Below are 53,305 nucleotides of genomic sequence, written 5' to 3' on the forward strand. Positions count from 1 at the left end.
TACATGCACTGTGATGAAGGGAGAACTCAGCCAGATATTAAACTTGGTCAAAGAGATACACGAAGAGCTCATGAAAGAGGATATACCTCTCTTAGTGTGGGAGCTGAGAGCTGGAGAGTTTAAAGCCTAAAGCATATCAAGAAGCACGGGAATGCTCTTTTCCGCACCTATAGCCATTATATGAACGCCGTGAGCCAAGCCATATTCTCTTATCTTCTTTATAAACTCAGCAGATATTCTTAGCCCTTCCAGCTTGGGATCAGGAGCGATCTCAAGACGATATAGAATTTCCCTCGGAACTTTAACACCGGGGATCACTTCGCTAACGAATTTAGCGGATTTAAGGCTGCGCAGGGGTATTATCCCAAATAGAATTTTCACATTGAAATCAGACACAGCCTTTGAAAAATCTTCAGCGACTTTAAGATCATATACCGCCTGCGTCTGAAAGAATCGAGCGCCAGATTCTATCTTTTTTTCCATCTTTATCAACTCTACCTCTAATGGAGAAAAATTAGGATTCACGGTAGCTCCGAGATAAAAACGCGGCGGCTCTCCCCTAAGCTCGTTTCCGCTTAAATCCTTCCCCCTCATCAGCGAGGATGCTGCAAGAAGAATTCCAACAGAATCAAGATCGTAAACGGGCTTGGCCTGGGGATTATCCCCAAGAGTGGGATAATCCCCGGTTATAGCTAAAATATTTCGAACCCCAAGCGTATAAGCGCCAAGAAGCTCCGACTGTATGGCTATTCTGTTTCTGTCCCTTCCCGTCATTTGCATAACAGGCTCCGCTCCCTCGCTTAAAATAGCAAGGCAACCAGCAAGAGAAGAAAGTCTCATGGAAGCACCCTGACCATCCGTAACGTTAAAAACATCTATCTCTCCCTTAAGAAGCCTCACTATCTCCCTGAAACGGGTTAAATCAACTCCTTTAGGAGGACCAACTTCCGCGGTTATGACGAACTTTCCTTCATTAAGAAGCTTTTGAAGGTACGTCATTTACAACACCTCTCCGGAAAGAATATTTGCCGGGCTTAACCCTCAATGAGTGATCAAGCGGTGGAATTATCTTCCTGAATTCGTCAAGTCTCCCCATCTTTTTGAGCTTCTCGTATATCTCAAGCCATATGCATTTCATCTCAGGATTAGCCTCACAAAAGCCATCCTTAGCCCCACCACAGGGACCGTTAACCATCCCCTTAGGACACCGAGATATAGGGCACAAGCCCACACCGCTCGTAAGGAGACACTTTCCGCACTGGATGCATCTTTCCTCAAAGACTCCAAATCTCTTTATCTCACCAAGGAAAAGAGTATCATTCGCCGGGAAAATCGGCAGATCCTCAAGTATCTCTGCCAGAGTTTGAAGACCGTTGCCACAAGCCATACACAAAACGGCATCACTCTGAGAGATCTCTTGAGAGAACTTCCTTAAATCCCTCCTACTTTTTTGAAGATTGCAAACGGGATCGAGAACCACGGTTCCGGTAACCGTCTTGCCAACAGCTTCTAATTTCTCTTTCATAGCTTTAACTTCTTCTTCTCCGCCAGTTTTACAGGCGGTGGCACATAGACTACAGCCAACCAAGAAAACCCTATCGTATCCGCTAAGCTCCTCTGCTATCTCCTCAAAAGGTTTCTGCTTTGTTATTATCAACGCTTACAGCTCCTTTCCTAATCGCCGAAAGATACTCCAACCGCACGTGCGACCCTAACAAGCTCACAATCAGGGGGAACGAGCTTAATGTGCTCTACCGCTTTATCAAGCGGAACGGAGGAAATCTCCCCACCTTTCAAGCAAACCATCTCCCCGAATCTTCCTTCAACAGCAAGCTCAACGGCTTTAACCCCAAAGCGCGTCGCTAAAACCCTATCGAACGGCGTGGGAGACCCTCCCCGCTGGAGATGCCCCAGAACCGTGACTCTCGTTTCAAACTCCGTCATTTTTTCTATCTTATCGGCAACATACTTTCCTATGCCACCAAGACGCACCGGATCAGGGCTTCCCTCAACAACCTTCTGAACTACCATATCCCCTCCCTTTTCGCGAGCTCCCTCCGCAACCATAACAAGGCTAAACTTCTTCCCCTCTTTTTCCCTTTGTCTTATCTTCTCGCAAATCTTCTCAAAATCAAAGGGAATTTCCGGTATCAGGATAATATCAGCACCCCCCGCTATGCCTGCGACGAGAGCTATCCAGCCAGCATATCTTCCCATAACCTCCAGAACCATTACCCTATGATGCGATTCCGCCGTAGTATGAAGCTTGTCAAGAGCCTCGGTCGCCGTTAAGACTGCAGTATCAAATCCAAAGGTTAAATCGGTTGCCTCAAGATCGTTATCTATGGTCTTGGGAACTCCTATAACGGGCATACCCTTCTTCCAAAAATCAAGGGCTATCTTTAAACTACCATCTCCTCCAACGACGATGAGAACATCAAGTTTATACTTTCTGAAGTTCTCCATAGCCACATGAGACATGTCTTTATAAAGAACCCTACCCTCCTCAAGAACGGGAAAGTGAAAAGGATTATCCCTATTGGTCGTTCCAAGCATCGTGCCACCACGAGGAAGTATACCGGAAACATCACTTGGTGTTAAAGGCCTTATTTCCCTCTTTACGAGCCCCCTGAAGCCGTTTTCTATTCCCCAAACCTCGATGTTATATTTACCCACAGCGCTCTTAACAACAGCTCGAATAACCGCGTTTAAACCCGCGCAATCCCCTCCTCCAGTCAATATACCGATTCTTTTAACTCTATCGCCCATTACAGGAATACCTCCTTCTCAATCCGGGATAGCAAGAGCACACGGATAAGTTATACATTTCCCGCAGATATCTGTCGTTGGCATATCTTTGAAATAAGCATCAACCTCAAGACAGTGCTCATAGCATTTAAACCGATCAAATCCCTCAGGCTTAAGAGCGCTCACTGGGCACCTCCTAATACAGGAGTCGCAGGGACGTCCTCTCTTGTAAAGGCAGTAGTCATACCCCGGCCTCTTATCTGGTTCCAAGAACGCGCTTGTTATAACCGAGTTGAGTCTCCCTCCACAGCCCCTCTCGGTTATAAGCATATTATTGATCCCAAAGGTGCCCAAACCTGCTATAAATCCAACGTGCCTATGAGACCATGAGCTTATGAGCTTTGTTTCATCGAAGTTATGGGTAGGCTTCACAGGAACTCCGCGAAAGCCCTTTTCCTCAAGTAGAGAAACCATCTTACCAGCTATTTTAGAAAGAAGCTCATTAGTTTCAACGTAAGCCACCGCCCATTCGCGAGAGGAATAAAAGCCTCCCTGATTGCTTTTTACTATTTCCTCAGCAAAAGGAATGAAGAAAACAATTATACTTTGAGCTTCATCGAGCAACTCCCTCGGCATCAGATGAGATGGGAAAACTCTCTCAAGTTCAAGCCACATGGGATCTGAAACAGACGCTACTTTCAGAATGGGCTCTCTATAGACGGTCTTTCCCTTCCACGCCCTTACCTCCTCAATCAGCAAGCCCTTGAGTTCTTCCTTTAACTCCAAGCCTATCCCCCCTTGAAGGAGATTATACCATTTAATCTGTGGTAAAATTACTCCTCGGAGGTGATCAAATTGCTAATCATTCCCAAAAAGGCAACATTAGTTATAGGAAAAGGCGAGGGGAAAACTCATTTAACCGCCTTTGATAAGGCGTTGCTTTCCGCTGGTATAGGAAACTATAACCTGCTTAAGGTAAGCAGTATCCTTCCACCCCACGTTGAGATAACGGAAGAGTTTTCCATTCCACTGGGGGCACTGCTTCCCATAGCTTATGGCAGTATATCAAGTGACAAGCCTGGCGAAAAGATCACAGCAGCTATAGGAATCGGTATACCTGAAAATCCAGAGGAAGTAGGCATGATAATGGAGTTCACGGGAAAATGCTCAAAAGACGAAGCTATAGAAATAGTAGAGGGGATGGTCAGAGAATCGTTCGAAATGAGGGGGCAAGCCCTCAAGGAAGTAAGAAGCAAAGCTATCGAGCATGTAGTTGAAAGAATAGGGTGTGTCATAGCGGGAACGATACTATGGGGTTAAAATATATGGGAGCCTCCTCACACCTGAGAGGCTCCCGAATAGTTCTATGGGGAATTCCCTTAGATGAAACAACAAGCTTTAGAAGAGGAACTTGCTTTGGACCTGAGAGGATAAGATGGGCTTCTTATGGGCTCGAGACCTATTCACCTCTCCTCGATGCAGATCTGAGCGATATCAGCTTCTTTGATGCGGGAGATATAATCCTACCACGGGGAAAACTTGAAGACAGCCTTAAAAGAGTGGAAAAGCTCGCCTTTGAGTTCCTTAAGCGAGGATATAAGCTAATAGCGCTTGGAGGAGAACATCTTATATCCCTCCCCTTAATTAAAGCGGCATTTAAGCTCATACCAGATTTAAAAGTGGTTCAGCTCGATGCTCATGCCGACCTTCGCGATATCTACCTTGGAAATAAGCTTTCACATGCAAGCGTTATAAAAAGGATCTGTGAATTTCTACCAGCCAAAAACATCTATCAGATAGGAATAAGATCTGGAACGCGGGAGGAATTCGCTTTTGCGAAGAAAAACACTAACTTCTTCCCCTTCGATCTTAAAAAAGCGCTTGAAGCCCTGAAAAAAATAAGAAAAGATCCCCTCTATCTCACGATTGATATAGACGTGCTCGACCCAGCTTTTGCTCCGGGCACCGGAACCCCGGAGCCCGGAGGAATCACCCCAAGAGAGCTATTTGATTTCCTGCTATCGCTAAAAGGATTTAACATCATAGGCACCGATATCGTAGAGATATCCCCACCTAATGATGTTTCAGATATAACCTCTATTCTCGGAGCAAAGCTCGTTAGGGAAATACTCTTTCGCCTTTAAAGTAAGTGGCCTTTACCTCCTTAAGATCAGGAGACACGACAGCAAAATTAGCTTTCATGCCCTCAGCGATATCCCCTAACTCTTTTTCCCTAAAAACGGCATATGCTCCATTATATGTAAAGAGCTTAACCGCGTCATTGAAATTAAGTCTCTCGTCCTCATTGGGAAGGTTCATAGCCGACCTTATCCCAAGCAGCGGATCCAAGGGAGTGACATCGCTATCAGATCCCCCTGCTACCACGATTCCCATCCTCACCATCGTCTTAAGGGGATTTGTCCTTCTCCATCTCTCCCCAAGGCGCTTGGCATACATTCCCTCGCTTCCTCCCCAAAGAGTCTCAAATGTTGGTTGAACGCTAACTACGATTCCAAGCTCAAGCGCCTTTTCCAGTCCTCCGGGCGGAGGAAGCTCAAAATGCTCTATCCTATGCCTGTGATCTTCCTTGGGTTTCTCCTTTAAGATCCTCTCATAGCACTTTAACGCAAGATCTATAGCCCTATCTCCTATGGCATGAACCGCTATCTGAAAATCATAGCCATGCGCCTTCGAGAAGAAGTTGTAGAGCGTTTCTTCAGAGAAATATAATCTACCATAATTATCGGGATCATCACTATAGGGCTCAAAAAGGGCTGCGGTTCTCGAACCAAAAGAGCCATCTATCACCACACATCCTCCTATTCTCCTAAAGCCCATTTCCTTCACTTTCTCTACATCGGTGAACTGGGGAAAAATTACGACCTCGAGCGGTAGCTTATCCTTCATTTCCAAAAGCATCTTTAGCGCTTTATCGCTAAACCACTCGCCTCCCTCGAGCGCATTAACTAATGTAAGCCCTTTAGAGATCGCAAGCTCGCTTACCCTTTTTATTCCCTCTTCTATCATCTCATCAGGGATAGCTTCCCAAAACTTAGCTCTTATCATCTCATTAGCTTCAGCCTTAAGCCATCCTTCCGACAAGCCCTCAAGATCATCAGGAAGATCAAGTAAATCGATGGCTTTATCGTTAACGAGGCAGGAGTGATGATCTATCCTTAGAAGCATTACCGGGTTCAAGGGAGACACATCCGAAAGCTCCTTTCTCGTGGGAATAGAACCATCCTTAAACTTGGTTTCATCCCAGCCTATACCCCATATCCACTCACCGCTACTTTTTCTTTTAGCCTCCTCCCTCACTAAATCAAGGAGCTCTTCCTTACTACTTACCCCCTTAAGGTCGAGAGCCAAGCTATCTACTCCTGTAGCAGTGAAATGAGCATGCGAATCTATCAATCCCGGAAGAATATAATTCTCTCCATAGTCATAAACCTCACTCATATCCCTTTCCTCAAAGGGAGGTTCATGCCCAACCCAGACTATCTTACCTGAGTTCACGATAAAGGCTCTGCACTCTCCTCTCGTTGTCCAAACCCTTCCCTTAAACAGTTTCAAAGCCCTATCACCTCCCTCAAGAAAGAAGAAGTCATTGAAGCCAAGTGAACCTCAGGCGTGTAAAGCCTTGTATTTAGCTTAGGAGATCTTCTAAAATTTAAAGGATCTATTCTCTTAGACCCTAAGCTGAACGTCCACAGCCCCCCAGGATATGTAGGAACGACGGCCCAATAAATCGCAGAATGGAGAAAAACCTCCTCAAGATAACGCTTAACACTCCTAATAAGATTCCGCATTATGTATGGGCTTTCCGTCTGAGACGAACATACGCCGTCATCACCGAGGATGCGAAATACTCCAGAGAAAAACTCCTTGCTAAAAAGCTTTTCAGCGAAGTCATAGGGATCAGTGGAATCAACTATAACTACGTCAAACTTCTCGTCGCTTTCTTCCACAAACCTCACTCCATCTTCAAAAAGAAGCTTAACCCTTTTATCCTCAAGCCCTGAAGAAACCCCGGGAAAATATTCTCTACATATTTCAACTACCCTCTTATCTATTTCTACCATAACGACTTCTTCAACACCCCTGTGCTTTAATATCTCTCTAACGCTTCCTCCATCTCCTCCACCTATAACAAGTACCCTTTTAGGATCAGGATGAGTAAACATCGGAACGTGAACAAGCATCTCGTGATAAAAGAATTCATCCCGTTCAGTAAGCTGAAGAGCACCGTTCAATACGAGTGCCTTTCCATAATTTTCGGTCTCAACAACCGCTATTTCCTGATAATTACTTCTTTCGAAATGTAAAACATCAATAACCCTAAGAGAACAAATCTGTCCCTCTATTCGGTCGCTTAACCAGAGCTCCATTTTACACCACCCTTCAGGAAGAAATTAAGGCTAGTTTCCTAAGCATCCTCTCCTTATCGCCTCGGCTCAGCTCGGCCCTTCTCACTATATTTTCAAGTATGGATATCGTCCTGTCATAGGTTTCCCTATCCACAGGGAAAGGATGTCCATCCTTCCCCCCGTAAGCGTAAGTATACCTCACAGGATCCTTGTAGCTTGGCGCCCTGCCAGTTAAAACCTCAGCGGTTAGGGAGAGAGCCCTAAGCGTCTTAGCTCCCACTCCCTTTAGTAAAAGAAGGTCTCTAAACTCTCTAAATTCCATTCCCTTAAGCTCCTCAAATTTCCTTAAGAAACGCTTTGCATCCACCTCCACATGCGAAACCATGTGATTCTCCTGCATAAAAAGCCTTTTTATCTCACTGGAACTGGCATTTACCAACAGATTCAGTATAGCCTCCCTGTTTGAAGCGCTTTCAGATGAAACGAGATTCAAGACCTTCCTATGCCTCACGGGAGAAGCTATACCAGAATGAGGATCGTTAACGAAGTCCTTAGCTGAAAAGGATAACCAATGATATCTTCTTGCGTATCCAACCACGGCGTTCATTCCCTGCTGAACTATACTCCAGTTTCCCCGAGCATCAAAGAAAACAACATGATGGTAAAGAGTATATCCATCCTGCAGAGCTGAGTTATCTATCTTGGCTGTAAGTCTGCTCGCCAGAATAAGAGCGTCACCGTTTAATCCGACAATATCCGACCAACGGGCTATCTCCTCAGGTGTTTTAAGTGCCCTGCTTGCCTTACCCCCAGCGATAAAAAATCCGAGGAACTTCTCTCTCCCCCTTAATCCCTCTTTCATAGCCCCACATAGCGTAGTTGTTAAACCGCTCGAATGCCAATCAAAACCGAGAAGACAGCCAAAGGACTGAAACCAGAATGGATCTGAGAGCCTTCTTAAAAGCTCCTCCGTTCCATAGAGCTCTATCATAGCCTCTATGAGAAGAGCAGAAAGCTTCTTCATTCTGTCGAAAAGCCATCTCGGAGCCTTACCATCGTGCAGAGGAAGAAAAGCCTCACCGGTCCTCACGATCAGATCTCACCCACCCTGTGACACGCAATAAAGTGCCCGCCTCCCACATCTCTAAAAGCAGGCTCTTCCCGAGAGCAGCGCTCTATCGCAAACGGACAACGAGGGTGAAACCTGCATCCCGAGGGAGGATTCAAAGGACTCGGGACATCCCCATGTAGAATTATCCTTTTACCCCTCTTCTTGGGATCTGGATGCGGAACGGCACTTAAAAGGGCTCTCGTATACGGATGGAGAGGTTTCTCAAATAACTCTCTCTTTTCCGCCTTCTCCACTATCTTACCAAGATACATAACGGCAATCCTGTCACTTATATGTTTAACCACAGAAAGATCATGAGAGATAAAGAGATATGTTAAACCATACTCCTCCTGAAGGTCCTTAAGAAGATTTAACACTTGGGATCTAACTGAAACATCGAGCGCGGAAACTGGCTCATCGCAGACTATAAACGAGGGCTTTAGCGCTAAAGCCCGAGCTATAACGATCCTCTGCCTCTGCCCCCCGGAAAACTCATGGGGGTATCTATTCAAATGTTCTTTAAGTAATCCCACTCTCTCCAGGACTTCACCTACGATGGCGTAGGCTTCCCTTTTACTACTCGCAAGTCCATGTATTAGTAATCCCTCTCCTATGATCTCCCTAACACGCATCCTCGGATTTAAGGAACTATATGGATCCTGAAATATAATCTGTATTAATCTCCTTATCGATCTTATTCCGGAAGAGCTAATGGAGGAAAGCTCTACCTTTCTATCTTCATTCAGCTGAAAGAATATCTTTCCAGCATCAGGTGGAATAAGCTTAAGAAGCGTTAATCCAAGGGTGCTCTTGCCGCAACCCGATTCTCCCACAAGTCCAAGGGTTTCTCCTTTTTTTATAAAAAAAGTCACCCCATCAACCGCTTTTACCCAACCAGCCACTCTTCTAAAAACTCCCTTAAAAACCGGAAAATACTTTTTTACGCCTTCAACCTCTACGAGTTTTTCCATAAACTCCCCTCCTACTTCACGAGGAGTATGTTATAAAATACTTTTTAGCTTCGTTCCCTATAATACCACTCTTCTTCCAAAATTAGAAGGAGGCGCGGGAAAGATGGATATAAGAACCCTCAAGGAAGCGGAATTTAAAGAGCTACTTCCAAAGCTTACCGAGCTGTACATAGACGCATATAAGCCCCTTCCAGAATATGGTTACCAGAAGAAAGCCGAGGCAAAGAGATATCTTAAGTGGCTTTATAAAGGAGATCCCAAAGGTTTCTTTGTAATGTTTGAAGGAAATAATCCAATAGGCTTCATATCCTGTCATAAGGATTGGTGGGATTCAAAGCTCGAAAAATTTGTCGGAGAGATACACGAATTTGTAATATCTCCCTCGTTTCAGGGAAAGGGGCTTGGAAGAAAGCTTTTCGAAAAGGGAATTGAATACCTGAAAGAAGCTGGAAAAGATACCATAGGTCTCTGGGTAGGAGAAGATAACGAAAAGGCAAGAAAGTTTTACGAGAGAAGGAATTTTCAGTACACCGGAAACTGGGGAAAATGGAGGAGGATGATAAAGAAATATGACGATTGAGAGACTACTTTCTGAACTAATATCGATACAGAGCGTTTCAGGGAGTGAAAAGATAATTCAAGAAAGGATCGGGGAATATCTGGAAAGATTTGGCTTTAACGTTAAACTTGAGAATACCCTGCCCGGAAGACCCAATCTTTACGCCATGAGAGGAGACTCAAAGATACTTATAGCTACACATTGCGACACCACTCCAGCATGGGAACATCCAAACGCTTTCTCACCCGCAGTCAGGGGAAAACTAATCCACGGAAGAGGTGCAATCGATGCAAAGGGACAAATTGCATCTCTAATCAAAGCGGTAGAGGAATGCGATTATCCCTGTGATATAGCTATCTTTGTGGATGAGGAAAGAGAAGGAAAAGGATCAAAGCTCTTCTCACCGAGTAAAAGCTACTCTGGAGCGATAGTTCTTGAACCAACAAATCTTAAGATAGCCCCCGGTGAGGCAGGTGGAATAGGACTTGAAATAGAAATCGCAGGCATTCCCGCCCATGGGGCAACGCCCTGGGCAGGCAAAAACGCTATCGAGAAAGCATTTGATTTATACGGCAAAATTAGAGAAATTGCGCTCTCTCAAAAAAGAGACCCGAGATATCCTCCTCCCTGGATAAACCTCGGCAGAATTGAAGGAGGGGAGGACAGCTACCTTGTCCCAGCAATGTGCACTATGGCTCTCGACATCGCAGTGCTTCCGGGAAACAAAGCCCTTGATCTTTTACAAAGAATTGAACCCCTTCTTAAGGGAACAAAATATAGAGTAACCGAGCTTGATGATCCTATAGAAATCTCGGAAGAGCAATTTCCTGTACCACAGCTTAAGGAAGCAACCAAAGCAGCCGGAATAGAACCCGCTCTCAGCTACTTCACATCCTGGAGCGATGCACACAACTTAAGCGCTAAAGGGATGCCTTGCGCTATATTTGGAGCGGGAAAACTGGAACTTGCACATACTCCTTATGAGCATGCAAACCTCGAAGAGCTTGAGACACTTAAGGAAATTTTAAAGCAGTTTCTCAAAATTAATGCGCTTTAAACAGTGCTCCACTCCATGCAGCTTTCATCGTTTTTAAGAATGTCATTCCCCAGAATATGAGAAGAAGAACATAAAGAAAGATTCCAAAGGCTTTAACAGCACCTAAGCTTAGTGAACTGGAAAGCATGAGAGTCGCTGAAGTATAGGCTCCTAAGGGAAAAGTAAAGGCCCACCAGCTCATGGCATATGGAAGAGCGATTTTAAAAAGATAATAGAGAGTAAGAACAAAGCTTATGAAAAACCAGAATACACCAAAGCCCCAAAAGGCCACCGAGAAAAGGTAAACCACGCCTTTAAGCGCTGAAAAAAGCTTTAGGAACGCAGGAGCGTATTTCGAAGCTTTAACGATATTGTTTAGAGAAATTATCCCGACTCCAACGGGTCCTAAACCTATCCACATGGTAGCAGCTAAGGTCTTCGGGGGAAGCTCATGGTATATAAAGCGATGAATCAGGGAAGCGTTTAAGAAAAGGTAATAAAAGAAGCCTATTCCCCAGGATAGCAAGCAAAAGAGAAGCGCATACTCAGATAAGAAGGAGCTACCCCAATAGGGAACGAGGATTGCTCCGCTTGTGGGAACCACTATAGCTCCAACCGGTGGTATCAACCACCCGCAATTTGCATGACTCATGTCTATCTCGGTATGCAGGAAAACGAGAATAGTAATGAGAATGCCAAAAAATATGGTACCTATAGCCCCAAAAAGCCAGAGAGGCTTAGCCCATGATATGATATCACCCGTGTTCCAGAGATCCTTCCCGACAAGAAGCAAATTCGACGCGAGAACAAGGGCACCTATAGGAACGGTAGGGAAAAAGTGAGCTATAACGGGATGCTTAAGATGCTTCTTCACCGCTTCAGGATAAATCAGAAACCTCAGGCTCCATATAATAAAGATGACTATAAAGAGAATAAGGTTTAACAGGAGAAGTGCATAGGCAAGCGTCTTTAAGCCAAGCTGATAACTTGTTATGGAAGTTATACCGGTCCCCATAACGGCAGCTCCCCATGCAGGCGAAAAATTACGAATAACGTCCCTCCTATCTCGCAATTCTTTCAGCATACCTGAGCTCCCTCCTTTACCTCGTTCGAGATCTCATTCAAAAGCTCCATAATATAAGGGGGCACGCTCAAGGAGTAGAAAACCATCGTGCCCTCTCTCCTTGATTTAACCAAGCCAGCAGATCTCAAGATAAAGAGATGCTTAGAAACATTGGGCTGGGATTCGCCCAGGGACTCTGCTATTCTGCAAACGCACTCTTCCCCCTGCTTTTTCAAGCAGAGGAGGATTTTCAATCTTTTTTTGTCGGAAATCGCTTTAAGAATTGATACAACCTTTTCCAGCTCGTCCATGACTGCATGAGTATATAACCAAATAGTCATAAAGTCAAGAGCAGAAAAACTTCTAACCTCTACTTCCCCTCCTAAAGCTGGCATTTAGGACAAAGATAGGTGCCTCTTCCGCCGACCTTAATCTTGATTATTTTAGTCCCACAACGGGGACAAGGACTGCCTTCCCTACCATGAACTTTAAGATATCTCTCATAATCACCTATCTCTACATCATCCACTCCCAAGGAGGTATATTCTCCCACACCATTGTGCTCAAGCGCTTCACTTAAGACATCTCTTATAGAAAAGTAGAGTTTATCTATTTCAGAGGCTGAAAGCGTTCTCGCACTCCTTTCGGGATGTATTCCCGCCCTGTAAAGAATCTCATCAGCGTAGACATTCCCAATCCCAGCTATAAAAGACTGATCCATAAGAAGAGGCTTTATCTTCTTGGAAGTAGCAGAAACCCTCCTTCTAAAGTCCTCGGGGAGAAAACCCTCATCGAGCGGTTCGGGTCCCATGTTCGCTATAGTCTTAACTTGATTTAGATCGTCAACAAGCTCAAGCGTTGCCATCCTTCTCGGATCTCCAAAGAAGAGACTTTTACCGCTTCTGAACTTCAGCGCTATCCAGGGATCAACAAGCTCACCGCTGTCCTCACCGTAAACGAGCTTACCACGAAGCCTTAAATGAAAGACAAGCTTTCTTCCAGATGAGAGATCAAAGTAAAGATGCTTTCCTCTCCTGCCAACAGAGAGAACGCTTTTCCCCTTAACGAGCTCTGGCTTAATCCCGATAAGCTTCGAAGAATCGTATATCTCAACATCTCTTATAACCTTATCCTTTATAAGGCGCTCGAGCTTTCTACGCAAAACTTCAATTTCAGGAAGCTCTGGCAATCCTAGCTACCCCCTCCCCTTACTAAATCAGCTTCACCTCTCCTTCATAAACCACCCCTCGCTCTCCATCAATGGAAACAACCATACCATCCCTCAACACAGAAAGTGCGTTCTCCGCGCCGACTATAACCGGTATCCCATATTGCAAACCAACTATCGCAGCATGAGAGGAAAGTCCTCCTTCTTCGGCTACCACTCCAACAACCTTATCCATTATAGGAATGTATTCGCTGTCTGTCTGCCTCACCACGAGTATTGATCCCTTTTCAACCTTGTTTAGTGCATCTTCAGCAGTTGGAGCTAAAATCACCTTACCTATAGCCTTTTTCTTCCCTATTCCAACGCCCTTTATGAGTATCTTAGCAATCACATGAACCTTTATTAAGTTTGTGGTGCCGGGAATACCCACAGGAACTCCAGCAGTTAAGACCACTACATCCCCTTCACTCAGATATCCCGCTTCAAAAGCCTTCTCCACGCTCGTCTCAAGAAGCTTATCGGTGCTTTCCGTTGGCTCTATCCTAATCGGATAAACTCCCCACGTTAAGAGAAGCTCCCTTATGGTTTTTAAAGAAGGAGTTGTCGCTATAATAGGACAGCTCGGGCGATATTTCGCTACCATCCTCGCGGTTGATCCCGATTGAGTAGCAGTTATTATTGCGGAAGCTTTAAGATCCTTAGCTATGGTGCAGGTAGCGTGGCTAACCGCATCGGGTATAGAGGAGGAGATGAAAACGGAAAAGCTCCTTTCTTCTCGAAGGATCTCCTCTTCCGTTTTCTCTATTATCTTCCTCATCATTCTAACAGCTTCAACGGGATATTTTCCTCTCGCCGTTTCCCCAGAAAGCATAACGGCATCAGCCCCATCAAAGATGGCATTAGCAACATCGTTAGCCTCAGCTCTCGTAGGACGAGGATTATGTATCATGGATTCGAGCATCTGAGTAGCAACTATAACAGGCTTACCTACTTTTCTACAGGCGTTTATAAATCTCTTCTGTAGCAATGGAACCTCCTCGGGAGGAAGCTCAACACCAAGATCTCCCCTCGCAACCATTATTCCATCCGATACCTTAAGTATATCATCGAAGTTGTTTACCGCTTGACGCGTTTCTATCTTAGCTATTACTTTTATACTGTTATTGGACTCCTCAATTATTCTCCTAACCTCAAAGATGTCGCTCGCCTTTCTAACGAAAGATATAGCAAACCAATCTATCCCGTTTTCAACGCCCCATTTGATGTCGCTTATATCCTTATCCGACAGGGAAGGAAGCGACAAATCCACACCAGGGACGTTAACGCCTTTTCGCTCACCAAGCTCTCCTCCAACTATAACCTTACAGTAAACATCTCCATCCTTAACCTCAATTACCTCAAGCTCTAAACTACCATCATCTATGAGAATCCTATCACCCGGCTTTACATCTTCAGCCAGCTCACGATGATTTACGGATATTCTATTTTCATCGCCTTCTATGTCCTCGGATGTTAATACAACAGTGCTACCTTCCTCCAGGTAGACTATCTTGTTTTTGAGCCTCCCCGTTCTTATCTCAGGTCCCTTGGTATCGAGCATTACCGCAACAGGTATTCCAAGCTTTTCCTCAAGCGATCTGACCATCTTAAGAGATCGTCCATGAGTTTCATAAGTCCCATGAGAAAAGTTTAGACGAGCTATATTCATGCCTTCCTTTATCATCGCAGATAAGGTCGATTCATCATTAGACGCAGGACCAAGGGTAGCTATAATCTTTGTTCTCTTCAAGCTAAAGCTCACCTCCCTAAATCATATACTTAATATCCCCGCTAATCTATATAGCTCAAGATTAAGTTCTTTCTTATTTTCCCAAGCATAAGAGATATCGTGAACGGATTCTCTGTTGCCTTCCAGTCCAACCATTTTCCCCCCAATTCCCTCTATGATAAGCTCAACCGCTTTAGCTCCAAGGCGACTCGCGAGTATCCTATCGAACGCAGTTGGGGAGCCTCCTCTCTGAATATGACCGAGAACGACAACCCTCATTTCATATCCCGTTTGATCCCATATCTGATCCCTTATCTCTGCAGCAGAAGCTACTCCTTCAGCAACCACAATTATGCTGTGAGTCTTGCCCCTCCTATAACCTCTTCTAAGCCTCACGCAGATTTCCTCTATATCGTATCCCATCTCTGGAACAAGTATGGATTCCGCACCGCTCGCAAGACCCGCCATAAGAGCTATAAAACCTGATCTTCTTCCCATAACCTCTACTATAAACATTCTCTCATGGGATGAAGCGGTATCCCTAAGCTTGTTTATAGCCTCAACCGCCGTGTTAACAGCAGTATCAAAGCCTATGGTGTAATCCGTGCCAGCTATGTCGTTATCTATCGTCCCAGGAACGCCTATGGTTAATATTCCCCTTTCATAAAGGGCTTTAGCTCCCCTAAAGGATCCGTCCCCTCCTATGACGACAAGGCCATCTATTCCAGCTTCTCTGAGCTTAGAAACAGCTTCCTCAAGTCCTTCCTCAGTTTTGAACCTCTCCGATCGAGCGGTTTGAAGGATGGTTCCTCCTCTCTGGAGTATTCCTCCAACGCTACCTAAGCTCATCTCAACGAAATCTCCCTCCATGAGTCCCAAATAGCCTCTTTTTATACCCACTACCTCAAGCTTGTGGTATATCGCCGTCCTCGTAACCGCTCTTATAGCGGCGTTCATACCGGGGGCGTCTCCCCCGCTTGTTAAGACCCCTATCCTCTTAATCTTCTTCCTCACCCGCTATCACCGTGCCATACTTGCACATGACTTTAGCTCTGCCCCTCACCTTTATAGCAGACGTATGCTCCGTAAACTGAGCTATTAAAACTTCTCCCTTATCAAGCTTCTCAGTATGATGAAATCTCGTTTCCTCACCGCGGGTCAAACCTATAACAGACACACCATTTTCCAAAGCCTTAACCAGTATAAAATCCGCTAATACTATAGAGCTGTCCTTCATTAAAACCCCCCTCCTCCACCTTTAGAATCTTATTGATATTTCCCCTTTATTGAAAATCCTTCCTATTTCCTCCCGGAGCTCCGGGCTTGGAGAAACCCTATAGCGCGAGCTTAAATCCAAAACTACCCTACCACAAGTATCTTTAACTTCCATAAGCGTTCTGCTTCTACCTTTGTGTTTTCTAAGAAGATTTTCAAGCTCAAAGAGCTTTTCCCTATCAACGAGATTAGCATCCACTGATATCCAGAAACAAGGATCAAAATGCTGTGAAGCTTCCTCTATTGGAACGACTTTAGACCCTATAACGCGAGTCTTATCACCGCTCCTGTCAATCTCTCCCTCTATTAGCACCACTTTTCCCTTGAGGAGAAGCTCCATTTCCCTCTCTCCAAGTTTTCCGAAAAAGACCACATCCATCGATCCATCAAGATCCTCAAGAGAAACTATAAGCACACCTCCTCCCCTTGCTCCCTTTCTCCTCGAAACCTTGGTTATAACCCCCCCCACTACTACTCTTCTTCCTCCCCGTATGGAAGACAGCCTCTTGCTCGTCGCCGTGGCGTACTTAAACAGCTCATCCATCCATCTATCAAGAGGATGACAAGTTATATAGAAGCCAGTTACTTCCTCCTCCCAGGAAAGAAGCTCATCGACGCTCGGCTCAGGAACATCCGGAAACGAAAGCTCAAACATTGATCTTTGGAAAAGAGAGCTTTCATCCTCACCAGCGGAAAGAAGGCTTGGCAGCAGCTTAAGCTTTTGAGCTCTCGATCCTGGCATGGAATCAAAGGCCCCAGCCTTTATCAAGCTTTCTATTACTCTGCTATTTACCACCTTGAGGTTAACTTTCCTACAAAAGTCCTGAAAGCTTTCAAACCTACCTTTCTTCTCCCGAGCTCTTATTATCTCCGATATAGCGCTCTCTCCCACGTTTTTAACTGCAGCGAGCCCAAACCTTATGCCCTCCTTTGTGACCTTAAAACCAGTATCGCTTTCGTTAACATCGGGTGGTAAGATCTTTATTCCCTTTCTACGAGCCTCTCTTATGTAAAAAGCGATCTCTTCCACCCTGTCCATCTTACTCGAAAGAAGCGCTGCCATAAACTCAACGGGATGATGTGTTTTAAGATAGGCGGTTTGATAGGAAACGAGAGCATAAGCAGCGCTATGCGATTTATTAAATCCATAACCCGCAAAGTATTCCATCAGATCAAATATCCTCTCGGCATCAGCTTTTGAAACCCCCCTCTCGACAGCTCTCCTGACGAATTCCTCTCTCATCTTCATCATGGTTTCAGGTTCTTTCTTCCCCATTGCTCGCCTAAGCAAGTCCGCTTCTCCAAGCGAAAAACCAGCCAAAACTGCAGCTATCTGCATGACCTGCTCCTGATATAAAATAACTCCATAGGTTTCTCTCAATATATCTTCAAGAAGCGGGTGTGGATAAGTTATGGGAGCAAGTCCACGCTTTCTCTGTATGTAATCATCTACCATTCCGCTTCCCAAGGGGCCCGGTCTATAAAGAGCAAGCACCGCTATTAAATCCTCAAAGCAATTAGGTTTCAAGCGCTCAAGGAGTCTCCTCATGCCGTCACTCTCAAGCTGGAAGACACCCATAGTATCCGCCCTTTGAAGCAAAGCGTATGTCTTTTCATCATCAAGGGGTATCTCTTCAAGCTTTATCTCTATCCCTTTACTACGCTTAATGTTCTCAATCGCATCGCTAACCACAGTTAGCGTCCTTAACCCAAGGAAATCAACCTTAAGCAAACCCAGCTTCTCCAATGGTTTCATGGAATACTGAGTAACAATCGAGCCATCCGACATTCTCTGAAGAGGAGTAAACTCCGTTAAAGGAGCAGGTGCGACTATAACGCCTGCTGCATGCTGAGAAGCGTGCCGCGGAAGCCCCTCTATTTTCTTAGCAACTTCTATAAGTCTGGCAATTTGTGGATCTTCCCTTACCCTCCTCGCAAGCTCGGGGCTCTCCGAAAGAGCATCATCTATCGTAACCTTGGGACCAAATGGAACCAGCTTAGCGATTTTATCGATCTCCTTATAAGGCATTCCTAAAACCCTGCCAACATCCCTTATGGCTCCACGAGCTGCCATAGTACCGAAGGTTATTATATTGGCAACTCTATCTTCACCATACTTTCGCCTGACATACTCTATAACCTCATCTCTTCTTCTATCACAGAAATCTACATCTATATCTGGAGGAGAAACTCTCTCCGGATTCAGAAACCTCTCGAAAAGAAGACCATAATCAAGCGGATTGAGGTTCGTTATTCCAAGGAGATAGGAAACAAGACTGCCTGCAGCAGATCCCCTACCAGGACCCACTGGAATCCCCACGCTCTTAGCATAGTTTATAAAGTCCGAAACTATCAGAAAATATCCAGAATATCCCATCTGCTTGATAATCTCAAGCTCATAACGCATCCTGTCAAGCACGTGAGAGGGGGGATTCTCCCCAAATCTCCTTCTTAATCCCTGTTCGCAGAGATAGACTAAATAACCATGAAGATCGTATCCCTCGGGAACATCATACTTCGGAAGGTGAAGCTTCCCAAACTCCAGCTTAAGCTCACACCTTTCAGCTATAGCCACAGTATTCTTAAGCGCCTCAGGAACTTCCTTAAAATCCTCTTTCATTTCCTCACAGCTTTTAAAATAAAACTCATCAGTGGGAAAGCGAAGACGTTTCTCATCCGAAAGGTTAGTATTAGTCTGAACACACAAGAGTATCTCGTGCCAGAAAGCATCCTCGCGATCCATATAGTGCACATCATTGGTTGCAACCAGCGGAATCCCCGTTCTCTTGCTTAGAGCGATTAGCGCTTTGTTAACTCTGTCCTGCTGAGGCATACCGTTTTTCTGTATTTCAAGATAGAAATTCCCCTTACCGAATATCTCCTGATAATAGAGGGCTAAGCTCTCCGCCTCTTCAGATCTTCCCGCTAATATCAGAGACGGAATATCGCCCGCTATGCAACCGCTTAAGGCTATCAAACCTTTGCTATACTTTTCAAGAAGCTTTCTATCTATACGAGGTTTATAATAAAAACCCTCAATGTGAGACAGCGTAACCAGCTTCATGAGGTTCTTATAGCCTTCTTCATCTCTCGCTAAGAGTATGAGGTGATAAAGAATTTGATTTTTTACCCCTTTCTTCCTGTAATCATCGGTGGTTATGTAAACCTCACAGCCTATTATAGGTTTCACACCTTCAGACTGACATGCCTCATAAAAATCTATGGCGCCATATAAAACCCCGTGATCCGTTATCGCAACGGCGGGCATACCTTCTTCTCGAGCCCGCTTGGCAAGCTCCTTGACCCTACAGGCTCCATCAAGAAGACTGTATTCGCTATGAACATGAAGATGAACGAAATCACTCATATTCTCCTTCTCTCTCCTTCCACCACTCCTCAAGCATCTCTCTTATTTCAGGTTTAGATAGAAACACATCCTCGGTAAAGACCGCAGGTTTACCCTGCTTATCCGAGAGTATATAAAAATTATCGAGTTCCCTCAACTTTACTATTTCCTCCTCGGAAAAAAGCTTCTCATCTATCTTCTCCCCGACTTCCATTCCAACAACCTCTATCTTTATATCCTTTGGAGAATATCCACATCTCGGAGCAAAGAGCTCTATCATTACCTCTGCGAGATCGTAGATCCAAACCTTTGGCATTTTAAGAATGAAAACCTCCCCACCCTTGGTTAAAACAGCAGACCTCAGGACGAGATTAACCGCTTGAGGAAGGGTCATCATGTATCTCCTCATCGAGGGATGGGTTATAGTAATAGGACCTCCCTTTTTTATCTGCTTGAGGAACTTAGGTATAACGGAACCTCTCGATCCCACAACGTTTCCAAATCTAACTACCGAAAACATAGATTTTCTTCTTCCTTTATATTGATTTGCGGATATTGTTATCCTCTCAGCAAGAAGCTTAGAAGCCCCAAGCGTGGTTGTAGGATTAACCGCCTTATCTGAACTTACAGTAATGAATACGGACACGTTTCTCTCTAACGAGACCTCTATGAGGTTTTGAGTTCCAATAACGTTAGTTTTTACACTCTCAAATGGATTATACTCACAGAAGGCCACATGCTTAAGAGCGGCAGCATGAAAGACCACATCTATATCTTCGAGAGCCCATCTCAATCTCTCCTTATCCCTTATGTCTCCGATAAGATATCTAACTCGCTCCTCCTTCCCAAGCTTCTCCCTAAGCTGAAAAAGCTTGTGCTCGTCTCGAGATAGAACTCTGACTACCTTAGGATCAAGCTTAAGAAGCTGAAAAACAAGCTCTCTTCCTATTGAACCCGTTCCTCCACTGACAAGTATTCTCTTTCCTCTAAAAAATGACCTTAAGTCGCTCACCCTTCCTCACCAGACTCCCTATCGATCTCAACTACCTCCCCTCCAAAGAGGCGAAGTATCGTCTGAAGTGTTGGATGTTCCATTATATCAGAAGGCTTTTCTTTCTTCTCTTGAGAAGAGCTTGCAAGTATCTCCTCCCCAGCCTTCTGCTCAATCGCAGTCATCGAGATCGCAAGTTCAACATCGTCACCAAAGACCTCCTTAGCCACTTCTTTCAAAATAGAAATATTCTCCGGTTTTCTTATCTGCTCATAGTGGAATTTCAGTTCCGGAGAGAACTCTATATACAGCTTGCCATCCTGAAGCCTTCTATCGGCATCCATCAAAAAAGCATAGAGAGAAATTTTCCGCCCCTTAAGTCTGCTTAAAAACTCACTCCATTTATCATCCTTCTGAGAAGAAGCTTTCTCTACCTGAGCTACTTCTTCAGCTTCCGGAGATTTCTCCTCCACCTTCTTGAATTCTTCGACTTTTTCTTTCTCCCTAACCTGTTCAGCTAAAGCAGTACCTCGCTCCTCTCTAAGCTTCTTCCTTAGGTCGAGAAGAAACATCTCGAGCATCTTAAATGGAGAAGCTCCCTGTTTAACTCTGTCTCCTCTTCTCTCCAGGCTATTTAAAGCAAACCATAATAAATCCTCATTCCAAAAACCGCTTTCTGAAGCGTAGAACTTTACCTCTTCTGATGAGAGATTTAAAATCTCTGAAGCCCTTGAGGACAAGCGAAAAAGCCATATCTTTCTGAAAATATCAGCGAAGTCCTCAAAGAGATAAGGAACCATAACTCCCCTTTCCTTAAGAGATTTCAGCCAGCTAAATAACCCATCCCAGTTTCCTTCCCTTATTAGAGAGACCCTCTCTCTAATCTCCGTATTCGAAACTATTCCAAAGCTCCTTTCGAGAGATTCCAACGTAATATTTTCACCAAGCGTTAAAAGCTGTTCCAGTAGAGAAAGTGCATCTCTCATAGAGCCATCAGCTCGCCTTGCTATCTCAAGAAGAACATCTTCTTCAACATAAACATTCTCACTCTCCGCAACTTCGCGTAGCTTAGAAACCATATCGGACGGCTCAAGTGGTTTAAAAGCAAGGAACTGACATCGAGATCTTATCGTCAAAGGAAGCTTATGTGGCTCGGTCGTGGCAAGAATAAATATCACATGAGATGGCGGTTCCTCAAGCGTTTTCAGCAGAGCGTTAAACGCCTCGACAGTAAGCATGTGAACTTCGTCAATTATGTAAACTTTATACCTACCCTCAACGGGAGCCAGGTTCACCCTCTCCTTTAAAGCTCTGACCTCGTCAACTCCCCTATTGGATGCCCCATCTATTTCAAGGACATCAAAAGAGCTCCCCTCGGTAATTTTTTTACAGATGGAACACTCATTACAGGGTTCAACACTTGGCCCCTTCTCACAATTCAACGCCTTTGCAAGGATTCTCGCAACCGAGGTTTTTCCAACCCCACGAGGTCCCGCAAAAAGGTATGCATGAGACACCCTCCCATTCTTAATAGCGTTCTGAATTATGCTTACTACTACTTTCTGCCCAACTACTTCGGAAAACCGCTGAGGCCTCCACTTCCTGTAAAGGGCAACGTAAGACATCCCCTCTCTACCTCCATCAAACATTATACTACATGCCCGAGATTGGAAATTTCCAAAAGGATATGTTATCATTAGTTAAGCTTTAAAACAAAGCCAGGGGGTGAAAGGAAAATGAGAAAAACCCATAGAAAGAAGATCATACTGCTGGGGATTATATTCTTACTTACTTTCTCAGCCATTCCGGCATATGCAGAGCTCAACCTGTTTATAGATAAACATACCGTCCGCGTCTACGATCCTGCGTTAAAGACGTGGTCAATACTGAACGACTTTAGCCCAACGGGATGGAGAAGCGGAAATTACTTCGCCCTTGTGTGGAATAAGCAGCATGCTTATATATATGATATCAGGATTCATCAATGGCATCCTTTGTTAAACTGCTCTCCGGTCAACGGTATAGTTAGAAATAAGCTCGCCATAGTTTGGAGTAAGAACAGAGCTTATGCATACGACGCAAATCTGAGACAGTGGATAGCAAAAGATACCGTGGATCCCATAACCGCTGCGAACGCTACGGATTCCTTTGCAGTAATAACGACTGTCGCCTCAGTATACCTTTATGACGCTTTTCTACGTCAATGGGTCGGCTTACAAGACATAGATCCTATAAATTGGGCTATGAATGATTATATGCTTTTGGTATGGAATAAGGATAATGCATATGTATATGATCTAACTCTTCATCAGTGGGCTACTGCAGAGGGAATTAAACCACAGAGTGGGATGGTTGAACCCAACCAAGCAGTGGTTTACACCGTAGATAAGGTCTTCTTCTACGACAGGTTCACCCATAGGTGGAAGGCAACTTATCGTTAAGAAAATGAGATACTATTTAGCACCAATAGTGCTTTTTCTCTCAACGCCGGTAGTACTTCACAAGGTTTTCGCAGGAGAGATAATAGTTAAGCCCTATCTGTTCAAAATAGGGAATTTTGAGCTTAGATGGTATGCGCTCTTGATAATAACCGGCTTTCTTTTAGGGGCTCGCTTGGTATACAAGCGAGCCCCTAAGTATGGCCTTAAGGCAAGAGATATAGACCAGCTTTTAATATTTGGATACATCGCAGGCTTAGTCGGAGCGAGGGCATACTATGTTATATTTCGCTGGGATTATTACTCAAAGAGACTCTGGGAAATCCCGGCTTTCTGGCACGGTGGATTAGCCATACACGGGGCTTGGATAGGAGCCCTCATAACCGCGATAATATTCGTAAGAGTAAAAAGAATTCCTTTCCTTCGCCTCGCGGATCTTTGCGTATTAGGCTTTCCACTGGCACAGAGTATAGGGCGATGGGGAAATTTCTTCAACTATGAAGCTTTTGGAACGCCAACGGATCTACCGTGGAAGCTTTTTATTCCTTACGGCGCGCGCCCACTTGCCTACAAATCTTTCTCGTATTTCCACCCAACATTCCTTTACGAATCGGCATGGGATCTCTTCGTTTTTATACATCTCCTACAGCTCGAGAAGAAAAATCCACCAACGGGAGCGCTCTTTTTTAGATACCTGCTTCTCTACTCAATTGGAAGGTTCTTCATAGAGTCTTTAAGAACAGACAGTTTATACCTCGGACATATCAGAGTTGCCCAGCTCGTCAGCTTGGTTTCTATCGCTATAGCTCTTTACTTTGAAAGAAGGATTCGAAAGAAAACCCTTTATAGTGAGAGCTAACTTTTTACCGATGCCATCAACCTTAGCTATCTCATCAACCGAGGCTTTCCTTATACCTTCTACCGACTTAAAGGTTCGAAGAAGGTTTTTAACTCTTTCCTTGCCAACACCAGGGATATCCTCAAGAGCCGTCTTAAGCAGGGATTTCTCCCTGAGCTTGCGATGATAGCTTATAGCGAATCTGTGTGCCTCATTTCTGACTCTTTGCAACACACGAAGCGCAGGAGAGTCCTCAGGGATCCTTAAGGGAGTAGAATTCTCGGGGAAGAAAACGAGCTCCTCTCTCTTGGCAAGCCCCACAAGCGGGATATCAATCCCAACCTCCTCTAAAGCCCTCTTAGCCGAGTTCACCTGTGTTACGCCTCCATCAATTAAAATCAGATCCGGAATTCCCTCATCACGATGTTTTCCATATCTTCTCCTGATTACTTCCGCAATCATAGCAGGGTCATCTATACCTTCTACATCCTTTATCTTATATCTCCTATACTTCCTTTTAAAGGGAACACCCCCATGAAAGCAGACGACAACGCCCACCGCCTCTCTTCCGTAAAGATTAGAGATATCTATCCCCTCGATAACATAGGGAAGCCTTTTTAGCCCAAGATAATCCCTAAGCTTTAAAAGGGCGGTTTCCAGATAATCCACGGGAGCTTCAAGAGGTATTCTCGGTTGCTTAAAAACTTTCTCCAAAGCTCTTATCTGGTCCCTTATTCTCGCCGCCTCTTCAAATCTGAGCTCCTTAGCAAGCCTTTCCATCTTCTCGGTAAGCTTGGCAATAAGCTCTCCTCTTCTACCTCCAAGAAATAGAGCGAGATCCTCAACCATTTTTCTATATTCCTGCTCCTTTATACCACCCACGCACGGTCCTTTACACTTGCCCATATAGTAATTTATGCAAGGTCTATCTCTCTTAACGAGGCGGGAACAGCTCCTTAAGGGATAGAACCTCTCAATAAATCTAAGAAGTTCCCTCATCTTCCTGACCTTGGTATAGGGACCAAAATAGAGATTGCCATCATCTTCCCTCAAAACCCTGGTTATCAGGATACGAGGAAATTCCTCGCTCATCGTCAAGCATACATATGGATATCTTATGCCATACTTAAGCATGGTGTTATACTTGGGCTTGTGCTTTCGTATAAGGTCCGCCTCCAGGATAAGAGCCTCAGCTTCCGTTTCAGTAGTTATATAAGTAAAAGAAGCTATTTCATCCACAAGTTTCCTTATCTTAGGGGAGAAATCAAACGAGCGCGTAAAATATGAGCTTACCCGCTTCTTCAATGAGCGGGATTTTCCAACATAGATAACTTCTCCTTTTCTGTTCAGCATGATATACACGCCAGGGCTCTCAGGAAGCCTTAACGCTTTCTCCTTTAACTCATCCCTAATTGCTCTCTCAGCCTCCTTACGCCTCGCTCAACTTCCGAAAGAATTTCGTTATAAAGCCTTTTCGTCGATGCGGATATACCGGAAAGAAGTCCCTCAACGGACCAGTCAAGAAGTTTCCTATCATCATAAGGCGTTCCATAGGCATCCGTTATGGGAATTCCAGCCTCGTTCATTATCAGATTTATGGCTGAAAGATCATAGGGAAACAGCCCAACTGGTTTGCCTCCCGTTATCCTGTGAAACTTTTCCCTCAAAACGGGGAAATCCCTGTACAGCCTGTTTCCTATATCAACCCAGGCGTGGAACTGACCCGTTAATATCCTGCTTAGGGAGTAGGTGCAGCTGTTTAAAACGAAGAACCCTCCTCTCATCGCTGACCTATTTATAAGCTCCTCCATAGATATGGAAACCCACTGAGCAGGTCTTCCAACAAAGCCCAGGCTCCAGAACAAACCATCAAGGCTATCGGGCTCAACCGGATTAGGATCGTATATTTTCCCTTCCTCCACTATCCAAGCTCCCCTTCCCTTCTCCGCCCAAAAAGCCCTGTCATCCTTAAGCTCGAGAAGACAGCCCAAGAAGACATCTTTATATTTAGCATCTTCAGAATAATGACTCACTGCAACCGAAACCGTACAGGTTTCAAGCCCCGCTGCGGCAGGTCGAGTCCCATCTATAGGATCTATGATCAGGAGATAATCAGGATTACCGCTTTTAACCAATCCTTTATCCTCCGTGCAATAAGCTACCTCTCCTCTTTCAACAAAGGGTTTTAATATACGCTCAACCTCTCGCTCTGCAACCAGGTCTATTCTATAGCTCACATCTCCGCTATAGGCTATCTTCTCTATTCTTTTAGCAAGCTTTGTTCCCAGAAAGGGCTTAACCGCACTTTTGACACCATGAGTTAGCTCCTCAAGCAGTTTCTTAAGATCCAATTAAGCGTCACCTCCTTAGAATTTCCCTCCCATTATATATGCTATAATTATTCCAATCAAGGAGGTGAAAAAGCTTATGGGAATAGTCGTTCAAAACACCTTAACAAAAAGGAAGGAACCTTTTAAAACAATAGAGTCAGGAAAGGTAAGAATGTACGTATGTGGTCCAACGGTTTACAACTACTTTCACATAGGAAACGCACGGCCTTTTTGCATATTCGATGTAATAAGAAGATATTTGGAGTACAGAGGATACAACGTTATATACGTCCAGAATTTTACTGATATAGACGACAAGATAATAAAAAGAGCGAAAGAAGAAGGCAAAAGTTGGAAAGAGATAGCTGAAATCTATATCGAAGCGTATTTCGAGGATGCGGATGCGCTTAAGATAAAGAGAGCAACGCACTATCCCAAAGCCACAGAGCATATAAAGGAGATGATAGAACTGATTCAGAAGCTCATAGATAGGGGACACGCATATGTGGTAGAGGGCGATGTATATTACGATGTGTTAAGTTTTCCCGAATATGGAAAGCTTTCAGGAAAAGCGATAGATGAGCTTGAAGCCGGAGCGAGGATTGAGCCGGACCCCCGAAAGAAAAATCCTTTGGACTTTGCCCTCTGGAAAAGAGCAAAAGAGGGAGAACCTTACTGGGAAAGCCCCTGGGGAAAAGGAAGGCCTGGCTGGCACATAGAATGCTCCGCGATGTCGATGAAATACCTCGGTGAGACGCTCGACATTCACGCTGGAGGGGAGGACCTCATATTCCCCCATCACGAGAACGAGATAGCCCAAAGCGAGGGAGCCACCGGAAAGACATTCTGCAATTACTGGCTTCACAATGGATATCTCCTGATAAATGAGGAGAAGATGTCCAAATCGCTCGGGAATATATTAACCGCAAGAGAATTAAGGCAGAGATATCCCGCAGAGGTCTTAAGAACCTTTATGCTATCCGCCCACTATAGGCATCCTATAAACTTCAGCGATGAAAGCATAAGGCAGGCAGAAGGCGGGCAAAGAAGGATTCAAAACGCTTTTTTAACTCTTAAGGAAGCGCTATCCTCAAGCGAGCTATCCTCACCTTCATCGGGCGAGGATTACGAGTTTGAAGAAGAGGTAGAGCGAGCCAGAGCAAAGTTTGAGGAAAGTATGGATGATGACTTTAACACCCCGGAAGCCTTAGGAAGCATATTCGAGCTCGTGAAAAACACAAATTCGTATCTCAGAGAAACCCTAAATCCCAAGAAGAAACCGCTTGAGAAAGCGATAAGATTCTTAGAAGCGGTAAACGACGTTTTCGGAATAATAAGAACCGAGGAAAAGCTTCCCATGGATTTAAGCGAAATAGAGCGACTGATCAAAGAAAGAGAACAGGCACGTAAGGAGAAAAACTGGGAAAAGGCAGATTCGATAAGGGACTTCCTCCTTTCAAAGGGAATCATACTTGAGGACACACCAGGAGGAACGAGATGGAGAGTGAAATAGAAAATAGGCCTGCCTCCTTCGCTTGAAGGAGGCAGGCCTAAGAGGTGCCACCATGCAAAACCTAAGCTTACCCTCTCCAAAGGAGGGGGTTTTCCTTAAGACGTCACCTCGTTCAAAAATCTTGTAGGAGTTAGATCTCTTAACTGACCTCTTTGAACCTCCAAAGTAGTTACCTTCTTGCTCTCCAAAACCTCTGTAAGATAATCAAATGCCTTCCAGGGGTCTGCGGTATCACCGCAGGTAAACAAATCGATGGCCGCGTAACCGTACTCAGGCCAGGTATGGATGGCCAGGTGGGACTCCGAGATCACTACCACACCGCTCACCCCGTACGGTTGGAACTTTCTGAATACGACGTCGACTACCTCAGCGCCGGTTCTGGTAGCGGCCTCAACCATGGCCTCCTGTAAGAATTGGAGGTTATCGAGTACCTCAGGATTGCACTCGTAAGCCTCCACCAGGACATGCCTGCCCAAGCCCTTGCCGGTTACTTTCAATCCAACCCCCTCCTTTCATTTTCATGCTTTTGCAAAATTTAAAACGGGAAGCCGCCCTGCTTCCAGGACTCAACCCCCCGTCCTTATTCACACTAAGAATAATTATAACTACCTTCTTTCCTATGTCAACACCTTTTTTACGAATTTTAAAGCTATTTTTAAATTCCCACAGAAAATCAAAGCCTATATGCCATCGGTTGACCAAATGCTATTTTCTCTATCTCATCTGCGCTGTATAGTCTTCCCCTATTCATACCGGGACACTCCCGAGCAAAACTCTCCCACCTTTTTCTCGAGATAATTATAGAAGGCCAGAAAGGATAGCTCCTACACTGCGCAGGTCGAACCTCATATATCGTGCATCTTGCGCTATCTTCATCATAGAAAATACAGCTTCCGTTATACCTTTCCTTTAGAGACCAATCTCCATCAACCGATCTCATATACTTTTTTATGAAATCTAAAAGAGGTAGCCCCAGGTAAGCCGCTATCCTCTCGGCCTCCCTGAGGCTACACCATACATACCCCGGCGCTCCCCTACAGCACCTTCCACAACCTATGCACTCAAATCTTAAGCCGGATTCATACCATCTCTTCCTTGACATAGTTAATGAGTTTCCCTATACCTTCTATCTCAACCACAACTTCATCTCCATCCTTTATCGGGCCTATTCCAGAAGGTGTTCCAGTTGCTATCACATCACCTGGTTCCAGAGTCATTACCCTTGAAACAAAGGAAACCACCTGATAAACGTTAAAAATCATCCTTGAGGTCCTGCTACTTTGCCGAATCTCCCCATTCAGGTAGAGCTTTATAGCGAGATCGGATGGATCCAGCTCCATGGATATCCAAGGTCCCACCGGTGCAAAGGTATCAAAGGACTTCGAGCGTGTCCACTGACCATCTTTCTTCTGCAAGTGTCTCGCAGTAACATCATTAAAGCATGTATAGCCCAAAATATATTCGGAAGCCTTTTCCTCACTAACGTTCTTACACTTTCTTCCTATGACTACAGCGAGCTCAGCCTCATAGTCAACTCTTCCTACTCCTTTGGGAATCAAAATGGTTTCACCGCTTCCTATAACCGCGGAAGGGGGCTTAAGGAATATAAGCGGTTCATCAGGTACAGGTAAACCGGTCTCCTCAGCGTGATCCTTGTAATTCAAGCCAAGAGCCACTATCTTAGTGGGAGAAATCGGCGACAGCATCCTCACATCTGAGAAGGAAACTTCGTCTTCCGCCTCCACGTTTTCCACGATATCGCTTAAAGAGCTTCCCCTTAAAAGTTTTATTCTTTCCCCTTCGACCAAACCCCATCTTTCTCTCCCATCGAGCATAAAGCGTGCCATGAAAGCCAAGCATTTTCACTCCCTTCAGAGAAAGTTATTCAGCAGCAATTTTCTCCACAGGTTCAACGGGATGCTCCTCCCTTATAAGATCTCCCCTTTCTTTAATCCTCACCTTTCTGTATATATCCAGACCGGTACCAGCCGGTATAAGGTGCCCAATGATCACGTTCTCCTTAAGACCCAAGAGAGGATCATAGGCTCCCTTGACCGCAGCAGACGTTAAAACTTGAGCGGTTTGCTGGAAGGATGCAGCAGAAAGGAAGCTATCGGTAGTTAACGCAGCCTTGGTTATACCCTGAAGAAGTGGTTTTACAACGGGTTTTCTACGCTGACGCCTCACATAGCCCACCTTTTGCTCAAGCTGATATGAAACCGCGCCAGAAAGGAGACTTCTTACTACAAGCTCATTTACAGGTAGCTGAGCGATTTCATGAAGCGTTTTTTGATTTAGCTCCTGACCCGCAGGGAAGATTTCATTGCCTTCGCTATTCAAAAGAGGTTGTGCCAGTATCTTACCGTATACTTCATCCGTTAATATGTTCATCTTAGCTTCAACGAGATCTATCATTTTCCCATCAATCTCAATGACCGGAAGATTCAAATCAAGTATGGCATCTATAATATCAGCCGAGTCAACCCTTGTTCCCTTTTCAATTGCAACTTCTTCTCCTCTGGTTAGATCAGAAGTGATAACTCCTCCCCATATCGTGGTAAAGAGATAGTTTCTCAGCTTATCCCTTAGAGAAACGGTTTCCACTCTTCTCCAAACCTTTATTTCCTTAACTCTGCTATTCGCTATAAGCTCTATATGATCATGAGAAATCAACGTATCCGCAGGCAGAATCTCCTTACCAGTGTCGACATCCACAACAGGCTCAGAAGTTATCTCACCCACAAGATCCTTAAGAATGCTCTCATCGCGTATCAAAATCTGCCTGATGTCGCTATCGAGAATCCTATTAAGTAGATCTCTGGTTATGATGTCCCCATCTTCCGCTACTACATTACCATCCGCATCAAATACGGGTTCCGCGAGAACCTTGTTTAACACCCTTTGAGAGAACTCAAGCTCACCGAATACTACCCTTAATGGGGATTCTCCATCCTCAATAACGACTTCCTTAACCGTGCAATCTGGAGAGCTCAAACGCATAACATCTCCTTCTTCAAGGACATCCCCTTTATGGAGCCTTATACCATCATCACTCTTTTCCTTAACGGTCTCTTCCACCTTCTTACCAACGAGTATACTTAAGTTTTCCTCGGTTATCTTCCTGTTCTCAATCTCTATGAATTTCTCTATAGCTTCGAGATCTTCAGTATATATGACTTCTCCCGGCAGGAGATGAGTGTCCCCCTCACTAACGACCCTTACCTTATTTGGAGGCACTATTTTCCTTATTATCGTCTCTATATGCCTATCGTTTATAACAACCCCCTGAGCCCTATAAACCATCTGAATCTGATCAACGAGATACCTTTGCACCGCACCAACGCCCTGGATAGCCAAAATCTCCTGAGGATCAAGATCTCCTTCTGTCAAGAGATCTCCCTTCTTAACTTCATCACCTTCGTCAACGAGCAAGCTAAGAGTAATTGGTATGTTGTAGACCTTCTTAATACCGCTTTCTGACTCAAGCGTAAGCTTATATTTCCCATCCTGCTGTTTAATCTCAGAAATCACTCCATCAAATTCCGCTATAAAAGCAGCTCTCTTAGGTCTTCTAACCTCAAACAGCTGCTCAGCTCTCGGCAGACCTTGCGTTATATCCTCACCGGTTCTAACTCCTCCGGTGTGGAAGGTTCTCATAGTAAGCTGAGTTCCCGGCTCTCCTATAGACTGAGCGGCAACAATTCCTACGGCTTCTCCAAGGTCAACCCTTCTTCCTGTTGCAAGGTTTCTGCCATAGCACTTGGCGCATACTCCATGGCGAAGCGAGCAGGTTAAAGGCGATCTGACCCTAACCTTTTTTATGCCCGCTTTAACTATAAGATTAGCCTTTTCCTCCGTAATTTCCTCTCCTTTAGGAACGATAACCTCACCGGTTTTAGGATTAACTATGTCCTCAGCAGCATACCTGCCGATTATCCGTTCCTCAAGTGGGATTACAACCTTTCCGCCTTTTATTAGAGCAGATATTTCTATGCCCTTGTCTGTTCCACAATCTTCACTTCTGACAATTATATCCTGAGCCACATCTACGAGTCTCCTCGTTAAATACCCAGATTTCGCGGTTCTTAAGGCGGTATCAGCCAAACCTTTTCTTGCACCATGGGTGGATATAAAGTACTCGAGAACGCTCAAGCCTTCTCTAAAGTTAGATCTTATTGGGAACTCTATGACCCTTCCAGAAGGATCCATCATCAAGCCCCTTATGCCCGCCATCTGTCCAAGCTGAGCTCGACTACCTCTCGCTCCCGAGGAAACCATCATACCGAGCGGATTGAGAACATCCATTTCCTTCAGGGCGAGTTCCGTCATTCTATTCACCACTCCACTCCAGATTCTCTCTTTCTCCCGAATCTTTTCCTCCTCGGTTATAACGCCTCTTTTAAATCTCTCATCCACTATTCTCGTTCTCTCATCGGCTTCCTTAAGCATCTCAGCTTTATGATAAGGAATATGAACATCATCTATAGAAATAGTTAGCCCCATCTGCGTAGCCATATGAAAACCAACTTCCTTTATCTTATCCAGAAGCTCAACCATAACCGCCTGACCGCACTCCTTATAACAGCGCCCCAGGATACCCGCCAGCTTCTTTTTATCTATAAGCTCATTCACAAAGCGCAATCTTTTAGGAAGAAGACTGTTGAAGTAAACCCTCCCCACGGTAGTCTTAAACCAGCCGTCTTCCACAGGAGAAACCTCCACTTCACCGTCCTCAAACTTCACACAGCCATTCTTAGCCTTAAGATATATAGGTGCATGAAGATGAACCAATTTATGCTCGTAAGCAAGAAGTACCTCCTCAGCAGTTACAAACCTTCTGCCCTCACCCTTAACTCCGCTTCTTTCCGTAGTAAGGTAATAGCAACCTATAACCATATCCTGGGTCGGCGTCACAATAGGAATTCCATTAGCCGGTGAGAGCAGATTATTAGCCGATAGCATAATAATTCTTCCCTCAGCCTGAGCTTCAAGGGAAAGTGGAACATGAACTGCCATTTGGTCTCCATCGAAATCCGCGTTGAATGCGGTACATATAAGAGGATGTATCCTTATAGCCTTCCCCTCAGTTAATACCGGCTCAAAAGCCTGAATGCTCAATCTATGGAGCGTAGGAGCACGGTTTAAAAGAACCGGGTGCTCTTTTATGACTTCCTCCAATACATCCCAAACCTCTGTTTTTCCCCGCTCTATCATTCTACGAGCACTCTTTATATTCGGAACGATCCCTTTCTCAACAAGTCTTCTCATAACGAACGGCTTAAACAGCTCAAGAGCCATTTGTCTTGGAAGCCCGCACTGATAGAGCTTAAGATTTGGACCTATAACTATAACGGATCTACCAGAGTAATCCACACGCTTTCCCAAAAGATTTTGGCGGAATCTACCTTTTTTGCCTCTAAGCATATCCGTAAGTGATTTCAAAGCTCTATTTCCGGGACCTAAAACAGGCCTGGATCTCCTACCGTTATCGAGAAGGGCATCAACCGCTTCTTGAAGCATCCTCTTCTCATTTCTAACTATGATCTCAGGAGCCCTCAAGGAAAGAAGCTTCTTCAATCGATTATTCCTGTTTATAACCCTCCTGTAAAGATCGTTAAGATCAGATGTCGCAAATCTACCTCCATCGAGCTGAACCATAGGCCTAAGCTCAGGAGGTATTACCGGAAGAACATCAAGCACCATCCACTCTGGCTTATTGCCGGAATATCTAAACGCTTCAACAACTTCAAGCCTCTTTATAAGCTTACTCTTCTTCTGGCCAGTAGACTCCTTTATCTGAAGCCTTAGCTCCTCAGCCAAATGATCCAAATCCAAATTCTGAAGGAGCTTCTTTATAGCCTCCGCTCCAACCCCAGCTTCAAAAGACGGATCATATCTCCTACAGAGCTCGTACTCGCTCTCCACGATAATATCTCCCTGCTTAAAGGGAGAGCTCCCTGGATTTATGACTATATAGCACGTTTCCTCAAAATTAGCATTTTCTAATCGCGTTCTAAACTTATCCTCATACTTCTTTCTATAAAGCTCGTATTCTGAAGCGCTCAGAAAATCGCCTTTCCTAAAAGGTATTTTAAGAACTTTCGTTATTATCCTCGTTTCCTCTCCCCTGAGTAAGAAAGGCTCAGCTCTTACCTTATCCTCTCCCACATTCTCGAGAATCGAGCTATATTCTGAAAGAGGAACCAAATCCCCCACCCTATAAGGAATTCCCGTTACGGATTCGTCTATCTCAACTATTTCATAGCATGGTTCCCCTTCAACCATATCACCAAACTCTGCTTTAAGACGCTCGAGCTGGGTAGCGGTGATAACCTCTCCTTTCTCCAGAGGTATCTCCGTAACATCTACAACCCTATAAGCCTCCTCCGCCTTAAACTGCTTATCAAAATGAGCGTGAATCCTATATTGGGAACCAGTAATTATATCTCCCCTTTTGCAAATCCCTCTGCTTTCATTCATCACCTTATAGAGCTGTTCTCTTTTACGGAGAGAAGCGAAGTAAACAACTTTTTCCAAGTCCTTAGACGGGATACCGAGAAGAAGACTCAGCTTGCTCGGAATACCCTTGAGATACCAGATATGAACCACAGGAACCGCGAGCTCTATATGTCCCATGCGTTCTCTTCTAACCCTCGATTCCGTAACCTCAACACCACATCTTTCGCAGACTATTCCCTTATACTTTATATGCTTATATTTTCCGCAATAACATTCATAATCACGCGTGGGGCCAAAGATTCTCTCACAGAAGAGCCCGTCTCTCTCAGGCTTTAAAGTTCTATAGTTAATGGTCTCCGGCTTTCTGACCTCTCCCCGAGACCACTTCCTTATCTGATCTGGGGAAGCAAGCTTTATCTTTATACCCTTAATCTCCATTGCCGGCTATCCCTCCCTTTTCCTCTTCCTCTCTCCCAGGGTTTTCCCTCTCCTTTTCCTCCTCTTCTTCGAGCTCAACCTCCACATCGAGGCAGAGCCCCTGAAGCTCCTTAACGAGAACCTTGAACGATTCCGGAAGCCCAGGCTCCACCACATGCTCCCCTTTCACGATAGCCTCATAAGTCTTTATCCTTCCGGTTATGTCATCAGACTTTATAGTAAGCATCTCTTGCAAGGTATAAGCCGCTCCATACCCTTCGAGAGCCCACACCTCCATCTCACCAAACCTCTGCCCTCCGAACTGCGCTTTACCTCCAAGAGGTTGCTGAGTTATAAGGGAGTATGGCCCCGTGGAACGCGCATGTATCTTATCATCAACCATATGAATTAGCTTCATCATGTACATGTATCCTACCGTTATCTCCTGATCAAACGGCTCTCCCGTCCTTCCATCGTAAAGAATGGTTTTACCGTTAGGCTTAAACCATACTTTCGTCTCAGAGATCTTTTTCAATCCCTCGAAGATATCCTCTTCCTTAGCACCATCAAATACGGGACAGGCAACGTAAATGCCAAGTTCCTTTGCCATCAAGCCAAGATGAGTTTCCAAAACTTGACCAAGATTCATTCTCGATGGAACCCCAAGAGGATTTAAAACCACATCTACAGGAGTACCATCCGGAAGATATGGCATATCCTCTACAGGTAATATCTTAGATATAACCCCCTTATTTCCATGCCTCCCCGCCATCTTATCCCCAACGGATATTTTTCGAATTTGAGCAACGTATACCCTCACAAGCTTATTAACACCAGGTGGAAGCTCATCATTGTTTTCCCTCGAGAAGACTTTAACATCTACAACCTTCCCCCCCTCTCCATGAGGGACTCTCAGAGAGGTATCTCTCACTTCCCTTGCTTTTTCCCCAAAAATTGCCCTTAAGAGCCTTTCTTCCGGCGTGAGATCCGTCTCCCCCTTAGGTGTAACCTTACCGACGAGAATATCTCCCGCCTTTACCTCTGCTCCTATCCTAACGATGCCGTTTTCATCAAGGTTTTTCAAAGCATCTTCCCCAACGTTTGGTATATCTCTCGTAATTTCTTCCGGACCAAGCTTGGTCTCCCGCGCTTCGACCTCATACTCCTCTATATGTATGGAAGTATAGAGATCCTCCTTAACGAGACGCTCACTTATAAGTATAGCGTCCTCAAAGTTATAGCCCTCCCATGGCATAAAAGCTATAAGGACGTTATTTCCTAGCGCAAGCTCTCCTCCCTCGGTAGCCATGCCATCAGCAATGATCTCCCCTGCTTTCACCACATCTCCCTTTTTAACAAGAGGCCTTTGATTTAAGCACGTTCCCTGATTTGATCTCTTGAACTTTAAAAGCTCATATCTATCTTTCTCACCATCGGGCGTTCTTATAACTATCTCGTCAGCACATACCCTTTCCACTACTCCCCCCCTCTTAGCAACGACGACGGTTCCCGAATCCAGAGCTGCTTTGGTTTCCATACCAGTACCTATCAGGGGAGCCTCTGGCTTGATCAATGGAACCGCCTGACGCTGCATGTTAGATCCCATGAGAGCTCTATTCGCATCGTCATGCTCCAAGAAGGGAATCAACGATGTAGAAACACTAAAAACCTGCTTGGGAGAGATATCCATGAAATCCACCATCTTGGCATCGACCCACTCTATCTCTCCCCTATACCTAACTATTACCTTTTCATCCTTAAAGAAACCATTCTCATCAACTGGCGTATTAGCCTGAGCTATATAGTACTTATCCTCCTCATCCGCGGTAAGATAAACCACCTCATCTGTAACCTTCCCATCTACCACCTTTCTATAAGGAGTCTCTATAAAGCCAAATTCATTTACCCGAGCATAGGTACTCAATGAAGTAACGAGACCGATATTAGGCCCCTCTGGGGTCTCTATAGGACAGATTCTTCCATAATGAGTGTAATGAACATCTCTAACCTCAAACCCCGCTCGCTCTCTCGTTAATCCACCTGGACCGAGTGCACTTAGTCTTCTCCTGTGTGTGAGCTCCGCAAGAGGATTCGTCTGATCCATAAATTGAGATAGTTGACTCGAACCGAAAAACTCCTTTACAGCAGCTATAACAGGCCTAACATTCATCAAAACCTGAGGAGTAGCAGCCGCTATATTAGGTTGAATTGTCATTCTCTCCTTAACGATCCTCTCAACCCTCAGAAGCCCTATCCTAAATTGATTCTGAAGAAGCTCTCCTACCGATCTAACCCTTCTATTGCCAAGATGATCTATATCATCGACTTCTCCTTTGCCATCTCTAAGCTGAAGAAGATAGTCCACTATCCCACAAATATCTTCCTTCTGAAGAGTTATAACATCCAAGGGGATATCCAACCCAAGCTTCTTATTAAGTTTGAACCTTCCGACTTTTCCAAGATTGTACCTTCTCGGATCGAAGAAGAGAGCCTGCGCGAGAAGCTTAGCATTCTCGAGTCTGGCTGGTTCACTTGGTCTGAGTCTCCTAAACAGATCTATAAGAGCATCCTCCATAGTAATCGTAGGATCTCTCTCCAAAGTGTTAACTATAGCAGAGTCAAGCTTATAAAGGACAACACTCGTTATATCTCTCTCAAAAAGGAGCTCAAGAGTTTCTTTGGTTATCCTCTCTCCCCTTTTGATAAGAAGCTCCCCCGTTTCAGGATCTAAAACGGACTCCGCTACTATTTTTCCCCTAACAAGGTCTTCAGTTATTTCGGTCTCGTAAATCCCCTCTGAAAAGTATTCAAGTATTTCTTGATTATCCTTAAAACCGAGAACCTTAAGAAGAAGGGTAACAGGGACCTTTTTCCTTCTATCCACCTTAACGGATATTACTTCACCGGGAGTTAGATCGAACTCAAGCCACGCCCCTCTGTCCGGAATGAGGCGTGCGGTGAAGATCTCTCTTCCCTGAGTTCCTATCTCCTTATCAAAATATACTCCTGGAGATCTTATAAGCTGGTTAACTATCACCCTTTCCGTGCCGTTAACTATAAAAGTTCCCCTCTCCGTCATTACAGGGAGATCCCCCATATAAACATCTTCTTCTTTTACCTCACCGGTCTCGCGATTAACGAGCCTCAGTTTGACGAACAGAGGGGCTTGATAGGAAAGGTCCTTTTCTTTAGCCTCTAGTTCGCTGCACTTGGGCTCTCCAAGATAATAATCAACAAATTCTAATACAACATCTCCCTTAAAACTCTCGATAGGAAAGATCTCATTAAAGACTTCTCTAAGACCTTCCTCGAGGAACCACTTGAAGGAGTTCCGCTGAACCTCGATCAAATCGGGGAGTGGTAAAACATCCTTCGACTTACCGTAACAAAGCCTTTTCCTTCCCTTTCCAACCTCGATAAATTTCTCCATGCAAAAAATCACCTCTCAGGGTAACAAGCTTGGGAAGGACATCTTAAACAACAAGTTATGATACTAACAGAAGGAAATAAAAAATGCCAATAGGGAGGAAACCACAGCACCTGAGGAAAAATCGGGGTTTACCTCTCTTTTCTCCTTTTTCCCATGCATTACGCACCTTTGCTCCTAAAATCTATATTTTCCTTGAAAACTGGCGTGCCTGGCGGGAGTCGAACCCGCGACCTTTGGATCCGGAGTCCAACGCTCTATCCACTGAGCTACAGGCACGCTCACTTACTTAAAAGATTACACCAAATGGGTTCTAATGTCAACCACTTGAAGAAGTGAAAGACATTTGCTATCTTAGATCAAGATGAGCGTGGGACAGATAATCCTGATACTAACAACGGGAGTATTAGCTGGCTTTATATTTATATTGGCTTTTACGTAGGATTCATTCAAGCAGGGGGTTGGCTTCTTTTCTCACCTTTGCTCTCGTAACTGCCAGTGGACATGACCTCCTGCACACGAACGCTATTAAGATGGCGATAGTCCATAGTCCTCGTATATACCATTTTCAGCGTCATTCTCTTTTTAAGTCATGGAATAATAGAGTTTAGATCCGGCTTGTTACTCACCGCGGGAAACGTGGTAGGAGCTTATATAGGAACCCGTATAGCTATAAAGAGGGGAAATAAATTCTTGAGAATTGCTCTCTTCGTTATGCTTATGGTAAGTGCCGTGAAAATGCTGTTCGACGTTTTAAAAACGGTCTATTAGATTCATAAGCTTTATGATAAAATTTTTAATAAGGAGGTGACAGAAAAAATGAGGCATATCTTTAAAATCACGATGATTCTTGCAACCATATTTATAATCACGGCCGGAATAGCTCTTGCAAATCAGCCCGCTAAGTTTACTCAGAAGAGCTTTTTCAAAGGAAGCATTATCGTCGATATACCATCCGGCTGGGAAAGCGGCGAGGAAGAAAACATGGCAGCTATGTTCGATCCCCATAAAAATATCGGCGTTATGATAATCATCTGCCCTCAAAAGCAAGATTTAAAGGCTCAAAAGGAAAAGCTATTTCGTGAGATCAAGGAAAATATAAATGCGAAATCTGAACCCAAGAAGCTGGGTTCAGAAACCACAAAGCTTCCAGGTGTTGGAACCGTAAAGCTGGAAAAGCTTGTTTCAGAAACCAGAAATGGTGAGAAAGCGATTATACTCCTTTATTCTGGACAAATTAATGGAAAGAGCTTCATTATAACCATACTGTCGGAAGAGAACCTTTATAAAAAGAACCTACAAACGCTGGGGAAAATACTTGGAAGCATCCGCTTCAAGGCTTCTCCTCCAGCTCCTAAACAAAAACCAAGTGTTACACCTGCACCCTCAGCTCCAGCTCCTCAACCCACACCCAAGCCTAAAACGCAACCTAAACCCACACCTGCTCCAACACCACAGCCTGCACCGAAACCCCAGCCAAAGCCATCTCAGAAACCAACCCTGCAAATTAAACCCAAGCCACAGCAGGTACCTACGCCCCTTAAAGAATACGAGCTTTTTAACGGCCTGATAACTATCAAGATACCCACAGCCTGGGAGAAGTTCAACATCGATGAGAACTTAGTAGCCTTCTCCCCGACCGAGGAAGAAACAGCAGAGTTTTCTGGTATAGCAGTAGGATACCTGAAAAATACATCCTTAAGGGAGATCACGAACGAGATCCTCGATTTCGCCAAAGAGGAATATGAAACCCAGAGTATTGGAAAGACCAAAACAAGTTCCATCCCAATTCCAGGTGCTGGAAACGGCATATTAAACGAGTACATTTTAACAACAAAAGATGGCAAGAAAATAAGGATGCAAACTATTTCCATAAAGGCAGGAAGAGATACTCTTATAGTTGCCTATGTTGGCCCCTCCTCCCTATATGAAAAATACATGAGCGTTTGGGACAGGGTTATCGATACCATATCCGTTAAGCCAAGACCCATCTCCATATCTCCTGCTCCAAAGCCCACACCGGCACCTACTCCGACTCCAGTTCCAACTCCACAACCAACGCCGGTTCCACAACCACAACCAACACCAACTCCTGTACCACAACCTACGCCGACTCCACCCCCCACGCCTCAGCCAGCTCCCACACCAGGGCTTACTCCAACACCCGTACCTACTCCAGGACCTACGCTCCCTCCAACGCCCACACCATCTCCCGCACCCACTCCAGCTCCAATTCCGCAACCAACGCCGGCACCACAACCAGTGCCAACACCCATACCTACACCACAACCAGTGCCAGCACCACAACCACAACCAATACCACAGCCAGCGCCGTCTCTACCCGGACCAACACCCACTCCCGCACCAACCGTACCACCGGTACCCACAGGATGGTCTATATACAGGGATCCGCAGAACTACTTCAGCATAGGAATTCCTCCAGGTTGGTACTATAACCCAACGCCAAATCCGAATATCCCTAAAGGAATACCTTATGTGAACTATATATTTGTGGAAGGTGCAAGGGTGAGCGCAGACTTTAGCGTAGTTGTGGAAACAATACCCATAGGATACACTCTTCAAGGATATGCAGCTGCGGTAGAGATGAATTCGCTGAGCAAATTCCCAGGTTATAAAAAATATTCTGAAACCACGGTTGTTATAAATGGAAGACAGTTCATAAAGAGGGTATTCACCGCTTACATAAACAGCCCCACGGGACAGCAGATTCCAATATATGCCGAGCAATACTATTATGTCTCGAGGAATATCGCTTATACCGTGAATTTTGAAGCTATGCTATCCGACTACCAGCGCTTTCTTCCCATATTTAACAGCATCATAAATACTTTCCAACCGCTTAAATAGAAAGATAGTTGAAAAAAAAGGGGGGGGATGCCCCCACACCATTTTATTAAGGCATCCCCTCCTCAAGTCTCCTAACAAGAGGTATTCGCCTATAGAGGATGTTAAAAAGGAGAAGATAAACGGGGAACTGTATTCCAGAACCTATAAGCTTGGATACAAGTACAACTTTCCACGGGATTCCAAAAAGGATATAAAGAAAATATGGGAGAAGGGTTATCTCCGGAACAATGGTAGATGCTATGAGGGCAACAGTTACCCTCCAAGTAAACGAAAACCTCTTAAAGAGAATAACTGTTATCCCAGGGATAAAACCCCTGAGCGCACTTGTAAGGGTAAAGTGTGGCATATAAGGTCCCATGGGAGAGATTATGTAGCCTATTATGTCAGCTAAAGCTCCGCCTATGGCTCCCTCAACCGGTCCCAGAAAGATACCGAGAAATATAAGTGGGAATGAGCCGAATCCTACCCTTATACCCTCAACGCCACCTATGGCAATTCTTACGCTCCCAAAGCGAGAAAGGACTACGCTAAGTGCGATCATAAAACCGAGAATCGCTAATCTTCGGCTCTTCCTCAAAATAACTCACCTCCCATTTGAATATTATAACACAGGAGGATGATAAAGGTTGAGAACAGTTCCAAAGCTATTTTTGTTTCTTTTTATTTTTCTTCTCTCCTCCATACCTAATCTCGCCCACGGTAGCTTGTATTTCATCATCGAAGTAGAGAACGAGCTTCGAGGAAAGATAATCATAGCTGAAAATGGGAGAGAAATCTACTGTGGTAGAGTTCTAAAACCAGCGGAAGAATATAATGCAAGACCCTTTACCGCAAGCAAGTGGGGCAAGATAGACAGAGTAGTCGCATCTGCGGTAAACGCCATCCATATCTTACGAAAAGAGGGGCTTATAAGCATTCTACCCTTAAAAAGCTATTCATCAGGAGCTCGCTTTAAAAGTTCAATCTTGACCGACATTCCTCCTCAATATACTATTTTTGGTGGAGGATACTCCCCATTTGTAGGGAGCAAAGTTATATGTAAACCGAGAAAGGGAATTCCTGAGAAAATCGAGATAGTCGTATCTAAGGAAAGAAGCAAAATCGTAGAGCTAATTTTTCAGAACTTCGTGGGTGGAAAGATAATAGCAGTGTATGTAAGCGGAGAAAAGAGAATTATCGGCAGGGTTATAAAACCCGTCAAGGGTGTGGGAAGATTTACCGGTAGCAAGTTTACGGGAATAGGAAGGGTAAGAGCAAACCATCCTGGCGTTATATGTATATCCACTTCTCCAATGGGCAAAATAGGAGGATTTCAGATAATACCCTACAAACACTCGCTAAGCAAAGAAATGTTAAAAATAGCATGGGGGCTTACTCAGTGGATGATCGTGGATTTCGCACCGGGGAAGTATCCCCTCTTTGAAAGCGCTATCCTACCGAATTGGAATCCAAGAGCACTGAAATCAAGAAGCTGGAAGGAACTTCTCTTAAGAAGAACGCTGGTTATGGTAAAATTCCGTGATGATCCGTACTGGCGCTTTCTGCCTCCAATCACCGGGAGAAAAGATCACGCTCTGGAAAGCTTGAATAGCGTTAAGCTCTTTCTTCCAATTATAAAAAGAGACTAAGGAGGTGAGATTAAAAAATGGCAAAAGTTAAGTTCTTGGGACACGCCGCTTTCTACATCGAGGGAGAGGGGTTGAAAGCTCTTATTGACCCGTTTTTGAGGGAAAATCCACAGGCGGCTGCCAAACCGGAGGATTTCAACGAACTTAACTACATATTTTTAACTCACGGTCATGGAGACCATTTAGGAGACAGCATAGAGATAGCCAAGAAAACAGGTGCTACCATTGTGGCGGTATTCGAGCTTGCCAATTACTGCTCTGCCAAAGGAGCGAAGATCCATCCTATGCATGTGGGGGGGAGAACAAGCTTTCCATTCGGAAGGGTGAAGCTTGTTCCTGCATCACACGGTTCCGGAATAATAGAGGGAGAGAAAATACTATATGGAGGAAATCCCTGCGGAGTAATAATTGAAGTTGAGGGAAAGAAAGTCTACCACGCTGGAGACACCGGTCTTATAGCTGACATGATGCTCCTTAAAGATGAAAAGATTGATCTTGCACTTCTTCCCATCGGTGGAAACTTCACGATGGATCTGGAAGATGCGCTGAAAGCCCTTGATTTGATAAAACCCAAGAGGGTTATACCTATGCATTATGATACCTGGCCACTTATAAAAGCAGATCCAGAGGAGTTCGCTAAGGGGGCAAAGGAACGCAGCGTAGTTCCCATTGTTCTTAAACCTGGGGAGGAAACAACAATATAACATAAAAAGAGAGGCGCTCACTCGAGTGAGCGCCTCTCTTTTCGCTCTATCTTATGGTGCCGGAGGCGGGATTTGAACCCGCACGGGCAAAAAACCCACTGCCCCCTCAAGACAGCGTGTCTCCCAATTCCACCACTCCGGCTTCCAGCATCAACACATATTATATAACCTTCTAGCTTATTTTTCAAGCCCCTTTTCACTAAAAGATAGCATAGCCTCTGCTACTTTCAAATCCATGGAATATGTTATTTTGATGTTTTTCTCCTCTCCAGGAGCGAGAAAAATGGGATTTTCAGGAAAGTACCTTTTTACTAAGCTACAATCATCAGTTGCCTCCCTAAAGTTTTCCTCCAAGGCTTTAGCATGAGCACATCTTATAAGAGAGAGCTTAAAGCCTTGAGGAGTTTGAAGAGAAAAGAGTTTTTTTCTATCAGGAATATCAATCAAAACTCCTCCTTCACCCGCAATTCCTATTGTTTCCTTAACCGGAAGCGCAAGGCTAACGGCATTATAATCATTAAGCAAGTCAATAACCTCCTCTATCTTTATAGTAGAGATAAAGGGCCTTACCGCGTCGTGAATCAAAACCTTTCCCTCGTCCTCATTGATAGACTCCAAACCCTTTCTAACACTCTCTTGCCGTGTTTTCCCTCCCCCCACTATTCTCATGACTTTCTTAAAGCTCATTAATACTCTCCTTCCAAGCTCAAGGTAGGATGAATTAACAACCACGATTATTTCATCAACGCGATCGCTTCTTTCAAAAGGAATAACAGACATCTCAAGTAAAGTTTTCCCGAAAATTCTTGCAAATTGTTTCGGTAGAGGGGACCCGAACCTTCTTCCCTCACCTCCAGCAACAATAACGGCAAAAACCCTCACGCGTAAATCACCCCTTTATGATATATAATACTTCACAAAAAGAAAAAAGGAGGTGTCTCGCGTGTCTGATAAGATCGATTGGCTGAGACTCGAGCGAGACGAATCTATCTATCGCTCTACAAGCGTTCTTCCGGGCTCCAAGGAAAAAATCCTTGATGCGGTGGCAAGATCCGCTTATAATAACGAAAGAGCCTACAGCGGTTGCACAAGGTCCGTTTTAACCGCCTTAAACGAACACTTACATCTGCTATCCTTTGAAAATTTTAAGCACTGCTTTAGAGCATGTACTGCCTTAGCGGGTGGTGTTGCCAGAATGGGAGAAATATGCGGGGCTTTAACGGGAGCAATCATAGCTATAGGCTTAGCCTTTGGTCCAGAAAGGTTCGAGTTGTATAATGAATACTCTAAAACCATGGAAATAGCAGCTGATTTCTTCAACAGATTTAAAAATAAGTTTGGATGCGTCAGATGCTCTGAGCTTCAGGAGAAAATCTTCGGCAGAAGCTATGATCTTAAGGATCCCCGAGAAAGAGAAGCCTGGGTAGCTAACGGTGGCTTGGATAAGTGTCCTCTTCTATGCGCCGAGGTTGCGAGAATGGCAGCAGAGTTTATCTTAGATGTTAGAGCCTCGATAAATCCATAGCCTTCCTAAGTTTTCTTTTAATCCTTTGAAGGGCGTTATCCACCGTCTTTAGGGAGCAGCCTATGGCTTGGGCGATCTCAAAGTAGCTTTTTCCCTCAAGGTACTCACGAAGTATGCTTCTCTCTAAATCACTAAGGGAGATATAAAAACCATGAAGAGCCTCTCTCTTAGAGAGGCTCTCATCTATATCCAAACCTTCGCTCCCCAGCTCAATATCAAGCGAAACCTTGCTTTCGAGAGGAAGATCCTTACGCCTGGTAGCTCTCCTTAGAGCACTTATAATCTGCCTTTCAACGCACATTTCCATAAAAGTTTTAAAGCCAGTAAGCTTAGATGGATCAAATGATCTAACTGCTTTAAGAAAACCTATCATGCCTTCTTGAACGATATCTTCAAAGTCCACATCCGGAATAAAATATTTTCTAGCTATAAGCTTTATGAATGGTGCGTATTTTCTTACAAGCTCTCCCCATGCTTCTTCGTCTCCCTCCTTGGCACGCTTAAGAAGCTCCCCTTCCATGGTCCGCAAGATCACTCACCTACCTTAAGAAGCATCTCCGAAGAAAGAACTTCAAAGGAGTCTTCCACTCTAACTATAAGCCTTCCTCTATCATCTATGTCTTCAGCAATGCCAGAAAGAATTTCTCCCTCCTTCTCGAAAGTTATTTTTCTTCCCAGCGTTTCACATAGAGTTCTATACTCAGAGAGAATCCTTTCAGGATAGCTTTTAAGAAGCTGATTACTATGATAAAGCTCATTTAATATATCTCGAAGCGTTTTCTCGACCGCTGGAATGTAGCCTGCTTCTTCCTCAAAAGATGTTATCCTTTCGCGTAAACCAGAAGGAAAACCAAAGGATTTTCTTAAATTAAGTCCAACTCCCAAGAGACAGAACTCTAACTTATCTCCGTTGAAGATTCCCTCCGTAAGTATGCCACAGATCTTCTTACCTCGAACGAGAACATCGTTTGGCCACTTTAGCTTTGCATCGAGTCCTTTCCCTCGAAGGAATGAGGAGACTCCCACACCGGAAGCGATGTTAATGAGCTGGAGCTTGTCTGATGAAAGAGATGGCCTAAAAGAAATCGTGAACCATAATCCCGCTCCCTTTGGTGAGAACCACTTCCTTCCTCGCCTTCCCTTTCCACGAATCTGAGTTTCAGCCCACACCAGAGTCCCATCTTTTAGCTTTCCTCTTTTATAAAGCCTCTTTGCCTCCTCTTGTGTAGAATCAACCAGCTCAAGATAGTATGTCGGATTACCCCACATTTCCCTTTGAGTCAGCTTCCTTGGTCTTCTCCTCCCCCTTTTTACCCCACTCTCTTAAAGCTTCGGCCATCTCTCTAAGCTTCGCCTCAACCGCACGGTGGAACTCCTCTGGAGACATTCCAGTTAGTATCTCTATGCCTTCATCTATGGTCTTTATCGCGTATATGTGAAATTTACCTTCCTTAACGGCGCTCACTATATCCTCTCTCAGCATAAGACTCTCTCTATTTCTATAGGGAATGATAACGCCATGACTGCCATTTAGGCCCTTTATTTTACAAAAATCGAAGAATCCCGCTACTTTCTTATTAACACCACCGACGGGCTGTATATTCCCCTTTTGATCCACCGAACCGGTTATTGCTATGTCTTGCCTCAAGGGGATTCCCGAGATCGCCGAAAGAAGGGCATATAGCTCGGCTGCAGATGCGCTATCCCCTTCTACCCCATCATATAATTGCTCAAAACATATGCTTGCAGAAAGCGTTAGCGGAAAATCCTTAGCATACTGTGAAGCCATATAATTCGAAAGTATCATGACTCCCTTATCATGAATTTTTCCGCTCATCTTGCTTTCTCTTTCTATATTTATAACGCCTTTCTGCCCCAGATGAACGGTAGCGGTTATCCTACTGGGCTTCCCAAATGAATAATCTCCAACGTTCAACACCGCAAGGCCATTTATCTGTCCTATCTTTCTACCGTCAGTCTCAACGATGATTTGATCTCTCGCAAACATCTCCTTAAGCTTCTCTTCATATCTGTTTTCACGGTATATCTTTTCCTCTATGGCTCTCTTAATATGCTTGGCAGTGATATACTCGCTACCTTCCATAACTGCCCAAGCGTTAGCCTCAACGAGAACCGCTATAAGATCACTGAATTTCGTAGAAAGCTTTTTCTGGTCCTCGGCAAGCTCGCTGCTGTAATCTACCAAAGCAGCAACAGCGCTTTTATCACAGTGTAGCAGACCTTCCTCCCTGCAATAAGAAGAGATAAAAGAGCATATTTCCCTCACGTTCTCTTCGCTTCTTTCCATTTCAACATCGAAGTCAACCTTTATCTTAAAAAGCTTCTTGAAATCATCATCGAAAATCGAAAGAAGATGATACATAAGCGGACTTCCTATAAGCATGACCTTAAGATTAACGGGAATGGGTTCTGGCGACAGACCAGATATGGGAATTAAGCCTATATGCTCTGCTATGTTTTCTATTCTAACCTCCCGGGTTTTCAAAACTCTCTTTAAAGCATCCCAAGCGCCGGGATTTCTCAGGAGATCCACAATATGTAGGATAAGGTATCCCCCATTTGCCCTGTGGATGGCTCCTGCCTTTATTTTAGTGAAGTCTGTTATCAAAAATCCCATCCTTTGTTCATACTCAAGCTTACCAACGAGGTTATAATAGGTAGGATTGCTCTCAAAAACAACAGGAGCTCCCTCAAGATGAGAGTTATCTACAAGAAGATTCACCTTATACCTATCAAATGAAATCGGAGGCTTGCGTCCCCCCTGCTCTTCATCTCTCACGAGAAAATCGTGAAGATGATCAACCACATCCTCCATCATATCCTCGAGAAAAGCAACAACCTTAGGAAGCTCAACATATTTCTCCTTAAGATCCTTAAAGAGCCCTCCTATAACGAAAACGCATAACTCTCTTTCCAGCTTCTTTATCTTCGCTCTCGCGTCTCTCTCAAGCTTTTGAATTTCCCTCATAACTTGCATAGTTCTTTCATGAAGCTCCAAGGATCGCGCTTCAAGCTCTCTCTTTCTTTCAACGGGAAGCGAGTTAAACTCCTCCTGTGTCATTTCTCTTCCATCAACAAGAGGAACGTTCACAAACCCCGTTGGGGTTCTCTTAACCACAAAGCCAAGAAGCTCCGCTTCCCTGTTTAAAGCTTCCATGAGCTCGTTTACTTTCTCCTGAAGTTCTTTAAAAACCGCTCTTTTCTTAGCCTCAAATTCCTCCCCTTCAAATGCTTTAGGTATGCGAACTCTCAGCTCCTCAAGCAACTCCTCTATATCTCTCTTGAACTCTCTCCCCCTGCCTGCCGGGAACGAGAGAGCAACTGGACGCGAGGGATTCTTAAAATTATAAACATAGCACCAATCTGAAGGTGGGGGCTCAGTAGAGGCAACTTCTTGAGCAACCTTCTTAGCATAGCTTGTTCTTCCCGTTCCGCTCATCCCAACAAAGAAAAGATTATACCCTGGGCTTTTTACCCTAAGACCAAAGTTCGCAGCCTTAACCACTCTATTTTGTCCTATTATAGATCCCTTAAACGGTTCTATTTCTTCCGTAGTATTAAAATCGAATAACTCTAAGGGACATCTTGCCCTAAGTTGATCATGTGATAGCTCCAACGGGAAACACCCCCCTTTTTAAAAACAAAGCCTTAAAAAGATTATATCAAATTTTGTGGTATAATCTTAGGAGCGAGTAAAATATGCAGAAGAGGGGGTAAGAACAAGATGTTTAAAACTTTAAGAAGTCAGATGAAGCTCATCTTTATTATCGTCGCTATTTTCTTCGCTTTTTCGATATATCTGGGATATGGCGCGTATCTAAGGGGTAGAAGAACGGGCGGAGCACCAACAACGGCAGCCATAGTAAACGGCGTGCCAATCTCGAAGGCTGCTTTAAACTCCACCTTAAGAAGGGAGCTATCCAGATATAAGCCTGAAGATCTGAGAAACATGAAGAAAGAGGAATTTGAAAAGATAAGAAGAAGCGTACTTCAAGGGCTCATAAACTATGAGCTCCTTTATCAGGAAGCTTTAAAAGAAGGGCTAAAACCATCATCAAAGGAAATAGATGATGCCATTAAAAGCTTTGAAAAGAAGTTTCCGAGCAAGGAGGAGTTTCTCAGATTCTTAAGAAGACAGGGAGTAACTGTATCCGATCTTAAAAGAGGCCTGGAAAAAGACTTAGCGGTGAGAAAGCTGCTCAGTAAAATTCAAGAGAACGTTAAGGTTAATGAAAAGGAGATAAGAAACCTCTACGAAAAGTATAAGAAGGCTTTCGTCGAGCCCAAGAAGTATGAAATAGCTTACTTAGAGTTAAAGGATTCCAAGAAGGCAGAGGAAATTTATAAAGAGCTTCAATCTGGCAAAAAGTGGAGCGATATAGCTCCTAAGTCCAAGCCGGAAAAGAAAAGCCTTCGTGAGCTTCCAAAGCAATTTTCTAAGGAGGAAAAGGAGTTTAAAGCGAAATCACCATTTATCATAAAAGATGACAAGGAGAAAAAATATTGGGTGGGATATGTATTCTCCATCATACCTCCCAAGCAAAGAAGCTATGAAGATGTCAAAAAGCAGCTTGAACAGATATTAAGGTATACCGAGGGAGCCGAAGCGCAGAGAAAGTTCATCCTTGCCCTTCGCGCTAAGGCAGAAATTAAATACATTGATCCCTCGCTCGCTCCTCCTCCACCCGCTCCCAAGGAGAAAAAAGCTGCCAAAGAAGAAGCAAAACCAAAGCAGAAAGAATCTAATAAAGGCAAAAGGGTAAAAGAAGCCGAGAGCAAGAAAGCAACCGAAAGCAAAAGTAAGTAAAATAAGAAGGGCGTGCGCTTAAGCGCACGCCCTTCCTTTATATACTTCACGAAGGAGCAAGCGTTCTTTGAATCCTCTTTATAGAGATAGCCTTCTTTGATATGGGATCGATTTCCACAACGATCCCTTGCAAGACTACCTCCCCCTTAGCAACTTCGAATTTTACGGGCATCCCTGTTAAAAAGCGCTTTATGACCTTATCCGGACTCATCCCTATTATAGAATTAGCTGGACCCGTCATGCCAACATCGGTTATATAAGCTGTACCCTTAGGTAGTATCCTTTCATCGGCGGTCGGCACATGTGTATGAGTTCCAAAAACGGCGCTGACTCTACCATCAAAGTAGTAAGCAAAGGCAAGCTTTTCAGATGTTGCTTCAGCGTGAAAATCAACCAGTATAGGCTTATCCTCTGAAGCAAGAAGTGCCAACATCTCATCCATGCGCGTGAATGGGCAATCTATTGGGACCATGAATATCCTACCTTGGAAATTAGCCACAATTAAGGAATCCAAAACTATAAATCCCCTCCCTGGTACCCCAGGTGGATAATTATAGGGTCTTAAGACGGGATACTCATCGCTTCTTAGGATCTCTAATACTTCCTTCTTATCCCAAACGTGATTGCCCGTGGTTATGACATCCACACCCGCATTAAGAATCTCTTCAACGACGCTTTGCGTAAGTCCAAAGCCTCCAGCAGCATTTTCTCCGTTGGCTATCACCAGATTAACCCCAAGCTCCTTCTTGAGCTCAGGAAGGAGCTCGCGCACAGCCCGTCTCCCAGGCCTTCCTATTATATCTCCTATAAAGAGAACCTTCGGTATACTATTTCGCGTAGTCAACGCTCCTCGTCTCCCTTATAACGGTTACCTTTATCTGACCAGGATATTTAAGCTCACTTTCAACCTTTCTGGCTATATCGTAAGCAAGCTTCGCCGAAAGAGCATCGTCCACAACTTCCGGTTTAACGATTACCCTTATTTCCCTTCCAGCCTGTATAGCATACGCCTTTTCTATACCGCTAAAGGAGGATGCTATCCTTTCAAGATTTTCAAGCCTCTTTATATACTCCTCAAACGTTTCTCTTCTCGCTCCGGGTCGTGAAGCAGAAATAGCATCTGCAGCTTGTATCAAAACTGCAAGTATGGTTTGAGGCTCTACCTCTCCGTGATGCGCTTCTATAGCATGAACTATCTCTAGAGATTCTCCATATCTTTTAGCAAGCTCAGCACCTATCTGAGCATGTGTTCCTTCAACATCAAGATCGATTGCTTTCCCAATGTCGTGCAAAAGCCCCGCTCTCTTAGCCATCGTGATATTCTCCCCAAGCTCAGCAGCCATAACGCCTGCTATGTAGGCTACTTCAAGAGAGTGGTTTAAAACGTTCTGCCCATAGCTCGTTCTATACTTAAGCTTCCCAAGAAGCTTCACAAGCTCGGGATGCATTCTGCCAATCTTGGTCTCAAAGACGGCATCCTCTCCAGCCTCCCTTATATCCTCCTCAACCTCTTTTTTCGCCTTATAATACATCTCCTCTATGCGAGCTGGATGAATCCTACCATCAGCTACAAGCTTCTCGAGCGTCCTTCTCGCTATCTCCCTCCTTACCGGGTTATGACACGATATTATAACCGCCTCTGGGGTATCATCTACGATTAGATCGGCACCGGTTAAGGTCTCAAAGGTTCTTATGTTTCTCCCCTCTCGCCCAATTATTCTGCCTTTCATCTCGTCATTAGGTAGAGGAACAACAGAAACAGTAGCTTCTACGACATGATCAACGGCGCATCTCTGAATCGCAAGGGAAATGATCTCCCTCGCCTTCTTTTCTCCCTCTCTTCTCGCCTGACTCTCCATCTCCTTTATGAGCATTCCCGCCTCCTTCTCTATCTCCCTTTCCAGCCCTTTAAGGAGCATCTCCTTTGCTTCCTCAGATGACAAGCCGGATAATCTCTCAAGCGTTTCCCTCTGCTCAGCTATTATCTTCTCCACCTCCTTCTTAAGCTTCTCAATTTCTCTTTCTCTCTGCTTAAGCTCTTCCTCACGGCGGGATAACATCTCACTCCTTCTTTCGAGGGATTCATCCCTCGAAAGAAGCCTTCTCTCAAATCTCTGAAGTTCCCCTTTCTTTTCCCTATACTCCCTTTCCCACTCTACTCGTAATCTGTGAATCTCCTCACGAGCCTCAGCTATCCTTTCCCTCTTTATAGACTCAGCTTCCTTCTCAGCTTTACTTATTATACTCTTAGCCTCCTCCTCGGCGCTTCTTATCCTTCTTTCAGCCATATATCTTCTGAACCAGTATCCAAAAGCAATACCTCCAACAAAAGCCATCAAAATATTTATAACGTGAATATATCCGATGGCTATCACCCCCTTTATTCCGTTTTCAAGGATCATCGCTTAAAGAGATTTAACTCTTTTCCTCAAAGAGGGCTTCTTTTTTCGAGACCTCCTTATCCTCAGGCCTCTTAAGCCCAAGACGCTCCAAAACAGCCCCCTCTATACTATCCAAGACCTCCGGATTAGCATCAAGATACGCCCTTACGGCATCTCTGCCCTGTCCGAGGCGATCCTCACCAAAGTAAAACCAAGATCCACTTTGCCTTATAACTCCCACTGCTAAAGCGGCTTCGAAAACGCTCGAGGAGCGAGGTACCCCTACCCCGTATATTATATCGAACTCAGTTTGCTTAAATGGAGGCGCAACCTTGTTCTTAACGACTTTAGCTCTTACTCTCGCCCCTATAATCTCATGGTCCTTCCTTATTGTCTCTCCTCTTCTAACCTCAAGCCTCACCGAGGAGTAAAATTTAAGGGCTCTTCCCCCAGTGGTAGTTTCACTGGGACCAATTTGGAACCCCATCCCTATCTTTTCCCTAATCTGATTTATAAATACCGCTATCGCTCTCGTTTTACTTATTATAGACGTAAGTTTCCTCAACGCCTGAGACATCAAACGTGCTTGCAGACCTACGTGAGCGTCGCCCATTGATCCTTCTATTTCCGCTTGAGGCACCAGCGCAGCAACTGAATCTATGACGACTACATCTACCGCCCCACTTCTTACGAGAGTTTCCGCTATCTCGAGAGCTTGTTCTCCACTATCCGGCTGAGAAAGAAGAAGATCCTCAACCTTAACGCCGACCGCCTTCGCGTACAGAGGATCAAGAGCATGTTCCGCATCTATAAAAGCAGCAACGCCACCGCTCCTCTGCGCGGAGGCGATTAAATGCAAAGCTACAGTTGTTTTCCCAGAAGCCTCCGGTCCAAATATCTCGACTATCCTCCCGCGAGGGAACCCACCCACCCCAAGGGCAATATCAAGTGGAAGAATTCCAGAAGATATCACATCCACAGGACCTATACTTTTCTCTCCCAATCTCATTATTGCTCCCTTTCCAAAAGCTCTCTCTATTCTACTAATTGCCTCTTTTAATATCTTTTCTCTGTCAACTTTTGTTTTTTCCCCACACTATTAACCTCCTTCCAGTGCAAAAGTAGCCAAGGGAGTGTACACTGGCCCATCATGGAAAAGCTGACTTCTCATTAGAACCAATTCCTTAACCATGAAGGAACCAAAAACCCTGTCCTCATTCCTTCGAAGCACTTCCCTAAGAGCAGCTTCCATTTTCCCAGATTTTACCCTTCCAAGAGTTATATGAGGAGAAAATGGTTTATTCTCCCTGCGGAAACCCTGCTCTCTCGCGCTTTTCTCGACAAAGTTCCTCAGCGTTTCAAGAGCCTCCAATCCCTCTCCTTCTATCCCCACCCATATAACCCTGGGGCGATCCCAGCTCGGAAAAGCCCCTATTCCCCTGAGAGAAAGGCTAAACGGCTTCAAGTTTAAGTCTGGAATTCCGCTTTGAAGAGAACTTCTTATCCTTTCCACCTTCGTATGAGGTTCCTCCCCCAGAAACTTTAA

The 53,305-nt window shown here is 44.5% G+C and carries 46 protein-coding genes and 2 tRNA genes; 13 read left to right on the top strand and 35 right to left on the bottom strand.

Annotated elements, in window-relative coordinates; genetic code table 11:
* Positions 1-126: 126 nt before the first annotated feature.
* Genes J7M13_02525 through J7M13_02540 form a run of 4 tightly spaced genes read right to left on the bottom strand, consistent with a single transcriptional unit; the run spans position 127 to position 3,534 of the window.
* Positions 127-999 carry a methylenetetrahydrofolate reductase gene (locus tag J7M13_02525; GenBank protein MCD6362864.1) on the bottom strand — a complete coding sequence of 291 codons (873 nt, stop codon included), beginning with the start codon at positions 997-999 and terminating at the stop codon, positions 127-129.
* Positions 974-1,657 (bottom strand): methylenetetrahydrofolate reductase C-terminal domain-containing protein, encoded by a 684-nt coding sequence (locus J7M13_02530; protein ID MCD6362865.1) that lies wholly within the window; start codon positions 1,655-1,657, stop codon positions 974-976. The genes J7M13_02525 and J7M13_02530 overlap by 26 nt, the downstream gene beginning before the upstream one ends.
* A gap of 17 nt (positions 1,658-1,674) precedes the next feature.
* Positions 1,675-2,769: a 6-phosphofructokinase gene (locus J7M13_02535; GenBank protein ID MCD6362866.1), complete on the bottom strand. Its 1,095-nt coding sequence runs from the start codon at positions 2,767-2,769 to the stop codon at positions 1,675-1,677.
* Positions 2,770-2,787: 18 nt separating this feature from the next.
* The gene (locus tag J7M13_02540) at positions 2,788-3,534 is read right to left on the bottom strand and encodes an epoxyqueuosine reductase (protein MCD6362867.1); all 747 of its coding nucleotides are present in this window, start codon (positions 3,532-3,534) and stop codon (positions 2,788-2,790) included.
* A 69-nt stretch (positions 3,535-3,603) separates the two neighbouring features.
* On the opposite strand from J7M13_02540, the gene J7M13_02545 reads away from it, so the two are divergent.
* On the top strand, positions 3,604-4,068 hold the full coding sequence (locus J7M13_02545) for an arginine decarboxylase, pyruvoyl-dependent (protein MCD6362868.1): 465 nt from the start codon (positions 3,604-3,606) through the stop codon (positions 4,066-4,068).
* Positions 4,059-4,892 carry an agmatinase gene (gene speB, locus J7M13_02550; GenBank protein MCD6362869.1) on the top strand — a complete coding sequence of 278 codons (834 nt, stop codon included), beginning with the start codon at positions 4,059-4,061 and terminating at the stop codon, positions 4,890-4,892. Before J7M13_02545 ends, speB begins: the two co-directional genes overlap by 10 nt.
* On the opposite strand, the gene J7M13_02555 is transcribed toward speB, so the two are convergent.
* Genes J7M13_02555 through J7M13_02570 form a run of 4 tightly spaced genes read right to left on the bottom strand, consistent with a single transcriptional unit; the run spans position 4,867 to position 9,197 of the window.
* Complete coding sequence (locus tag J7M13_02555) at positions 4,867-6,321, bottom strand: amidohydrolase (GenBank protein ID MCD6362870.1); 1,455 nt, start codon at positions 6,319-6,321, stop codon at positions 4,867-4,869. The two genes, speB and J7M13_02555, sit on opposite strands and share 26 nt — an antisense overlap.
* Positions 6,318-7,136 carry a polyamine aminopropyltransferase gene (gene speE / locus J7M13_02560; protein ID MCD6362871.1) on the bottom strand — a complete coding sequence of 273 codons (819 nt, stop codon included), beginning with the start codon at positions 7,134-7,136 and terminating at the stop codon, positions 6,318-6,320. The genes J7M13_02555 and speE overlap by 4 nt, the downstream gene beginning before the upstream one ends.
* Positions 7,137-7,149: 13 nt before the next feature.
* Positions 7,150-8,205: a DUF763 domain-containing protein gene (locus J7M13_02565; GenBank protein ID MCD6362872.1), complete on the bottom strand. Its 1,056-nt coding sequence runs from the start codon at positions 8,203-8,205 to the stop codon at positions 7,150-7,152.
* A gap of 2 nt (positions 8,206-8,207) precedes the next feature.
* On the bottom strand, positions 8,208-9,197 hold the full coding sequence (locus J7M13_02570) for an ABC transporter ATP-binding protein (GenBank protein ID MCD6362873.1): 990 nt from the start codon (positions 9,195-9,197) through the stop codon (positions 8,208-8,210).
* 103 nt (positions 9,198-9,300) lie between these two features.
* Here J7M13_02570 and J7M13_02575 point away from each other — a divergent pair, with 103 nt between their 5' ends.
* Complete coding sequence (locus J7M13_02575) at positions 9,301-9,777, top strand: GNAT family N-acetyltransferase (GenBank protein MCD6362874.1); 477 nt, start codon at positions 9,301-9,303, stop codon at positions 9,775-9,777.
* Positions 9,767-10,813 carry a M20/M25/M40 family metallo-hydrolase gene (locus J7M13_02580; GenBank protein ID MCD6362875.1) on the top strand — a complete coding sequence of 349 codons (1,047 nt, stop codon included), beginning with the start codon at positions 9,767-9,769 and terminating at the stop codon, positions 10,811-10,813. Before J7M13_02575 ends, J7M13_02580 begins: the two co-directional genes overlap by 11 nt.
* Here the strand turns inward: J7M13_02580 and J7M13_02585 are convergent.
* Genes J7M13_02585 through dnaX form a run of 9 tightly spaced genes read right to left on the bottom strand, consistent with a single transcriptional unit; the run spans position 10,800 to position 22,028 of the window.
* Complete coding sequence (locus J7M13_02585; protein MCD6362876.1) at positions 10,800-11,876, bottom strand: C4-dicarboxylate ABC transporter; 1,077 nt, start codon at positions 11,874-11,876, stop codon at positions 10,800-10,802. The genes J7M13_02580 and J7M13_02585 overlap by 14 nt on opposite strands.
* Positions 11,870-12,250 (bottom strand): helix-turn-helix transcriptional regulator, encoded by a 381-nt coding sequence (locus tag J7M13_02590; GenBank protein MCD6362877.1) that lies wholly within the window; start codon positions 12,248-12,250, stop codon positions 11,870-11,872. The genes J7M13_02585 and J7M13_02590 overlap by 7 nt, the downstream gene beginning before the upstream one ends.
* A complete protein-coding gene (gene mutM / locus J7M13_02595) occupies positions 12,238-13,044 on the bottom strand; it encodes a DNA-formamidopyrimidine glycosylase (protein ID MCD6362878.1) in 807 nt (268 codons plus the stop codon). The genes J7M13_02590 and mutM overlap by 13 nt, the downstream gene beginning before the upstream one ends.
* A gap of 22 nt (positions 13,045-13,066) precedes the next feature.
* Positions 13,067-14,812, bottom strand: coding sequence for a pyruvate kinase (gene pyk, locus J7M13_02600; protein ID MCD6362879.1), 1,746 nt, complete (start codon positions 14,810-14,812; stop codon positions 13,067-13,069).
* Between the two features lie 21 nt (positions 14,813-14,833).
* On the bottom strand, positions 14,834-15,793 hold the full coding sequence (pfkA, locus tag J7M13_02605; protein MCD6362880.1) for a 6-phosphofructokinase: 960 nt from the start codon (positions 15,791-15,793) through the stop codon (positions 14,834-14,836).
* Entirely contained in the window at positions 15,789-16,028 is a 240-nt protein-coding gene (gene mtrB, locus J7M13_02610) for a trp RNA-binding attenuation protein MtrB (protein MCD6362881.1), read from the bottom strand. Before mtrB ends, pfkA begins: the two co-directional genes overlap by 5 nt.
* A 21-nt stretch (positions 16,029-16,049) precedes the next feature.
* Complete coding sequence (locus J7M13_02615; GenBank protein MCD6362882.1) at positions 16,050-19,433, bottom strand: DNA polymerase III subunit alpha; 3,384 nt, start codon at positions 19,431-19,433, stop codon at positions 16,050-16,052.
* Positions 19,426-20,424 (bottom strand): SDR family NAD(P)-dependent oxidoreductase, encoded by a 999-nt coding sequence (locus J7M13_02620; protein ID MCD6362883.1) that lies wholly within the window; start codon positions 20,422-20,424, stop codon positions 19,426-19,428. Before J7M13_02620 ends, J7M13_02615 begins: the two co-directional genes overlap by 8 nt.
* Complete coding sequence (gene dnaX, locus J7M13_02625; GenBank protein ID MCD6362884.1) at positions 20,421-22,028, bottom strand: DNA polymerase III subunit gamma/tau; 1,608 nt, start codon at positions 22,026-22,028, stop codon at positions 20,421-20,423. The genes J7M13_02620 and dnaX overlap by 4 nt, the downstream gene beginning before the upstream one ends.
* 111 nt (positions 22,029-22,139) lie before the next feature.
* On the opposite strand from dnaX, the gene J7M13_02630 reads away from it, so the two are divergent.
* Positions 22,140-22,844 (top strand): hypothetical protein, encoded by a 705-nt coding sequence (locus tag J7M13_02630; protein ID MCD6362885.1) that lies wholly within the window; start codon positions 22,140-22,142, stop codon positions 22,842-22,844.
* Between the two features lie 4 nt (positions 22,845-22,848).
* Positions 22,849-23,700, top strand: a complete 852-nt coding sequence (locus J7M13_02635; GenBank protein ID MCD6362886.1) for a prolipoprotein diacylglyceryl transferase — start codon at positions 22,849-22,851, stop codon at positions 23,698-23,700.
* Here J7M13_02635 and J7M13_02640 read toward each other — a convergent pair.
* Both J7M13_02640 and J7M13_02645 read right to left on the bottom strand, forming a co-directional pair.
* Complete coding sequence (locus tag J7M13_02640) at positions 23,590-25,032, bottom strand: excinuclease ABC subunit UvrC (protein MCD6362887.1); 1,443 nt, start codon at positions 25,030-25,032, stop codon at positions 23,590-23,592. The genes J7M13_02635 and J7M13_02640 overlap by 111 nt on opposite strands.
* Before the next feature lie 44 nt (positions 25,033-25,076).
* The gene (locus tag J7M13_02645; GenBank protein MCD6362888.1) at positions 25,077-26,030 is read right to left on the bottom strand and encodes a hypothetical protein; all 954 of its coding nucleotides are present in this window, start codon (positions 26,028-26,030) and stop codon (positions 25,077-25,079) included.
* 76 nt (positions 26,031-26,106) lie between these two features.
* On the opposite strand from J7M13_02645, the gene cysS reads away from it, so the two are divergent.
* Positions 26,107-27,522 carry a cysteine--tRNA ligase gene (gene cysS / locus J7M13_02650; GenBank protein ID MCD6362889.1) on the top strand — a complete coding sequence of 472 codons (1,416 nt, stop codon included), beginning with the start codon at positions 26,107-26,109 and terminating at the stop codon, positions 27,520-27,522.
* Between the two features lie 95 nt (positions 27,523-27,617).
* On the opposite strand, the gene J7M13_02655 is transcribed toward cysS, so the two are convergent.
* The 6 genes from J7M13_02655 to J7M13_02680 form a co-directional block, all read right to left on the bottom strand.
* Complete coding sequence (locus J7M13_02655) at positions 27,618-28,019, bottom strand: S-adenosylmethionine decarboxylase proenzyme (GenBank protein ID MCD6362890.1); 402 nt, start codon at positions 28,017-28,019, stop codon at positions 27,618-27,620.
* A gap of 176 nt (positions 28,020-28,195) precedes the next feature.
* Positions 28,196-28,624, bottom strand: a complete 429-nt coding sequence (locus J7M13_02660; GenBank protein MCD6362891.1) for a YkgJ family cysteine cluster protein — start codon at positions 28,622-28,624, stop codon at positions 28,196-28,198.
* The gene (locus J7M13_02665) at positions 28,602-29,357 is read right to left on the bottom strand and encodes a fumarylacetoacetate hydrolase family protein (protein ID MCD6362892.1); all 756 of its coding nucleotides are present in this window, start codon (positions 29,355-29,357) and stop codon (positions 28,602-28,604) included. Before J7M13_02665 ends, J7M13_02660 begins: the two co-directional genes overlap by 23 nt.
* 46 nt (positions 29,358-29,403) lie before the next feature.
* Positions 29,404-34,419: a DNA-directed RNA polymerase subunit beta' gene (rpoC, locus tag J7M13_02670; protein ID MCD6362893.1), complete on the bottom strand. Its 5,016-nt coding sequence runs from the start codon at positions 34,417-34,419 to the stop codon at positions 29,404-29,406.
* Positions 34,409-37,828 (bottom strand): DNA-directed RNA polymerase subunit beta, encoded by a 3,420-nt coding sequence (rpoB, locus tag J7M13_02675; protein ID MCD6362894.1) that lies wholly within the window; start codon positions 37,826-37,828, stop codon positions 34,409-34,411. Before rpoB ends, rpoC begins: the two co-directional genes overlap by 11 nt.
* A gap of 200 nt (positions 37,829-38,028) precedes the next feature.
* Positions 38,029-38,104: transfer RNA gene (locus tag J7M13_02680), tRNA-Arg, on the bottom strand.
* 339 nt (positions 38,105-38,443) lie between these two features.
* Between J7M13_02680 and J7M13_02685 the strand changes: the two genes are divergently transcribed.
* Positions 38,444-38,596: a hypothetical protein gene (locus tag J7M13_02685; GenBank protein ID MCD6362895.1), complete on the top strand. Its 153-nt coding sequence runs from the start codon at positions 38,444-38,446 to the stop codon at positions 38,594-38,596.
* A 48-nt stretch (positions 38,597-38,644) separates the two neighbouring features.
* Positions 38,645-40,693, top strand: a complete 2,049-nt coding sequence (locus J7M13_02690) for a hypothetical protein (protein MCD6362896.1) — start codon at positions 38,645-38,647, stop codon at positions 40,691-40,693.
* 46 nt (positions 40,694-40,739) lie between these two features.
* On the opposite strand, the gene J7M13_02695 is transcribed toward J7M13_02690, so the two are convergent.
* Positions 40,740-41,270: a folate family ECF transporter S component gene (locus tag J7M13_02695; GenBank protein MCD6362897.1), complete on the bottom strand. Its 531-nt coding sequence runs from the start codon at positions 41,268-41,270 to the stop codon at positions 40,740-40,742.
* Between the two features lie 49 nt (positions 41,271-41,319).
* Between J7M13_02695 and J7M13_02700 the strand changes: the two genes are divergently transcribed.
* The gene (locus J7M13_02700) at positions 41,320-42,321 is read left to right on the top strand and encodes a hypothetical protein (GenBank protein ID MCD6362898.1); all 1,002 of its coding nucleotides are present in this window, start codon (positions 41,320-41,322) and stop codon (positions 42,319-42,321) included.
* Between the two features lie 17 nt (positions 42,322-42,338).
* A complete protein-coding gene (locus J7M13_02705) occupies positions 42,339-43,025 on the top strand; it encodes a metal-dependent hydrolase (GenBank protein ID MCD6362899.1) in 687 nt (228 codons plus the stop codon).
* Between the two features lie 54 nt (positions 43,026-43,079).
* On the opposite strand, the gene J7M13_02710 is transcribed toward J7M13_02705, so the two are convergent.
* Together J7M13_02710 and ispD are read right to left on the bottom strand one after the other, a co-directional pair.
* Positions 43,080-43,167: transfer RNA gene (locus J7M13_02710), tRNA-Leu, on the bottom strand.
* 35 nt (positions 43,168-43,202) lie between these two features.
* A complete protein-coding gene (gene ispD, locus J7M13_02715) occupies positions 43,203-43,907 on the bottom strand; it encodes a 2-C-methyl-D-erythritol 4-phosphate cytidylyltransferase (protein MCD6362900.1) in 705 nt (234 codons plus the stop codon).
* A 61-nt stretch (positions 43,908-43,968) separates the two neighbouring features.
* On the opposite strand from ispD, the gene J7M13_02720 reads away from it, so the two are divergent.
* Positions 43,969-44,550, top strand: coding sequence for a C_GCAxxG_C_C family protein (locus J7M13_02720; protein ID MCD6362901.1), 582 nt, complete (start codon positions 43,969-43,971; stop codon positions 44,548-44,550).
* On the opposite strand, the gene J7M13_02725 is transcribed toward J7M13_02720, so the two are convergent.
* From J7M13_02725 to J7M13_02735, 3 genes are read right to left on the bottom strand one after another with little or no spacing between them, the layout of a single operon-like run.
* Complete coding sequence (locus J7M13_02725; protein ID MCD6362902.1) at positions 44,528-45,070, bottom strand: sigma-70 family RNA polymerase sigma factor; 543 nt, start codon at positions 45,068-45,070, stop codon at positions 44,528-44,530. The two genes, J7M13_02720 and J7M13_02725, sit on opposite strands and share 23 nt — an antisense overlap.
* A gap of 11 nt (positions 45,071-45,081) precedes the next feature.
* Complete coding sequence (locus J7M13_02730) at positions 45,082-45,819, bottom strand: biotin--[acetyl-CoA-carboxylase] ligase (protein MCD6362903.1); 738 nt, start codon at positions 45,817-45,819, stop codon at positions 45,082-45,084.
* Positions 45,809-48,187, bottom strand: a complete 2,379-nt coding sequence (locus J7M13_02735; protein MCD6362904.1) for an AAA family ATPase — start codon at positions 48,185-48,187, stop codon at positions 45,809-45,811. Before J7M13_02735 ends, J7M13_02730 begins: the two co-directional genes overlap by 11 nt.
* 108 nt (positions 48,188-48,295) lie before the next feature.
* On the opposite strand from J7M13_02735, the gene J7M13_02740 reads away from it, so the two are divergent.
* Positions 48,296-49,378, top strand: a complete 1,083-nt coding sequence (locus J7M13_02740; GenBank protein ID MCD6362905.1) for a SurA N-terminal domain-containing protein — start codon at positions 48,296-48,298, stop codon at positions 49,376-49,378.
* A gap of 46 nt (positions 49,379-49,424) precedes the next feature.
* Here the strand turns inward: J7M13_02740 and J7M13_02745 are convergent, their stop codons facing one another.
* The 4 genes from J7M13_02745 to thpR form a co-directional block, all read right to left on the bottom strand.
* Positions 49,425-50,204, bottom strand: coding sequence for a TIGR00282 family metallophosphoesterase (locus tag J7M13_02745; protein MCD6362906.1), 780 nt, complete (start codon positions 50,202-50,204; stop codon positions 49,425-49,427).
* A 1-nt stretch (position 50,205) separates the two neighbouring features.
* Positions 50,206-51,780: a ribonuclease Y gene (gene rny, locus J7M13_02750; GenBank protein ID MCD6362907.1), complete on the bottom strand. Its 1,575-nt coding sequence runs from the start codon at positions 51,778-51,780 to the stop codon at positions 50,206-50,208.
* Between the two features lie 13 nt (positions 51,781-51,793).
* Positions 51,794-52,822 carry a recombinase RecA gene (gene recA, locus J7M13_02755; protein MCD6362908.1) on the bottom strand — a complete coding sequence of 343 codons (1,029 nt, stop codon included), beginning with the start codon at positions 52,820-52,822 and terminating at the stop codon, positions 51,794-51,796.
* A 36-nt stretch (positions 52,823-52,858) separates the two neighbouring features.
* On the bottom strand, positions 52,859-53,305 hold a 447-nt coding region (gene thpR, locus J7M13_02760; GenBank protein ID MCD6362909.1), incomplete at its 5' end, for an RNA 2',3'-cyclic phosphodiesterase.

This window comes from Synergistota bacterium, assembly GCA_021159885.1.
In the GTDB taxonomy this organism is placed as follows: Bacteria; Synergistota; GBS-1; order GBS-1; family GBS-1; genus AUK310.

Excerpts from the sequence above, each read along its gene's own strand:
- J7M13_02525 (MCD6362864.1), bottom strand. The coding sequence starts at position 999 with ATGACGTACCTTCAAAAGCTTCTTAATGAAGGAAAGTTCGTCATAACC.
- J7M13_02535 (MCD6362866.1), bottom strand. The coding sequence starts at position 2,769 with ATGGGCGATAGAGTTAAAAGAATCGGTATATTGACTGGAGGAGGGGAT.
- speB (MCD6362869.1), top strand. The coding sequence starts at position 4,059 with ATGGGGTTAAAATATATGGGAGCCTCCTCACACCTGAGAGGCTCCCGA.
- speE (MCD6362871.1), bottom strand. The coding sequence starts at position 7,136 with ATGGAGCTCTGGTTAAGCGACCGAATAGAGGGACAGATTTGTTCTCTT.
- J7M13_02570 (MCD6362873.1), bottom strand. The coding sequence starts at position 9,197 with ATGGAAAAACTCGTAGAGGTTGAAGGCGTAAAAAAGTATTTTCCGGTT.
- J7M13_02575 (MCD6362874.1), top strand. The coding sequence starts at position 9,301 with ATGGATATAAGAACCCTCAAGGAAGCGGAATTTAAAGAGCTACTTCCA.
- J7M13_02580 (MCD6362875.1), top strand. The coding sequence starts at position 9,767 with ATGACGATTGAGAGACTACTTTCTGAACTAATATCGATACAGAGCGTT.
- J7M13_02585 (MCD6362876.1), bottom strand. The coding sequence starts at position 11,876 with ATGCTGAAAGAATTGCGAGATAGGAGGGACGTTATTCGTAATTTTTCG.
- J7M13_02590 (MCD6362877.1), bottom strand. The coding sequence starts at position 12,250 with ATGCCAGCTTTAGGAGGGGAAGTAGAGGTTAGAAGTTTTTCTGCTCTT.
- mtrB (MCD6362881.1), bottom strand. The coding sequence starts at position 16,028 with ATGAAGGACAGCTCTATAGTATTAGCGGATTTTATACTGGTTAAGGCT.
- J7M13_02615 (MCD6362882.1), bottom strand. The coding sequence starts at position 19,433 with ATGAGTGATTTCGTTCATCTTCATGTTCATAGCGAATACAGTCTTCTT.
- dnaX (MCD6362884.1), bottom strand. The coding sequence starts at position 22,028 with ATGTCTTACGTTGCCCTTTACAGGAAGTGGAGGCCTCAGCGGTTTTCC.
- J7M13_02630 (MCD6362885.1), top strand. The coding sequence starts at position 22,140 with ATGAGAAAAACCCATAGAAAGAAGATCATACTGCTGGGGATTATATTC.
- J7M13_02635 (MCD6362886.1), top strand. The coding sequence starts at position 22,849 with ATGAGATACTATTTAGCACCAATAGTGCTTTTTCTCTCAACGCCGGTA.
- J7M13_02640 (MCD6362887.1), bottom strand. The coding sequence starts at position 25,032 with ATGCTGAACAGAAAAGGAGAAGTTATCTATGTTGGAAAATCCCGCTCA.
- cysS (MCD6362889.1), top strand. The coding sequence starts at position 26,107 with ATGGGAATAGTCGTTCAAAACACCTTAACAAAAAGGAAGGAACCTTTT.
- J7M13_02660 (MCD6362891.1), bottom strand. The coding sequence starts at position 28,624 with ATGTCAAGGAAGAGATGGTATGAATCCGGCTTAAGATTTGAGTGCATA.
- J7M13_02665 (MCD6362892.1), bottom strand. The coding sequence starts at position 29,357 with ATGCTCGATGGGAGAGAAAGATGGGGTTTGGTCGAAGGGGAAAGAATA.
- rpoC (MCD6362893.1), bottom strand. The coding sequence starts at position 34,419 with ATGGAGATTAAGGGTATAAAGATAAAGCTTGCTTCCCCAGATCAGATA.
- rpoB (MCD6362894.1), bottom strand. The coding sequence starts at position 37,828 with ATGGAGAAATTTATCGAGGTTGGAAAGGGAAGGAAAAGGCTTTGTTAC.
- J7M13_02690 (MCD6362896.1), top strand. The coding sequence starts at position 38,645 with ATGAGGCATATCTTTAAAATCACGATGATTCTTGCAACCATATTTATA.
- J7M13_02705 (MCD6362899.1), top strand. The coding sequence starts at position 42,339 with ATGGCAAAAGTTAAGTTCTTGGGACACGCCGCTTTCTACATCGAGGGA.
- J7M13_02725 (MCD6362902.1), bottom strand. The coding sequence starts at position 45,070 with ATGGAAGGGGAGCTTCTTAAGCGTGCCAAGGAGGGAGACGAAGAAGCA.
- J7M13_02730 (MCD6362903.1), bottom strand. The coding sequence starts at position 45,819 with ATGTGGGGTAATCCGACATACTATCTTGAGCTGGTTGATTCTACACAA.
- J7M13_02740 (MCD6362905.1), top strand. The coding sequence starts at position 48,296 with ATGTTTAAAACTTTAAGAAGTCAGATGAAGCTCATCTTTATTATCGTC.
- rny (MCD6362907.1), bottom strand. The coding sequence starts at position 51,780 with ATGATCCTTGAAAACGGAATAAAGGGGGTGATAGCCATCGGATATATT.